Here is a 57,671-nt window from a genome sequence, read left to right as displayed (position 1 = left end):
GAGAATTTAAGTAATGTGATGAGATGGGGTGGATTATTAGACTTTCTTCTAAGCAGTGACTTCCCTGATTGGCACCGATACACTGCCCATACACCCGCAGAATATAGGTCTTAAAGAGAGGTCTTTAAATTCAATCTATTGCGGTGCTGTAAATACTTTTTTTCATACTGACTTGTGCCTGCACATTGCTGCAAACACCAGAGGTGGATGAATTAAATAAACACTATGGATAGCCTTTATACCTAGAAATTCGAGTTGTATGAAAGTGGCAAGTTTGCCCCTAGTCGCATAGAGAATCATGTCACTAGAGTGAGCAAACCATGCTGATACGCATACAGTTTAAGTATGACAGGTATATTTATTTTTTCAGGCGCCCCATTTACAGGTGCAATGTTACCGGAGGTTTTATGTCAATTGATGCAATTCTCGACCAACGCTGGCAGTTCTGCCACCAGCCACTGAGCTGGCGCCACGCGATCCATTTAGCCTGCCAACCGCTGATTAGCGAAAGCAAGGTGAATGCAAGCTACCCGCTGCATATCATCGATGCACTCAAGCAGGATAAACAGGACTTCGTGGTAAGCGAAGGTGTATTACTGGTCTTTGCCCAACCTGAACAGGGGGTTATCAGTAAACGTGGAGAAGCATCAGTGCTTAAGTGTGATAAACCGGTAGTGCTGCAAAATGGCAGTGAAGTTAGCCTGATTATCGTGCTGTCGGCTGGAACACAGGCCGAACTGAATAGCCTTCATCAACAAATCGAAGGCTGGCTTGAAATGAATAACTGCCGTGAGCACTTGATGCAGGCAACCAGCCAAAATATGCTGGGCTCGCGCATTCAGGCCGGAAGCCGCATGCACTAATTGCCGTCTTGGAATACAGATACAAAAAACGCCCATTCGGGCGTTTTTTTATGTCAGGAAAATGAGAATATTTATGCTGCAGGTAACGCATGGTGATGATCGGTTTTCTTCATCAGCATCAACAAATAAACCAGTGCAATACCGGCAATCATGACGAAAAGCACATCGTCGGAATATTGCTGCATCAACGCAGCGACAGTTGCCGGCCCCGCCAGACTGCCCACGGTATAACTCATTAGCAAAGCCTGATTCATGGCAACTAATTCATGGGACGCCGCTGTTTCGCATGCCCACGACATTGCCACTGGATAGAGCGTAAAACCGGCACATCCTAGCGTAAAGAGCGCAGGCACCACGCCATAGTTGCCCAACATCGCCATACAGCCGAGAATAACCACGCTCACCTGCACGCGAAGAACCGCGATGCGACCAAAACGATCGGCCAAACGTCCGATCGGCCACTGTCCCATAATCCCAGCACTCACCAGCAACGCCATCCACATACCAACGTTAGCATCACTCATACCTTTATGAGCCAGATAAAGAGGCAGCAATCCATAGAGTGAGCCTAACACCGCGCCTGAAATAACGCAGCCATGGATCCCCAGCCGCGCACTACGGCGGCGAAGCATGACCCACATCGGTACTGAAGTATGGGTTTCCGGACGCGCAAAGCGAGCAAAAGCGAGTGGCATCATCGCCAACACCATCAACGATGTTGCCCAAGGCAAAACTTGCATCACGGCGGTAGGCACAACCCCAAGCATTAACTGCCCAAACACCATACCTAAATAGTAAACGGTCATATAAGCAGCTAGCAGCTGCCCACGGTTAGCATTGGTTCCACTACGCAGTAACGCGCTTTCAACCACCACCCATACCATCGCACAGCCAACGCCAGCCAAGAAACGCAGCGCCAGCCAGCTCCAAATATCAGTAGAAAAACTCAGCGCCGCCGTTGAAAGTGCAAATATGGCACAGGCGTAATGGTAGCTGCGGTTAAAACCCGAATGCATGATGGCGGTACCTGCCACCAATGTCCCCACCAAATTCCCCATAAAATAGGAAGAACTCACCAACCCGACTTGCCAAGTAGGAAGTTGCTCATGGCTCAGCCACAATGGAACCAAAGTATTTAAAACCGCCATAGCAACGGTCAGCAGCAAAAGTCCACAGAGCAATAAAAGCACTGGGCGAGAATATGAAGACATGTGAATTTCGAACCGAACAGCATTGAGAAGTGGGCGCATCATGCCACTGGTGAATTAAAAGTCAATCGACTATAGATTAGGCATAGCACGATTTGTTAATACGCTGCTAAAAAAATTTATCTTTCTGACAAACTGGCTAATTTTGGACTTCCTGCCACCAGTGAAATATGTCCATGATAACAGGCCGTTTTGCATTGCCCACAGCCGTCGCAGCGGGTTTCAGTAAACGCTGGTTGGGCATTATCGTCAAAGTAAATTGCGTTGGATGAACAAGCTCGCTCACATAGCCGACAATCGTTATTGCCACGTCCAATACAACCTTTCGCAAATAGAGGCCTTAAGGCAGTATCTGAAAGAATAAGTGGAGAAAGCGCCCCCGTTTTGCAAGATGCCGTGCAGGCATTGCATTTAGCCGTATCACAAGCTGAAAAATCAATTTGGAGCGCTGCTGCTCCGTCTTTGATTTCGATGAGACCGTATGGACACGCTGTGATGCAGTCCCCACAAGCGGTGCACAAAGCAAGAAAAAGACGCTCCGCCACGGCCTGTGGCGGGCGTCCTATCGCTCGGCGCACGGATTCTAATTCAACCTGCTGCTGCGCTCGCTTTCCAGCGCCAAGCAGCCCGCGAAAAAGACCACGGCGACTCACGATGTGGTGCGACATCCAAGCACGATAGTAGTCTTGATCTTTTTGCTCGCTCATTAGCGGTAAAGCTCACGTTCAGCAGAAGCAATGGCTAACTGCTGCTGCCAGTTGGCTAGCGTCAACAGCGCTAATTCGGACAAACCTTGATAGAACGGGTGCCGTGCGTCTTGCATCATCAAGGTTAAATAACGAGTACTCCACGGTAAAAGATGCACGGACAGAAAATCGCTCAGCGCCTGAGGCTGCGATTCTGCTAGCCATGCGGCCATCATGAGCATCAAACCAAAGTGATCTTCGGGTTCTTTCTGCCCTATCTGCCCTTCAATGTGATGCTCACGCATCCATTGGCGCAGTGCCAGCGTCGAGTCACCAAAAAGCACGCTCTCTTTATCCAGATACACAGAACCCCACGGAGGAGCCGGTAGCGCATAGGGCCCAATAAACAAGCGCTGATGAGCATCAGTTAGCGATTCATCGGTCATAGCAGCAAATTTTGCCGCACATTGTTCAAGCTGTTGCGTCGAGCCATAAGGCCATTCGCTGATCCACTCCGACGAAGTCAGAATGTCTACCAATGGCGCACAGACTTCACTTTCAGGAGAATAATAAAACAGAGCACCTAATGAACGTGCTGAAATTGCAATATCTTGAAGCTGTTGAGGTTGTAACATGAAAATACCAAATCAGTTTTAGTGCAAAATGGATGAGACGATGAGCTTGAATTCGCTAAAGCGTGGAGCTCTGAAGTGAGCTCCACCGATATTATCATCAATACATCAAGGCGCTAACCGGCAACAGCCATGCCAACGGTCATGTGCAGACCGTAGAACATACCGCGCCCGATCAATTCACCCGCAACCACCAGCGCAAAACCAATCACCAGCCATGCAACCGACGGCGTTTTACCCTTAATCATTGGGCAGATCCAGCATCCAAGCCCTAAGACAAGCAGCGCTAAACGCCATGCCAGCAAAGTGCCAAACGCTGGGATTAACGCTGATGCCTGTTGTACTGAGCTGTGGATCTCAGCGAGGCCAAAGCCTTGCATCGCAACCGCGGCAACGCTCACCAATACGGCTAACACGCTGATAACGGGCAGTAGTCGCATGCTGCAACCCAAAACGCCCGCCGCACGTAGCAATAAAAAGCCCAGCAAAGGTCCACCGATCAGCATCGTCAACACAAAGCCCAGCGTGGTGTAACCATTATGCCAAGTGGGAACGGTATCGATCTGGTATACACGGCACATGGCATAGACAAACAACAATCCCAAAACCATGGCGATCGCTAGCCAAACTTTGCCTAATGCCGCAGGCATTTTGTTTAGCATCGCGAGAAGCCAATAAATCCCCCCCGCTGCAAAGAATACCGAACCGCTGGCAATCTCGTTACTCAGGGCCGACTCGCCGATACGGTTGAGCGAATTAAACGCTCGCATCGGAGAGCCTAAGTGCATTACCGAAGCAATAAAGGCAATACCCATGAGCACCCAAAGAAAGAACATGCTGACGTGCACTCGTCGCGTGAGCACCTCATCCAAACGACCGGCTATCAAGGCTAGAGCCATGACAATAAAGGCGCCAACCACGCACTGTCCTAAAACCGTGAAAATCATCAACGGCCATTCATGCCATCCCATACCCATCTCAGACCTCCTTCGGATTTGCCAGATAACCGGTTGTATCTCCGACCGGACGACTGTTGGCATTAGGTTTTAATACGATGTTTGGCTTAGTGAAGTGCGCCGCAGGCAGCGGTGCCACCTCTGCTAGGTCACCATATTTGGCACGTAGCTCTTCAATCGGAGCTAAATCAAGCGCGCGCAGTGGGCAAGACTCAACGCAGATGGGTTTCTTACCTTCTGCCACACGCTCGTAGCAGCCATCACACTTGGTCATGTGCCCTTTTTCCTCGTTGTACTGAGGAGCGCCATACGGGCAAGCCATGTGGCAATAGCGACAGCCAATGCAAACTTCTTCATTGACGACCACAAAGCCATCCTCTCGTTTGTGCATCGCGCCACTCGGACACACTTTGGTACAGGCCGGATCGCTACAGTGGTTACACGAAATGGACAGATAATAGGCAAACACATTTTGGTGATACACACCGTTGTCTTCCTGCCAGTCACCACCCGCATATTCATAAATGCGGCGGAAGCTAACGTCTGGCGTCAGATTTTTAAAATCTTTGCAGGCCAGCTCGCAGGTTTTGCAGCCGGTGCAACGACTAGAGTCGATATAAAAGCCGTATTGCGTTGTCATCAGCTACTCCTTATGCCTTGGTGACTTGAACAAGATTCGAATGAGACGGGTTGCCTTTCGCCAATGGCGACGGACGCTGCGTGGTGAGCACGTTTATCGACCCTGCGTGATCGACTCGATTTGCATCCGGGCTGTACCATGCGCCTTCACCCAGAGCGACAACACCCGGCATCATTCGAGGGGTCACTTTGGCATTAATACGAACTTCGCCGCGCTGGTTGAAAATACGCACGATATCGCCGTTGGCAATGCCGCGTTGCTTCGCATCTATCGGGTTAATCCACATCTCCTGACGGCAAGCTGCTTTCAATACGTCGACGTTGCCATAGGTAGAGTGGGTCCGCGCCTTATAGTGGAACCCCGTCAACTGCAGGGGGAATTTTTCAACGAGCGGATCGTCATAGCCTTCAAAACCAGCGCTGTAAATCGGCAGAGGGTCAATGACATCGCCTTTAGCCAATTCCCACGTGGCGGCTTTTTCAGCAAGCTGCGTTGAGTAGATTTCTATTTTGCCCGATGGGGTCGTCAGTGGATTAGCCACCGGATCCTCGCGAAACGCCTTGTAAGCGACGTGATGACCTTCGGGATCGCGCTGCTTGTAAATCCCTTGCTGACGGAAATCGTCAAACGACGGCAGCCCTGGCATCGCTTGCTGAGACTGTTGATACAGATGGCGTAGCCACTCTTCCTGAGTACGGCCTTCGGTAAATTGAGCTTCCACGCCCATGCGCTTCGCTAACTCACTGGTCATTTCGTAGATATTCTTGCATTCGAAACGAGGCTTGATGACCTGATCGGCAAAAATAACGTAAGACATGTTGCCCGCCGAAGCATCCAAGCAGAAGTCCATTTGTTCAGACGCAGTACAGTCAGGCAGCAAGATGTCGGCGTATTTAGCCGAAGCGGTCATATGGTTATCGATGACCACAATCATTTCGCACTTTTTATCATCTTGCAGAATGTCATGCGTACGGTTGATCTCAGAATGCTGGTTCACCAAGCAGTTACCTGCATAGTTCCAAATCATCTTGATTGGCACATCCAGCTTATCTTTACCGCGCACCCCATCTCGCGTTGCCGTCATTTCTGGGCCACGTACAATTGCGTCCGTCCACATGAACATGGAAATACTGGTTTTAACCGGATTTTCCAAGGTTGGCATGCGAACAAAGTCGAGAGAATACGATCCTTCACGTGCACCGCTATTGCCGCCGTGAATACCCACGTTGCCAGTTAAAATCGCCAACATAGAAATTGCGCGCGAAGCCAACTCACCGTTTGAATGGCGCTGTGGCCCCCAGCCTTGAGAAATATAAGCGGGTTTAGCCGCACCAATCTCACGGCCCAGCTTGATAATTTTATCCGCCGGAATACCAGTAATCGCCGCCGCCCACTCTGGCGTTTTGGCTACACCATCAGCTCCTTGGCCTAAAATGTAGGCTTTATAGTGGCCATTGGCTGGCGCCCCTGCTGGCATGGTTTTTTCATCATAACCAACACAGTATTTATCAAGGAATGCCTGATCGACCAAATCCTCGGTGATCATCACATGTGCTAAGGCAGAGGCTAATGCCGCGTCAGTACCTGGACGAATAGGAACCCATTCATCCTCACGTCCAGCGCCTGTATCGGTATAGCGCGGATCGATAATGATCATGCGGGCATTTGATTTCTGCCGAGCCTGCTCCAGATAGTAGGTCACCCCGCCACCGCTCATACGCGTTTCACCTGGGTTATTACCAAATAGAACCACTAATTTACTATTTTCGATATCTGACGGACTATTCCCATCGGCCCAACCGCCGTAGGTGTAATTCAACCCTTCAGCAATTTGCGCCGTACTGTAATCGCCATAATGATTCAGATAGCCGCCACAGCAATTCATTAGGCGAGCAATTAGAGTAGAACCCGGAGGCCAAGAGCGAGTCATCGTACCGCCCAGCGTGCCGGTGCCATAGTTCAGATAGATAGCTTCATTACCATAGTCTTTAATGATGTGCTGCATGCTGGCCGCAATGGTATCGAAGGCTTCTTCCCAGCTTATGGGTTTGAATTTGCCTTCACCACGCGCACCAACGCGCTTCATGGGATATTTCAGACGGTCGGCGTTATAAACGCGGCGACGCATAGAACGCCCACGCAAGCAGGCGCGAACCTGATGCAAACCCTCATAATTGTCGTCGCCGGTGTTATCGGTTTCGACATATTTAATTTCGCCATCAACAACGTGCATGCGTAACGGGCAGCGGCTGCCACAGTTTACGGTACATGCACTCCAGATAACTTTTTCATCTTTTCCCAAAGATGTTGTGCTTGACTGAGCTGCTGCCTTACGGGCAAACGGCAGAGATAATCCACCGCTCGCCGCAACTAAACCGCCGATAGCGCTGGATTTAACCAGCTTGCGGCGGCTCACCTGCGTAGACAATAAGCCTGTCTCTTTCGTATTTTTCATACAATACCCACTCAGTTTGCTTTCAAAACAAAAAATATGACTGAAAATTTTCTGACGAACGTCTATGCGTTTTTTTATTAGTCAGTAAAACGGAAAGTGGAGGTATCACGTAATTTGCTGTTTCAAGCGCGCTCACTGCGCCCGATAAAACATAAACTCGCAATTAATTGGAATGAAATTGAGCAAATATCCGTATCCACTTTCTCAATTGGATAATACTTCTTTGGGAGTAAGTCATATTGTTTGATGTCAATAAACATTCGTAGAACGCAGGCACGGGTGGTTTATGTGATGCAATTAACAGCTTTTCAAAATCATAAACTTACGTTTGAGAATGCAAATCAATTAGCAATTATCGTAGATTAGGTAAAGAGGCCAATAGATTGCCCAAACAATAATTCTCGCGATATTGAAATGGAATAAATATGACTAACAGAAGTGGTTTGAAAGAAGCGTGAATTGAATAAACAGAATAAAGCCGGAGTTATTTACTTTACAAAAAAAGCGCCCGTAGGCGCTTTTACAAACATATTCGAGATTAACCGATATATTCTAAGCCGTTCATGTATGGACGCAGAACTTCTGGCACCTGAATACGGCCATCAGCTTGCTGATAGTTTTCCAGTACAGCAACCAGCGTACGACCAACAGCCAGACCAGAACCATTCAGTGTATGCACCAAACGTGGTTTTTTGTCGGTTTTGTTACGGCAACGAGCCTGCATACGACGCGCTTGGAAATCCCACATGTTTGAGCATGAAGAGATTTCGCGGTAAGTGTTCTGAGCAGGAACCCAAACTTCCAGATCGTAGGTTTTGCTTGAGCCAAAGCCCATATCGCCCGTACACAGCAACACTTTACGGTATGGCAAGTTCAGCAGCTGCAGCACTTTTTCAGCATGACCGGTCAATTCTTCCAGCGCATCCATGGAATCTTCTGGACGAACGATCTGAACCAACTCAACTTTATCAAACTGGTGCATACGGATCAGACCGCGAGTATCACGACCATAAGAACCGGCTTCTGAACGGAAGCATGGCGTATGGGCGGTCATTTTCAGCGGCAGGGATTCTTCTTCCAGAATTTCGCCGCGCACCAAGTTAGTGACCGGAACTTCAGCCGTTGGGATCAGCGCATAGGTGCTGGAATCCGCTTCTTCTTCCAGTGGACGCGTGTGGAACAAGTCGCCCCCGAATTTTGGCAACTGACCAGTACCATACAGAGTATCGTGGTTTACCAGATACGGAACATAGGTTTCCAGATATCCGTGCTGCTCGGTGTGCAGATCGAGCATGAACTGTGCTAACGCGCGGTGCATACGTGCGATTTGGCCTTTCATGACAACAAAGCGCGCGCCGGTTAGTTTAACTGCGGCAGCAAAGTCTAGCCCGCCAGTCATTTCGCCCAGCGTTACATGGTCGCGGACTTCGAAATCATAAGTACGAGGCTCGCCCCAGCGGCTCACTTCCACATTGTCGTTTTCGTCTCTACCTACCGGCACAGAATCATCTGGCATATTAGGAATAGACAACGCCAGATCGCGAATATCGTTTAACAACTGATCCAGCTCAGACTTAGCCGCATCCAACTTTTCGCCCAATTCGTTGACTTCAAGACGCAGTGGTTCAATATCTTCGCCACGCGCTTTAGCCGCACCGATGGATTTGGATCGCGAGTTACGCTCTGCTTGCAGGCTTTCAGTTTCAACTTGCAGCACTTTGCGGCGTTCTTCCTGCTGACGCAGAGTGTCAACATCCAGTTTAAAGCCTCGACGAGCCAGCTTTTCGGCGACTGCGTCTAGCTCATTACGCAGTAGATTGGGATCTAGCATGCTAATCCTGTGATTATATTGAGGGAGTTTTAATGAGCAATACATTGAGCACAAGACGCTCAATGTAAAGCGTATTTTATCAGGGTTAACCTTACCGCAATGGGAAAATTAGCGGTAGCGTTTTGTCGGGCTATTTTGATCCTGCTCAGCCAACCATGCCAGTTTTTCACCAATTTTGCCCTCTAAACCACGGTTAGTGGGCACATAATATCGGGTTTGTGACATTTCAGGTGGGAAGTAGACTTCACCGGCGGCATAGGCATTAGTCTCATCATGAGCGTAACGATACTCTGCCCCCAGCCCCATTTCCTTCATCAGCTTGGTCGGTGCATTGCGCAAATGATCGGGGACGTCGTAATCAGGACGCTCTTTCGCATCATGCAAAGCGGCTTTGAACGCGGTATAAACTGCGTTACTTTTCGGTGCACAGGCTAAATAGACAATGGCCTGCGCAATCGCCCGTTCGCCTTCGGCTGGCCCTACGCGGGTAAAACAATCCCATGCGGAAATGGCCACCTGCATACCGCGCGGATCGGCATTGCCGACATCTTCGGAAGCAATTGCCAGCAGGCGTCGAGCCACATACAGCGGATCACCACCGGCAGTAATAATGCGGGCATACCAATAGAGCGCCGCATCCGGTGAGGAACCTCGTACCGATTTATGCAGCGCCGAAATCAAATCATAAAAACGGTCACCTTTATTATCAAAGCGAGCACTGCGCTCACCTGACACTTCTTTCAGAAGATTCGGCGTTAATACACGATTACCGCTGGCATCAACTTCTGCCATATCGGCCATCATTTCCAACGTGTTTAGCGCACGGCGGGCATCCCCGCCGACCAGCTCGGCAATCATATTGCGAGTGTCATCTGGCAGAACAATATTTTGTCCGCCGTAACCACGCTCTTTGTCGGCCATCGCCTGATTAAGCACTTCGATAATATCGTCGCTGGTCAGCGCCTTAAGCAAATAAACACGGGCACGTGAGAGCAGCGCCGAGTTCAACTCAAAAGAAGGATTTTCAGTCGTAGCGCCGATGAAGGTGATGGTGCCATCTTCGATATGAGGCAGGAACGCATCCTGCTGACTTTTGTTAAAACGGTGAACTTCATCGACAAACAGAATAGTGCGGCGGCCAGCATCACGATTATGCCGAGCACGCTCGATAGCCTCACGGATCTCTTTGATACCGGACGTTACCGCCGAAATACGCTCAACGTCAGCATTACCATAGCGACCGATCAATTCTGCCAGCGTTGTTTTACCTGTCCCTGGAGGCCCCCACAAAATCATTGAATGCAGGTGACCCGCTTCGATGGCTCGCGGCAACGGTTTGCCAACAGCCAGCAGATGGCGCTGTCCGATATACTGCTTCAATGTTTCTGGCCGCATACGCGCGGCCAGTGGTTGAAACTCGTTCTGCGAGAAGTCGAGGGACAGATTACTCACTGGATTTTCCCATTCAGTATTTTTAAAACTATTGACGCTGATCGTCCACCGTCACACCTTTAGGCGGAGTGAACTGGAATTTGCTGGCATCAACCACGCCGCTTTGCTGGCTTTTCAGCTTATAAGCACTGCTCTGGCCATCTTGTTCAACGGCGGTAAAGCTGTTGATAGTGCCCGTTGGCGATACGCTGATAGTGAATTTTTTGAGGTTATTTTTCTGGCTTTTTGGTGTCAGATCAAAAGTATCCCCAGTCTGTTTTACATTGTACTGATTCCACTCTTTCGCATCATTGCGGGTAATCAGCATAAACGGCGTATTGCTCGTCGCACTGTCTAGCCACGTCGCGGTAACTTGCTCAACAAACGGATTATAGAACCACAGCGTTTTACCATCAGAAACCAAAACGCTCTCATCCGGTGACGTCATGTGCCAGTTGAACAGGTTCGGGCGTTTTACCCAAAGCTCACCTTCGCCCTGCTGCACCGCCGCGCCATCAGCCGTCGTTACCGTCTGGGTAAAGCTCGAATGGAAACTATTCACTTTGTTCAAACGGCTTTGTAAATCACTCGTTGGAGACGCCAGCACCGCTGTAGATGCAAAACCGGTTACCAAACAGCACGCTAATAACAACTTTTTCATTATGTTCTATACCTTTTTTCGGTCACAGTTAACTGCTGAATACAGATAACCTCGGCTGATTTTTATCGTCTGGTCAACGGTGATTACGCCGCTGCACCACGCTTTATATTACCCAATATAATACGCTAACTTTAGCGAATAGACATGGGGTTATCATCGGTAACATTCTGAATGACGGTGATTTACACATCTTTGCTCTGCTAGACGCACCGCGATTTATTCAGCGACCGTCTGAAAATAAAACGGGCGGTGAAATCACCGCCCGTAAGCTACACGCCATCAATAATATGAATCACATATCATGCGATGGCGGCGCCAGCACTTCACGGTTACCGTTATTTCCCGGCGAGCTCACGATGCCCTGAGCTTCCATCTGTTCAACAATACGAGCCGCACGGTTATAACCAATACGGAATTGTCGCTGAACACCGGAAATCGAAGCACGACGTTTATCAACAACAAAGGCAACGGCCTGATCGAATAGCGGATCCAGCTCTTCATCGCTATCTAATCCTAAACCGCCTTCACCATCTTCAGACGAGCTCAAGATACTGTCGATGTATTGCGGACGACCGCGCGCTTTCCAATCCTGTACGACGGCATGAACCTCTTCATCGCGGACGAATGCACCATGCACACGCACCGGCATTGAAGAGTTAGGCGGCATATACAGCATATCCCCCATCCCCAGCAGCGATTCTGCGCCCCCCTGATCGAGGATCGTTCGGGAGTCGATCTTGCTGGAAACCGTAAAGGCGATACGTGTCGGAATGTTTGCTTTGATCAAACCGGTAATAACATCCACCGACGGACGCTGGGTCGCCAGCACCAAGTGGATACCTGCCGCACGTGCTTTCTGAGCCAAACGAGCGATCAGTTCTTCCACTTTCTTGCCAACGGCCATCATCAGGTCAGCGAACTCGTCCACCAGCACCACAATATAGGGCAGTTTCTCCAATACTGGCGGCGTCATATCCATGCTGTCGCCCGGTTTCCAGAACGGATCTGGAATTGGACGTCCCATCGCAATCGCCTGTTCAACGCGCTCGTTATAACCCGCAAGGTTACGTACGCCCAGCGCAGACATCAGCTTATAGCGACGCTCCATCTCACCCACACACCAACGCAGTGCGTTAGCGGCATCTTTCATATCCGTCACCACTTCGGTCAACAGATGTGGGATACCTTCGTAGACAGAAAGCTCCAGCATTTTCGGGTCGATCATGATGAAGCGCACTTCATCCGGTGTCGCCTTATACAACATGCTGAGGATCATGGCGTTCACACCCACCGACTTACCAGACCCCGTAGTACCGGCCACCAACAAATGCGGCATTTTAGCCAAGTCGGCGATGACCGGCTGCCCAGCAATATCTTTCCCCAGAACAATAGTCAGCGGAGAAGGGCTTTCGCAGAACTTAGAGCAATCTAAGACTTCACGCAGGTACACGGTTTGACGATGTTTATTTGGCAATTCCAAACCGACATAAGGTTTACCTGGAATGACCTCAACCACACGTACCGCAACCGCAGAGAGCGAACGCGCCAGATCTCGCGACAGGTTAGAGATACGCGCGGCTTTTACACCTGGCGCAAGATCCAACTCGAAGCGGGTGATGACTGGGCCTGGAGAGATCCCAACAACCTCGGCTTTAACGCGATAGTCCGCTAAGCGCGACTCCACCAGATTGCCCACCTGCTCCAGAGCGAACATATCTACAGGTTCAGAGTTGGCCGGTGGTTCAGTCAGCAGATCCAGCGTCGGTAAAGGCGTCGTCGGTTTTTCCAACGGCTGCTCATGACCGCGCATCAGGAATGGATGGATTAAACCATCCATGGCCGGATGCTGGCCTGTCGATGGCTGCGCCACTGGCTGTTGAGCGTTCGGTTGTTGAATGCTTGGCGGTGGCGTAACCGGCGCCGCAGGTGGCTGCTGATAAGCATTCGGTTGAACAGGTGCAGGCTGCTGCGAATACTGCGACGCAGCGGGCTGTTGATAGGACTGAGGCTGTGATGGCTGAACGGGCTCATCGTAACGACCAAATGGCACATCATAAGCATCGCTGTCACGTGCGGCCGTTTCTTCCTGCTCAGGGGTAATCGTGAACAAAGGCTCAGAAGGACCATCATCCACCAAATCAGCTACTGGCGTAAATCCAAACGCATTATTACTTGCTGCCGCTTCGCTTAACGCTTTCGCAGGCGAGAAGTCCATCAGGTCATTGCGGGAAGCAGTGACACCGCTTAATGCATAAGAATTATCATCCGTTGCATCACTCTGCTGCTGATAACGCTGTTGCTGCTGGGAAGAAAACTCGCTTTGCAGACGCGCCATTTCAGCCGCCTGCTCATCTTCAGCCTGATGCTCATATTGTTGTTCGCCATAGCGCTGTTGCTGTTGCTCCGCAAACGCCTGACGCAGCGCCGTTTGCTCTCTCAGTGCTTCATCATCAACCGGCTCAACATTATTTTGTTCTACATTTTGCTCTAGCGACTGCTGCGAATTTTGCTGGGCTCTCAGACGCTGAGCCTCAGCTTCTTTCTTCGCTTGCTCTTCCGCCATACGCTGCGAAGGAAGCTTAATCCCAAGAGAGGCTAATTCACGGCGAGTAGGGATCCGCACTGGATTTGGCCGCGGCAGTTCTGGGCCATTCCCTTGTTTCACCTGCAGGCTGCTGTCTTCCGTCGCGCTAAACGCAGGCATGAACAGAGCACCGGCAGCAGCGGCTGTAGACACCGTAGTCGGAACCACATCATCCCGTGACGCTGCGCCAAACGGCATGCTGTTTGGTGATAACCCCGGATTGATATATGGGGTTTTAGGCAGTTCATCACGATCGAAATGTGATGCACTGAAATTCATACCCGATGCGGCCGATGGCGTAGAAGGCGTCTCTGGTTCCAAGCTCCCCAAACGCGGCCCTTCATCATCCCATGCGGAACGTGCTGGACGAGTTGGCGCATGTGACACATTCGTTGGGCGATCTTCCGGCATCTCGAAAGAGTAAAGCGGAGGCATACTAGGCTTAATTTCTGCCACCGGTTCAGGCTCTGAAGCGCTAAAGGTCATAGGCTCAGTCGCAGCAGAAGCAACGGGCTGAGCCGAAGCCACCGCGGCGCCAACGGCAGAAACAGCCGCCGCTGGTTTTAATTCATGGCTGACAGCAGGCTGTGCGGATTCATCCAGAGACATTTCCGCCTCATGCAGCGGACGTAATTTCCCCAGAAGAGGATCGTTTTCGTCCTCATCGACACTTGGCAACTCTGGTGCGGTTCTTGTTGGCTTGGCCAGCAAGATATCGTCTTCATCCTCATCAGTCGCCCGAAGCAGAACATCATCTGTCTCCTGCCCTGCCGACGATGCGTGTTTATCCAGCACAACGTCACGCGCATCGTCTTCGTAATCGTAGTCATCATCATCGCGATCGCGACGCGTACGATTACTCATGAAGGTTAAACCACCGAGCAAGACCCCACCGATTTTCTCCGCGATGGTCAGCCATGACCAGCCGGTAAACAGAGTCAGCCCAACGGCCCATACCCCTAACAGCAGCAATGTTCCCCCCACGCTGCCCATGAGAGGATTCACGCCGTTCTCCAGCAGACTCCCAATAAGACCGCCGGAGGCAAAATGGTAGATGTCATCAACGTTTAACGCGGTTAAACCGCAGGACGCTAAAACCAGCGCCAGCATGCCGATGAGTTTCAGGGATATCGCAAAATAGTCGAGATAGCCGCTATCGTCGCGTTTGCGGTAGGCAAACCAACATAGAGCGAGCATGACAGGAGGAATGGCGTATCCCATCACTCCGAAAACAAAGAATAGAGTATCAGCTAGCCATGCACCTGCCCCGCCGCCAATATTATTGATAGGTTCATGCCATGCCGTTTGCGACCAGCTCGGATCCGAGGGGTCAAAGCTCAGCAACGAAACCATAAGATAAATAGAAAACAACGCCACTACTATGAGTAACGCTTCGTATAGCCGACGTCCACTGCTCATTCGTTTGAGAGTAACGTCCTTCTCTTCTGTGTATTCCTGGCTCAAGAAAGGCTCTCCAGGTTCCTGTTTTTCACCATAGCACTATTATTGCCTATTGCCGCTTTAGAACAACGCATTGCCACGTAATTTTGTATTTAACAAAGACTCGTACGAATAACAACGCCGAGAGACTATACCCTCGGCGCTGAAACTGTATAGATACACAGGAGTGTAACCAAATTACTCAGGTTTTGCACCTGCTACCGTTATCGCGTTTTGATAACCAAGCGATTGCTCTGTTTGACTTCTTCCATAACCACGTAGGTACGGGTGTCATTTACGCCCGGTAGGCGCAGCAGAGTTTCGCCAAGCAATTTACGATAAGCGGACATGTCAGGCACACGTGTTTTCAACAGATAGTCGAAATCACCTGAAACCAGATGACACTCCTGAATTTCTTCCAGTTTCTGAACAGCGGTATTGAACTGTTCAAACACATCTGGGGCTCCGCGGTTCAAGGTAATTTCAACAAATACCAGTAAGGACGCATCCAGATAGTGCGGGTTCAACAGTGCAGTGTAACCTTGAATAAAACCCTGTCTTTCAAGGCGACGTACACGTTCTAAACATGGAGTTGGGGATAAACCAACTCGCTTAGAAAGCTCAACGTTCGAAATTCGTCCATCCTTTTGCAGCTCATTCAGGATGTTACGGTCGATACGGTCGAGATCTTTACCAGGGCGCTTTTTATTGTCTGCCATCTTATTGTCTCTCTTATATCCTTCCCTGCTCGCCATCCCCTTAACAAGTTCATTTTGTTAAGGATTTGTCCCAAACGAAAACCCATGCCTGCTGTCAATCAACAATTCCCATTGTTAATATTCACGAAAACAGCCCGGATAAAGCTGGCATAAACGGACCATCCAACTTCTTTCTGTTTTCGCCGATTGCACTCAGTTCGCATGCGAGGGCTCGCATAATTGCTTTTCTCTGATTCCAAATCACTGCATATCGAGGCCACATCCTATTCAGATGTTCGCAGCAGGGTCTCCCTTCGCTACGTTCCCTAACGCCACTCATTGAAGCCAATTTCAGCACTACACTTATTTTTGCCTACTACTCAATATTTCTTGTTACATGAGAAGAAACGCTGTTTTAGCCAGTGTGAGCTATTTGCCACGCTTAAACAGACAAAAACTCTGTCAAACGTCCCCCAGACCACAAAAACCAAAGACAAGTTCTTCCCTACATCCATGTTTTCGCAAATGCACAGGCGATTGTCAAAGCAAAAGAAGTAAAATCAGACGAACATGCCAACTATTATTAAGAAACTCTACGAGCAGAGAAAAAAATAAAGAGACAAAACAGACGAATAAGCATCGCTGATGGGCGCTATTAAGCTGCTTTATCGACAAGAATGTTATCGGAATAGGTTTAAAAAAAATTATCTGCTGTCATGATTTTTGCTAATCGATAGCTTTCTACTATCAAACAAATTGATAACAATTTTTTTGCACGCTTTTTTTCAGACGCTAACTTCCCTACAATCGGGTTATTGTCCTGTAAAATTGGAAAAGAGGAATTCATGGGCACAGTCAAACATAGCAAACTCCTGATCTTGGGCTCCGGCCCTGCGGGATATACAGCAGCCGTCTACGCCGCGCGCGCCAACCTTAATCCGGTATTGATTACCGGCGTTGAAAAAGGCGGTCAATTGACGACAACGACTGAAGTCGAAAACTGGCCAGGCGATCCAGAAGGCCTGACTGGCCCTCTGTTAATGGAGCGCATGCATGAGCATGCCGCCAAATTTAACACCGAAATCATTCTGGACAACATCGAACGTGTCGACTTACAGACGCGTCCTTTCCGCCTGTTCGGGGGTTCTCAGGAATACACCTGCGATGCGTTAATCATTGCCACCGGCGCCTCGGCTCAGTATTTAGGACTACCTTCCGAAGAAGAATTCAAAGGACGCGGAGTTTCTGCATGCGCGACCTGCGACGGCTTCTTCTACCGCCAACAGGAAGTGGCCGTTATCGGTGGCGGTAACACCGCCGTTGAGGAAGCGCTCTATCTGTCTAACATCGCATCTAAGGTGCACCTGATCCATCGTCGCGATACGTTCCGCGCCGAAAAGATTCTGATTGCACGCATGATGGACAAAGTTGCCAGCGGCAATATCGTCCTGCACACCAACCGTACGCTTGATGAAGTGTTGGGCGACCCAATGGGCGTTAATGGTCTACGTCTGAAAGCCACTGATAGTGATAAAACCGAACAGCTCAGCGTCACCGGTTTGTTCGTGGCCATCGGGCACAAACCGAATACGGCTATTTTTGAAGGTCAATTGGCCCTTGAAAACGGCTATATCAAGGTACAATCGGGTCTTGGTGGAAATGCGACCCAAACCAGTATTCCGGGCGTATTTGCCGCAGGCGACGTCATGGATCACATCTACCGTCAGGCGATTACCTCTGCGGGTACCGGCTGTATGGCGGCTCTGGATGCGGAACGCTATCTCGATGGGTTAGCGGCTGCCAGCCATCAATAAGCGCTAGCCAACCCCGTTTCTCCCTGTCCATCATTCAGTTCTCAGATCGACAGGGGGAAATCGCCTTCCCGTTCTTACAGAGCGTTTTCGCTCATACTAGTCCTTGTCGTGTAAGAAACGCTCAATAGCCGAGAGCAAAGCAACCCCCTCTTCCAACTGGGGATGATGCCCCACATGCGCTAACACATGCAGAGTGGCATTCGGTATCAAATCTGCCATTTCTTGGCTTAACACCAGCGGCGTCGCCTGATCTTGTTCCCCGCAGACCACTAATGTCGGAATGGTAATTTTTTTCAGTAAGCCACGAACATCTGTTCGATTAATCGTTGCCGCAGCGATAGCGTGCGCAATGCCAACGCGATCGTGAGACAGCATGATATCGATCTCATGTTTAGCGAGTTCCGGATTGTCGCTCAGCCATTGGGCTGGGCAGAGTCGTTTCTGTACGGCTTCGAATGCCGCCATTCTTTCCGTTTCGGCTCCCTGAGAGACAATGTGCAGCAAATTATTCCACTGGGTAATGCGCTCTGCGAATTCCGCACGTGCACTTGTACCGACCAAAATCAGATGACTCACCACATCAGGATGTAACGCTGCCAGTCGGATACCTATCATTCCACCTTGGCTTTGCCCCACCAAAATGACTTTCCCCAGCGCTAAAACCTGCACCAGCAAAGCAATGTCGTTAGCCGCATCATCTAGCGTCCACTGCGCAGGAAACACACCGCTCTCCCCATGCCCTGGCATATCTAAGACAATACATCTGTAGTTTTGCGATAACACCGCCACCTGCTGATCAAAACTACTTCGATCCAAGAATAAGCCATGAGCAAAAATAATCGTCGGCCCAGTACCTACGTCGGTGTATGCATACACATTACCGTTAATGCGAATTCGCTGTTGTTCAAAGCAATCCGCCGGATCGAATGCCCGAGCTAATAACGCAGAGTCTTCAAAAATCTGATAATGCGCGATGAGCCCCTCCCGCATCTCAAATCGAATAACATAATCACTGCCGATGATATTTCCTGTTGTTAGCACCGTGTGGCGAAAACGACCTAACGCCAATACGGTATCTCCGGATTCAAACAGCTGAGAAACGGTAAATTCTTGCGGCTTAAAATCGCGGGGAAACGCCTCAAGCCAGCCACGGACCTGCTCACGTCCACGCAAAATACCCACGGTAGAAACACTCAACTCACCGTCGATGTGCCAAATGACGTCATCCGTCATCAACGCCAGCGCGGCATCAATGTTTCCGCTACCAAACGCGGCAAAATAGCGGTGTATAACGCTGAAATGGGATGACATCGTGGTTGATGCTGTACTAGAAGGCGTGGTCATATGTCGTACTCCTCGAATGAAATTAATCCTGATGTATCGTTTCTTCACTGGTTGCCAGAAACTGGATGGATTATCATTCATCGATAAATGCATAACTACAGACAGAATCGCCAAGGGGCTTTCCAAAAATGAAAAACATCAATTGGGATGACCTGCGTTATTTCCTGAGTGTCGCACGTACCGGAAGTTTGACGGGCTCTGCAGCAGAATTGCAGGTTAGCCAATCGACCGTTTCGCGCCGAATCAGCGCATTAGAGCAAGATTTGCATACCACGCTGTTTGCTCGACATGCCACCGGATACTTTCTCACCGATCAAGGCCGTGACGTTTTACGTAAGGTTTCTGCCGTTGAAGACAGTATTACCGCTCTGCACATAGGGCTCGCTAACCTTGATGCCAACACTGAAGGCACGATCCGGCTCGCGACGCCAGAAAGCTTGGCCGTAAACATGATTATTCCCGCGCTGCCAGAGTTTATCTCTCGGTATCCCAAACTGCGGCTAGAAATCATATCCGGCGTTGGCGTCGCTGATCTATCGCGCTATGAAGCCGACCTTGCCATACGTCTAGTTCGCCCACAGAGCGGCAACTTAATTATGCAGCGGCTTGGCGTAATGAATTCCGCAATCTACGCCAGCGCTGATTATCTGCAGCGACATCCAGCGCCTTCTAGCGATCCGACGTCTGGTCGCGCGTTTATCATCTGGGATCGTGCTTATTCTCACTTACCGACGGCAAGCTGGCTGGCAAAACAGGGCTATGATGCCAATCCTGCACTTATTACCAGCAGCGTTGCAGAGCAATATGCTGCGGCTAAGTCGGGGATTGGTCTGGCATTACTGCCATCATTTTTAGTCGCCCATGACGCAGATATGATCGAGGTCATACCTAGCAATCAGGTATTTTCCGAAGACCTGTGGCTAACGACCCACGCGGATTTGAGATCGTCCGTACGCATTCGAGCCATAAGTGAATTCCTTAAAGAATTAATTGCACGTTATCAGCCCGCGTTCTCCGATCTCGCCTAGGATAAAAACGGGATGAAGACGCTAGCCTCGCGTCTATTAACCTTAATTATCTAACCTGTTATCTGAACTACCCCACACTTGTTAACAGAATTTACCTTCCTTTGGTTTCAAGTCCTCGCAGGCCGTTGTAATATCAGCGCTTACGCCTGAACCGGTGAGTAAAGAAAAAATAGGCCGGGGATTAGCACTCTTTTCGACGCTTCATCTGCTTTAGAAATCATCGCAACACATGAATAAAAACCGACAACGCGAACTAACCCAGTGGCTAAAACAGCGTAGCTCGCTGGCCCGCCGCTGGCTGAGGATTTCCATGATCCTCGGTTTACTCTCAGGACTGCTCATCGTTGCCCAATCGTGGCTGCTGGCTAAACTGCTGCACGACCTGATTATTGAGCAGGTTCCACGCCAAACGCTTCTGGTTCCATTTAGCTTATTGATTGGCGCAATCGTGTTGCGAGCCGCATTAAGCTGGCTGCGTGAACGCGTCGGCTTTAAATGCGGGCAGATAGTGCGGGTACAAATCCGTAGTCTGGTACTCAATCGACTTGATGAACTCGGCCCTGCTTGGATTCAAGGCAAACCGGCTGGCCATTGGGCGACGTTAATCCTCGAACAAATTGAAGATATGCAGGAGTTTTACTCTCGCTACCTGCCGCAGATGTATCTGGCTACTATGATACCGCTGCTGATCCTGATTACCGTGTTTCCAATCAACTGGGCCGCAGGGATGATTCTGCTGGTCACCGCACCGCTGATCCCCCTGTTTATGGCGTTGGTCGGCATGGGAGCCGCCGATGCTAACCGCAGGAACTTCCTCGCACTTGGCCGTCTGAGTGGTAACTTCCTCGACCGCCTACGCGGGTTAGACACGCTGCGACTGTTTAATCGCGCCGCGGCTGAAACAGAAAATATCCGCCGTGCCTCCGAAGATTTCCGCAGCCGCACCATGGAAGTATTGCGTATGGCATTTTTGTCATCTGCGGTACTTGAGTTTTTCACCTCTATCTCTATTGCTGTCGTGGCGGTCTATTTCGGTTTCTCCTATCTTGGCGAACTGAATTTTGGTAGCTACGGCACCAGCGTTACGCTGTTTGCCGGTTTCTTAGTGCTAATTTTGGCACCAGAATTTTTCCAACCTCTGCGCGATCTGGGCACGTTCTATCATGCTAAAGCGCAGGCCGTGGGCGCTGCTGAATCGCTGGTCACTTTTTTGGCGGAAGATGCAGAAAGCCCGCAACAAGGTAAAGGGCAAGATGTCTTAGCGGGCACTCAGCCAGTGACGATTGTCGCTAACGAACTAGAGATTTTATCTCCGCAAGGTAAAATTTTGGCCGGCCCGCTCTCCTTTACGATTGATGCTGGGCAGCGAATTGCCTTAGTTGGATTTAGCGGTGCAGGAAAAAGCTCACTCATCAACGTTCTACTGGGCTTTCTCCCCTATCGCGGCTCGCTGACGGTAGACGGAAAAGAGCTACGCTCGTTATCGCAGTCTCAATGGCGGTTACAGCTTGGCTGGGGGGGTCAGAATCCAAACTTACCTGAATCCACATTACGAGCGAACGTATTGCTCGGCGCGCCTCAGGCAACGGAAGCACAATTACACACGGTTCTTGAGCGTGCTTATGTCACTGAATTCTTACCTTTGCTGGCGTATGGCATTGATACTGAAATTGGTGAAGGCGCGGCGCGACTCTCCGTGGGGCAAGCGCAACGCGTAGCCGTAGCGCGTGCGTTACTGCGTCCCTGCCGTTTACTGCTGCTGGACGAACCAACTGCAAGCCTAGACGCGCACAGTGAACAGCTCGTCATGCAAGCGTTAGAGCAAGCGTCGCATCAGCAAACCACGTTGATGGTTACCCACCAATTGGATGATGTCAGTCGCTACGATCAAATTTGGGTCATGGACAATGGGCAGTTGGTTCAGCGCGGCAGTTACGCGCAGTTGAGCCAGCACAGTGGTCCCTTTGCCGATCTGCTTGCCACACGCAGTAAGGAGCTCTAACCATGCGCGTACTTTTGCCGTTTTTAGCCCTCTATCGCCGCCATTGGTTCCTGATTTCCTTAGGTGTTGTTCTGGCGATCGTCACGCTTCTTGCCAGTATTGGTCTATTGATGCTGTCTGGATGGTTCCTTGCAGCTTCCGCGCTCGCGGGCCTTGCTGGATTGCTAACGTTTAACTACATGCTGCCAGCCGCAGGCGTACGCGGCGCAGCCATCATCCGCACCGCCGGACGTTATGCCGAACGAGTCGTTAGCCACGATGCGACTTTCCGCGTGCTATCGCACCTCCGTGTTTTTACCTTCAGCAAGATTTTGCCGCTGTCGCCGGGCGCAATTGCCCGTTTTCGTCAGGCTGAATTGCTCAACCGCTTAGTCGCCGATGTCGATACGCTCGATCATCTCTATCTGCGGGTGATTTCTCCGCTGATTAGCGCCATCGTCGTCATTATCGTGGTTACCGCAGGTTTGGCGTGGTTTGACCCCGCTTTAGCCTTCACGCTCGGCGGCATCATGCTGCTGTTGCTGTTTTGCTTACCGTTGGGCTTTTATCAGGCTGGGAAGCCGGTTGGCATGGCATTAACCGGATTACGCGCTGACTATCGCACGCTGCTGATTACCTGGGTCGCAGGCCAAGCAGAGCTAGCCATTTATGGCGCTGCTGACCGTTTCCGTCAGGCGCTCGATGCAAAAGAACAGGCGTGGCAGTTACAACAGAAAAAACAGGCCTCGCTGACCGGTGCCGCGCAAGCGTTGATGATCCTTGCCTCGGGTTTAACCTTCACGCTTTTGCTCTGGTTAGCGGCTGGGGGAGTAGGCCAATATGCTCAGCCGGGCGCGCTGATTGCGCTGTTTGTCTTCTCATCGTTGGCGGCCTTTGAAGCCTTGGCTCCGGTGGCGGGTGCTTTCCAGCATCTAGGACAGGTTACCGCATCGGCAACCCGCGTAGCGCAGATGATCAACCAAAAGCCGGAAGTGACCTTCCCACTTTCTGGGCCAACAATAAGCGATCAGATTGCCGTCACCGTTGATAACGTCACGTTCAGCTATCCAAATCAGTCCGTCTCGGTGCTGAACGACATTTCACTGACGGTGAAAGCCGGTGAAAAAATTGCCCTGCTCGGACGCACCGGCTGCGGCAAATCAACGCTTCTCCAGTTGATTACACGTGCGTGGGACTGTTCTCAGGGCGAAATTCGCCTGAATAACACCCCGCTGACGGCCTTTGATGAGGCAACCCTGCGGCAGGCGACTGGCGTCGTCAGCCAGCGTGTACACGTTTTTAGTTCGACGCTGCGTGATAATTTAAAAATCGCTAACGATGCGGCTACCGACCCTGAGTTGAAAAACGTGCTGGAACAGGTTGGCCTCGGAAAGTTATTGGATGATGCTGGGCTAAATGCATGGCTTGGCGACGGTGGACGCCCGCTGTCCGGTGGCGAGCAACGTCGTTTAGGCATTGCTCGCGCGCTGCTGCACCGCTCTCCCCTGCTGCTATTGGATGAGCCCACAGAAGGTTTAGATGCGGATACTGAAAAGCAGATCTTGGCGCTGATCATGAACCACTGCCAACATAAAACCCTGATCCTGATTACTCATCGACTACAGGGCTTGGATAACATGGATCGCGTGTGCGTGATGGAGAATGGCCGCATCGTCGAACAGGGGCATCACACTGCGTTGATGGCAGAAAAAGGCCGCTATTATCAGCTGTGTCAGCGACTATAGCCGACGAAACTGCAGCTATAGTTAACGGATTAGGCGATGTATTTCATTATGATGACGGGAATATTTTGATGCGCATAATGCAGCTGGATCGGCAATCCACGTTATTCCCGCCCACGGATCTTGCACTGCGTGAGCCCAACGGGCTGCTTGCTATCGGCGGAGACTTGCGCCCCGCGCGCTTGCTGGCGGCCTATGAGTCGGGTATTTTCCCTTGGTTTACGCCAGGAGACGTCATCTTATGGTGGTCGCCCGATCCGCGCGCGGTGCTGTTTCCGCATGAATTGCATATCAGCCGTAGCATGGCGAAATTTTTACGCCGCCAGTGTTTTACTGTGACGATCAATCAAGCCTTCAGCGAAGTCATACGCGAGTGTGCCGAACAACGCGATGAAGGCACGTGGATTGGCGAAGATGTGCAGCAAGCCTATGCCAAGCTACATGAGCTTGGCCATGCGCATTCCGTTGAGGTCTGGCAGGAAGATAGGCTAGTAGGCGGCCTGTATGGCGTTTTGCAGGGCTCTCTCTTTTGCGGAGAGTCGATGTTCAGCCGCGCAACAAATGCCTCCAAAACGGCACTGATTGCGTTTTGTGGGCATTTTGTGTCGTTTGGTGGAACATTAATTGACTGTCAGGTACTTAACGCGCACACTGAGTCGTTAGGTGCGCGCGATATCCCGCGCAGTGATTATTTACACCACTTACGGATTGACCAGAAAAAGGTAATTAACCCCGCCTGCTGGAAACCCCAAACTATTATTTCACGCGAGTTTGCGATAAAACCCCATCAAAATTGCCCGTAATGGATGAAGAACAACCGACACTCCTTTACATAATCGGGGTTTTTCGGCATTATCTTGCCGATTAAAAAATATGGTACTCATACCTAGAGGATTCGATGGCCAAAGAAGACAATATTGAAATGCAAGGTACCGTACTCGATACGTTACCAAACACGATGTTCCGCGTTGAATTAGAAAACGGACACGTCGTTACCGCTCACATCTCCGGTAAAATGCGCAAAAACTACATCCGCATTCTGACGGGCGACAAAGTCACTGTAGAGCTGACCCCGTACGACCTGAGCAAAGGCCGCATTGTCTTCCGTAGCCGCTGATAGGCTCATCCTGCGCACCTGCGTTGACGCATCTGCGGCATAAATTACACTCCTGGTGATGTTTAACGTCTGACGAGGCTGAAAAATATCACTGAGAGTTAGCTGAAAGCTTGAATTTCAGACATAAAAAAGAGCGCCTTTTGGCGCTCTTTTACTTTCATGCTCTGCGGCTGGATTAATGCAGGGCATCCTCAGCTTTACGTTTCTGTGCACTACAGAATTCGTAAGTCAGCTGTTGCTTGTCTTCGCTCAAATCAACGGTGACCGAGCCGCCATCAACCAGCGAGCCAAACAGCAATTCGTTTGCCAACGGCTTTTTCAGATTTTCCTGCACGACACGCACCATTGGGCGAGCCCCCATGGCATGATCGTAGCCCTTTTCTGCCAGCCACAAACGCGCGGCTTCGCTGACTTCCAGTGAAACACCTTTCGCATCCAACTGCGCCTGCAATTCAACGATGAATTTATCCACCACCTGCTGAATAATTTCAGTGGAGAGATGATTAAACCAAATGATGTTATCCAGACGGTTACGGAATTCTGGCGTAAACACCTTTTTGATCTCTTCCATCGCATCAGTGCTGTTATCTTGCTGCGCAAAACCGATGGATTTACGCTGCGTTTCACGCACGCCCGCGTTCGTGGTCATGACCAGTATGACGTTACGGAAATCGGCTTTGCGGCCATTGTTATCCGTTAGCGTTCCGTTATCCATAACCTGTAACAGCAGGTTGAAGACATCTGGGTGCGCCTTTTCGATTTCGTCGAGCAGCAGTACCGCATGCGGGTGCTTAATGACCGCATCCGTCAGCAAACCGCCCTGATCAAAACCCACATAGCCCGGAGGTGCACCGATCAAACGGCTAACGGTATGACGTTCCATATATTCGGACATATCAAAACGCAGCAGTTCGATATCCAGCGCTTTCGCTAACTGAACGGTAACCTCGGTTTTACCCACACCGGTAGGCCCTGCAAACAAGAACGAACCGACAGGCTTATGATCTTGCCCCAACCCTGCACGACTCATTTTGATCGCTTCGGTTAATGCACTGATCGCCTTATCCTGACCAAATACCAACATCTTCAGACGATCGCCCAAGCTCTTAAGCACATCGCGATCGCTAGCGGAGACAGTTTTCTCCGGAATACGCGCGATGCGGGCAACCACAGACTCAATATCAGCCACGTTAACGGTTTTCTTGCGTTTGCTCACCGGCATGAGGCGGCTACGCGCCCCCGCCTCATCAATCACGTCAATCGCCTTATCTGGCAGATGACGATCGTTGATGTATTTCACCGACAGCTCAACCGCCGCACGAATCGCTTTCGCGGTATAGCGCACGTCGTGATGAGCTTCATATTTCGGTTTCAGGCCATTAAGGATCTGTACCGTCTCATCCGGCGTTGGTTCAGTAATATCGATTTTCTGGAAACGACGCGCCAAGGCACGATCTTTTTCAAAGATATTGCTGAATTCCTGATAGGTGGTTGAGCCGATGACTCGGATCTTGCCGCTAGATAACAGCGGTTTAATCAAGTTAGCCGCATCCACCTGTCCACCGGAAGCCGCACCAGCACCGATGATGGTGTGGATTTCATCGATAAATAGAATGCTGTCAGTGTCTTGTTCCAGCTGTTTGAGCAGCGCCTTAAAGCGTTTTTCAAAATCGCCACGGTATTTGGTACCCGCCAACAAAGAGCCGATATCCAGCGAGTACAAGGTACAATCTGCCATCACTTCAGGCACATCGCCTTGCACAATTCGCCATGCAAGCCCTTCAGCAATAGCGGTTTTACCCACGCCAGACTCGCCAACCAACAGCGGATTGTTTTTACGACGGCGGCATAAAACCTGAATAGCACGTTCTAACTCTTTATCACGACCAATTAACGGGTCAATACCGCCGACTCGCGCAAGCTGATTTAAGTTAGTGGTGAAATTCTCCATGCGATCTTCACCGCTAGCCGGTTCTTCGCTCGCTGGATTTTCAGCGTTAGGAGCCTGCCCCGTTTCATCTTTACGGGTGCCGTGCGAGATAAAGTTCACAATGTCCAAACGACTCACGTCGTGCTTACGCAGCAGATATGCCGCCTGAGACTCTTGTTCGCTAAAAATAGCCACCAGTACGTTAGCACCGCTGACTTCATTACGGCCTGAGGACTGAACATGGAAAACAGCACGTTGCAAAACGCGTTGAAAACTCAGCGTTGGCTGAGTATCACGTTCCGCCTCGCCGTTAGGCAGCGTGGGTGTCGTTTGTTCAATAAAGGTTTCGAGTTCTTGACGTAAAGCGGCCAGATCGACAGAACAGGCCTCCAATGCTTCACGTGCCGCAGGGTTACTGAGCAGTGCCAGCAGCAGGTGCTCCACGGTCATAAACTCATGACGGTGCTCGCGCGCTCTGGCGAACGCCATGTTGAGACTGAGTTCCAGTTCTTGATTGAGCATAGGCACCTCCCCCATTTAAGTGGCCATTAACCGGCCTTTTCTAACGTACACAACAGTGGATGCTCGTTCTCCCGTGCATAACGATTGACGTGTGCGACTTTTGTTTCCGCCACCTCAGCGGTAAAAACACCGCAAATCGCTTTTCCTTTATAATGCACAGTAAGCATCAACTGCGTTGCACGTTCAATATCATATGAAAAAAACTTTTGCAGGACGTCAATCACAAATTCCATCGGAGTGTAGTCGTCATTGTTAAGTATAACTTTATACATTGACGGCGGTTTTACCTCATCGATTTGTTTGCTATCGGCTAATTGTTCGAAATTTAGCCAGTCGTTTTGGTTTGCCATGTCCTGCTCACTCTCTGTTGACTCTCACGCGATAGACCCAACACCTCGCATGATCCCATGTATTTCTTACCTGTTTCTTAACTGTGACACAAATCCTCACAGTTGTGTTATTTGCGTCGCATCAAGTGATTAATTTTCACCCAATTCGTATAAATAGCGTTAGCTGCTTCAAACTTTCATCACATGACACTGTGCTAAAAATAGCCATTGCTTGACGAACTAGCGGCTTACACTAAAGTGTAAATTCGTAATCTGGTGGCGATTTGTACAAATCGTTGCCATTTCGACCGACGAGTATCTGTTGCAAACTTACGGCTTACCCGATGAGTTTACAGATCTTTTCGGTGCCCGTAGGGTCTGTTCCTAAACTGTTCTCCACTGCCAGCGGCGAGTGAGACTCAAGAACATTTTAAGAACACATCTTGTATCTGCCCTCAAACGCAAACCGCTGTTTTCACACCCTTGTGTGCCTATAGCTGAGCGACAGAGGGCTTCAATCTTATCTCATAAATAGAGCGTCTTGCCGATGATAATCTGAGCCATCGCGCAAAACGCTTATAACCGCATGGCGAGGGTTGTATAAGCATGGAGACGGGTACTGTTAAATGGTTCAATAACGCCAAAGGTTTTGGCTTTATATGTCCTCTGAAGGGGGGCGAAGATATTTTTGCCCACTATTCCTCAATTCAGATGGAAGGTTACCGCACACTAAAAGCGGGTCAGCAGGTGCAATTTAATGTGCAAGAAGGGCCTAAAGGTAACCATGCCAACACCATTGTTCCAATCGAGTCAGAGATGACGGCCTAACCCTTTATCTCGAACTTAGCGTCGTATCCATACCTATGCCAGTGTCTATGCTGGCATTAATACTTAAGCTTATCTGTCGTTATCCCCGATTCCTTAGATAGGTAGTGGCTGTTTTGCCATTTTCAAGGGGAAGTGATGACAATCGTGGTGTATACGCGAAAGGTGAAACCTCATAACAAGCGACCTAAAAATTATCTCGCTAATAATTAAACCAAAATCCTATTTAATATCTTAATTCAAAATAAAATTAAATAAAGCATCAACAGAAATGAAATTGTTGTTTTTAATATCGTCAGTGGCTTACATGATTTAATTAACGTTGATACTCAATCTGCTTAACTACTCGATAGAAATTAAAACAGCCACGTTCTATCAGGTATATCACATGTCTCAAATCAGCGTCGAACGCACAGCAGATAAATCCGCGACGGGTTTTCAGCTCTTTAATTCTCTTGCAAAAGGAGAGTTAAGACCTGGTCGTCTTTGGCATGCGAGAAACTATAGGACTAAATTTGTTCTGAGAACGCTTTTAGCGCCGATAGCCACGATGAAACTGCTCGACAACATTGCGGCTATCCCTTCTTGCCAAGACGTGCTGTTAACGCAACCCCGTCTGCCTTGCAAGCTGCACCACCCTTATCTCAACGTCCACTTCAAGCGTCGAGATGCCGTTAAAGCAATTGGTGAACACTACCAAATGTTGGATGAGGCGTTGCCGAACAGCGTTTTGCGGAAAATATATCGAGCTCAACCTTATTATCTCTGTGAAATAGAGGGTAAAAATGAGCAACTGTACCGAATCGGTATCAGTCCTATTGATAGCCTTAATAAAGAAGGCGAACTTTCGCTATTATTTTATACGGCAGAGGGGGTAATGCTGTCAGAATGTACGTTTACCTTGTTGATGCATTCAGGGAAAAAGACGCTATTCATTGGGGGGCTGCAGGGACCAAAACAATCGGTTCCACATGAGCTAATTCAAACCGCCACCAAAGGGTGTCACGGTTTATTTCCTAAACGGCTGTTGATGCAGGCGCTATGCCTATTTGCCCATACCGTAGGCTGTGAGCAAATACTCGCCGTGGGCAACGAGACTCATATTTATAAAAACTGGCGTTATAACAAAAAGAAAAGCCGTAAAATGATGTCAGATTACGATGGTTTTTGGTTGTCTATCGGCGCAGAGCCTACAGCGGAAGGCTATTTCCGCTTGCCAATGACCATTGCACGTAAGTCTTTGGAAGAAATTGCCAGCAAAAAACGTGCAGAATATCGCCGTCGCTATCAACTGCTGGATACCCTTGAGTCTTCAGCGCGTGTTGCCCTAGGACGATAATACTGCCGATTAAAGCCTTCTTAGCCGCGATTCTTACTTGGGAATAGCGGCTAAGAAGCGATCGCCACTCGCTATTCCGCCTTGCCTCGCGCCAGCCATAACACGCGTGAAAACATCCCTTTAATCAATGCAGGCACGGAATCCGTCCCCCAGGCTTCCGCCTGTGCGGCAACAGAGATCGCCAAATCTGGCTTGGAGGAGCGGTGAATTGCTTTAGTAATAACCTTTCTCATCGACAGAGGTACATTCGGGGGCAATCCAGCGATATCGTGATAAACCGATGCAAAACCTTCGCGATACATATAGTGCTCCATGTCCGGCGCAGGTAATGCAGTAAGGCGATCGCGTTCGTTATCTCTGGCGTGTTCCACCAGCGCTCTCACCGTTGCGGCATATTTGCGGCCGGCATCATCGCCGTCGACCAGCACATGCCATTCCAGCCCCATATGGCGAGCAAACTTAACCAAGGGACGAATACCACACTGGGCAAACTCGATAACCTTGATACCTTCCGTTTCGAAATGATAGCCGCACTGCCTCGCCAATTCGTTCAAAAGCCAAACCTCAGTCTCTCCTTCGACCAGTAGCCAACAACGGGCAAAAAGTGATGAGGCGCGATTAAACCGAATATGAAACGCAATACGCCGGCTATCTTCTGGCGACATTCCTTGCGGCCCAATCCGGTAAGTCGCCACTTTATTAGACTGACGAACCAATCGACATACGCGCTCTACGGGCATCAGAGACAACAATTCACCAGAATTAGTCGTGGTAATTTTTTGCAGTGGCAGTTGATTCAGTAATCCCCATGCCACGGAGAGCATGATCGGATGCAGACGTGTTTCAGGGTCTTCTACCAGTAAAAGTGGTCGAGCATGAGGATCGAGCGTAATTGCACCTTTAGCCTGCAATAATGTCGAAAAAAGCCCAAGCAAGATCAGGCGCATATTGCGGCTGCCCGACTCCGCAATCATCTGATTCATATTTTCCAACGAACGCCATGCCTGACGTCCATGAACCTCATCGCTGTGGTGACGGCGACGACGTGAATTGGTGAGCTGCTGCCCCTGTTCAGCGAAATAGTGCTCCAGCAGTTGCTGCATGGCATTCAGCCCCTGCCGCAGTTCACTATTGCTCAGCTTTTGCGGATTACGCACCAACTCGCGCGTCAAATCATCTAGCTGCTGCGCAACCTCACTTTGATCGGGCACCCGATTTTGCGCAATGACGGTCGGACGCAAGCGGCGGATAAAGCGCGCATCACGTAGGCGTAAAACCGGATGCAAACGCACAATTTCCCGTGCCAGTTTATCAACATGATGCAGTTTTAGCGGCTCGCCCTTTTCATCTAAAAACGAACGCCAGGTACATACTGTGCCATCGTCGCAAAGCTCCCCTTCTTGGCGGAAATAGATGCGTTGAAAACGATCGTTTCCATCCTGCCAAAGAGAAGAAAGAGGCCGATACCGTGGCGCGTTATGGTGCCCAACGTCTGATTCACAGAAAACAAAGATGATTTGCAGGTAACGCTCTTTGGCCGCTTCATCGCCGGGAGGAAAGTAGAAATCTTGAGGTTCAAAATGATAGAGGTCGGTATTCGGTGACAGACAAAGGGTCAACGCATCCAACAAACTGGATTTACCCCATGCGTTTTCACCGATCAGAACGGTGTTTTCGTCCAGTGTTAAAGACAGACGGTTTATTCCTCTAAACCCGACAATCTCGATCCGTTCTAGATACATCAGTTCTCTCCCTTACGGATTCATTCATCTGAGAATGAGAAAAAAATGCTGTCTGGTCAAGCACTCACTGCCGATCCATCCCCGATTTTGTTCTGCTAATTCACCTCGTGAAGATTAAAACGCCAAACCATTCCGCTTGATTTATCAATTCCTCTGTTGCTCTTTACTCACCAAAACCTTTTGGGTAGCGTATTGCCACTCATCATTACAATCTAGGTTATTCATGTATTCGGGACTGCTCATTATCTTGGTGCCGCTTCTGCTCGGCTACCTGATCCCTCTACGCCAAAAGAGCTTAGTGGTATTAATTAATCGTCTACTCAGTTGGATGGTTTACGTCATTCTGTTTTTTATGGGCATCAGCCTCGCCTTTCTGGATAACCTCAGCGAAAACCTGTGGCTTATTTTTCAGTATGCTTCGGTATTCTTTATTTGCATCATCGTTGCCAACCTTATTGCATTATTGCTATTAGAAAAAAAACGCCCGTGGGTCGTACTACATAAACAGGAAGAGTTGCCTTCACGTCTTCATATGGCGCTTGAATCGCTCAAGCTGTGCGGCGTTGTGGTGGGCGGTTTTGCGCTCGGTCTGACCCAATGGACATGGCTCAGCTATGCTTCACACGGCAGCGAATATGCGCTGATATTCCTACTGCTGCTGGTAGGCTTACAGCTACGCAATAGCGGTATGTCACTCAAACAAATTCTCTTAAATCGACGCGGTATGATTATCGCCGTGTTGGTGTGCGTGAGCGCGCTAGTCGGCGGAGCTATCGCCGCTTTGCTGCTGGGATTACCAATAAAAACCGGCTTAGCCATCGCATCAGCATATGGCTGGTACTCACTCTCGGGGATCATGATGACCGATGCTTTCGGCCCGGTGATCGGCAGCGCCGCCTTCTTCAATGATTTGGCGCGTGAGCTGTTCGCCATTATGATGATTCCAACGTTAGTGCAGCGTAGCCGCTCCTCTGCGCTGGGGCTGTGTGGCGCAACGTCAATGGACTTCACGCTCCCCGTTCTGCAACGCAGCGGCGGTCTAGAATTGGTTCCGGCCGCGATCGTGCATGGCTTTGCCTTAAGCCTCATCGCCCCTGTATTGATGGCAATTTTCTCCTCCTGATAGCTGAAGATCCTACTGATGTCATGGGGTGATAACCCCATGACATACCTCAAACGTTTTAGTATTCATCACCTGAATAATTCTCAGTTACAGCTTAACTTGCGCTATATCAAACAAAGATAAAGTTGCATCAAAAATTCCTTTTTTACCGCGAGAGACAGGTCTACCCTTTAAACAAGCATAATAAATGCAACTTTAAAAGGAAGCTCAGAATGTACTGTGTCCAATGTGAACAAACCATCCGAACCCCTGCGGGTAATGGCTGTTCTTTCGCTCAAGGTATGTGCGGTAAAACTGCCGAAACGTCTGACCTACAAGATTTACTGGTTGCCGCTTTGCAAGGCCTGTCTGCATGGGCACTGAAAGCGCGTGAGCTGGGTATTATCGACCACAACATCGACAGCTTTGTGCCTCGCGCTTTTTTCTCCACGCTAACCAACGTTAACTTCGATTCCGAACGCATCGTGGGCTACGCACGTGAAGCATTAGAAATGCGTGATGCACTGATGGTGGCCTGTCGCGCCGTTGACGCAAATGCACAGGTCGATCATCCGCTTGCTGATTTGCAGTTAGCAGGTTCCGATCTAGCCACGCTGCGTAAACAAGCCGAAGAATTCGCCCTGAATAACGATAAAGCAGAAATCGGCGATGACGTTCACGGCCTACGTATGCTGAACCTCTATGGCCTGAAAGGCGCTGCCGCTTACATGGAGCATGCTCACGTTCTGGGTCAATACAGCGACGATATTTATGCTGAATTCCATCATTATATGGCGTGGTTAGGTACTCAGCCGCGCGATGTCGATACCTTGCTCAATAATGCAATGGGCATTGGTAAAATGAACTTCAACGTGATGGCCATTTTGGATAAGGGTGAAACCGACGCTTACGGCCATCCAACGCCAAGCTCCGTGAACGTTCGCCCTGTCGCCGGTAAAGCGATTCTGATTTCCGGTCATGATTTGAAAGATCTGCGTATGCTGCTGGAGCAAACCGAAGGTACCGGCGTGAACGTCTATACCCACGGTGAAATGCTGCCGGCACACGGCTATCCTGAGCTGAAAAAATTCAAGCATCTGGTCGGTAACTACGGCAGTGGTTGGCAGAATCAGCAAACCGAGTTTGCCAAATTCCCTGGCCCAATTCTGATGACGTCTAACTGTATCATCGACCCCAATGTTGGTAATTACACTGACCGCATCTGGACTCGTAGCATCGTTGGCTGGCCTGGCGCTCGCCATTTAGAAGGTGATGACTTCAGCCAGATCGTTGCTCAAGCTCAGGTTTGTGAAGGTTTCCCGTACAATGAAATTGAGCACATGATCACCGTTGGTTTTGGCCGCCAGACCTTGTTGAACGCAGCAGATACCGTCATCGATCTCGTCTCGCAGAAGAAATTGCGTCATGTATTTCTAGTGGGCGGCTGCGACGGTAGCCGTGCTGAACGTAGCTATTTCACCGACTTTGCACGCGCAGTTCCACAAGACTGTCTGATTCTGACGCTGGCCTGCGGCAAATATCGCTTCAACAAACTGGACTTCGGTACGCTGGAAGGATTGCCTCGTCTGCTGGATGTCGGTCAGTGCAACGATGCCTATGGTGCCATCATGCTGGCCGTAAAACTGGCTGAGACGCTGGGTTGCGGGGTGAACGATTTACCATTGAGTTTGGTGCTTTCTTGGTTCGAACAGAAAGCTATCGTGATCCTGCTGACTCTGCTGTCATTAGGCGTGAAAAATATCTACACCGGCCCAACCGCTCCGGGCTTCCTAACCGATAACCTGCTCGCCATTCTGAATGAAAAATTCGGTATGCGTTCTATCTCTACGGTTGAAGCCGATATGAGCGAAATTCTGGGCGCGTAATCGCACTCGATGTCACCCTATAAGCCGCAGCCCGCAAGGTCTGCGGCTTTCGAATTGAGAACATATGATGACAATGCCAACTCCCCTCTGCCCCAATCAGATGCAGGTGCATTCCATTCATCAGGAAACGCCGGACGTCTGGACAATCTCTCTCATCTGCCATGATTTTTACCGCTACCACCCAGGGCAATATGCACTGGTGAGTATTCGTAATAGCGAAGAGACGCTGCGAGCCTACACGCTCTCCTCCTCGCCAGGCCAGAGCCAGTTTATTACGCTGAGCGTACGCTGCCTGCCCGATGGTGAAGGATCACGTTGGCTTACGCAGGAAGTCCATCCAGGGCAACAGCTATGGTTGTCTGATGCACAAGGTGAATTCACCTGCGCCAATGCGCCTTCCGATCGCTATCTCATGCTGGCGGCTGGCTGTGGCGTAACACCGATTATGTCAATGACTCGCTGGCTGCTAGCAAATCGTCCAGAGACTAACGTGCAGGTCATTTTTAACGTACGTACCCCGCGTGATGTGATTTTTGCCGATGAATGGCGTGCCCTCTCGGCCCATTATTCCCAGCTCAATCTCACGCTGATGGCCGAAAGCGATGCCACGGAAGCATTCCTCAGTGGTCGCATTACGCGCGAAATTCTCGAGCAGCTTTGCCCTGATATCGCCACTCGCACTGTCATGACCTGTGGACCTGCACCGTACATGAAAGCGGTGAAACAGCTTTCGCAAGATCTTGGCGTCCCCGCCGAACGTTTCCATCAAGAGCAATTTCAGGTTATTGCTGATAATGATGAAAATGGCAATATGCTCAAACTCACCACAAACACTCCGCTGCACACTTACCACGCGCCAGTGGGAGCAACATTGCTGTTTGCCATGGAGCAAAATAAACTGCCCATTCAGGCCGCATGCCGAGCAGGCGTCTGTGGATGCTGTAAAACCCGCATTCTAAGCGGCGATTACACCACCACCAGCACCATGACGCTAACGCCAGATGAAATCGCTCAAGGTTATGTTTTAGCTTGTTCCTGCCAGCTCAACGGTGACATCGTGATTGCCTAATCCCGCCTCAGCCTCATGCCGTCACCTGTGGTAAATAGGTGGCGGCCACTGGTTGGCAGCGTTTGAGCCTACGTCGCACCTTCTTCAATATCTTTCAGAAATATGTCATTGGCATAACATTTCTATAATATTTATAATACAAAATAGAGTAGTCTTAGAAAGGATAGACAATGCTCAGGCATTGCCGACAGAGCCGTGACTTTCGCCTGCGTACCCAATGTGGTCGTGTGCAGGCTACCTGATTGATTCAAGGGAGGTGTTCATGAAGCAAACTGTTGCAACCCTAGTAGCAAAAACCCTCGACCAAGCTGGAGTAAAACGTATTTGGGGCGTCACGGGCGACTCCTTAAACGGCCTCAGCGACAGTCTATTAAGAATGGGAACCATCCGCTGGATAGGAACCCGCCACGAAGAAGTCGCCGCTTTCGCTGCGGGCGCTGAAGCACAACTCACGGGGCAGTTAGCCGTCTGCGCAGGTTCGTGTGGCCCAGGTAATCTTCATCTCATTAACGGGTTATTCGACTGTCATCGCAATCACGTTCCGGTACTCGCAATCGCAGCCCACATCCCCTCCAGTGAAATCGGCAGCGGTTATTTTCAGGAAACCCATCCGCAAGAATTGTTTCGGGAATGCAGCCATTATTGCGAATTGATTTCGAATCCCGAACAGCTGCCGCAGGCTCTCGAAGTAGCCATGCGTCAGGCCATTTTAAAGAAAGGCGTTTCAGTTATCGTATTACCCGGAGACGTCGCGCTGCGCCCTGCGCCAGAAGATGCCAATCCGGTTTGGCACACGCCGCTGCTTCCTCGCGTTTTGCCACAGGAAAGTGAGCTAGATGCTTTCAAAGCTATTCTGGACAGTGGAAAAAAAATCACGCTGCTGTGCGGTAGTGGTTGCGAGGGAGCCCACGACGAATTAATTCAGTTTGCTGAAAAGATAAAAGCGCCAATTGTTCACGCGCTTCGAGGAAAAGAGCACGTCGAATGGGACAATCCTTATGACGTCGGCATGACCGGTTTGATTGGTTTTTCCTCCGGCTATCACGCCATGATGAACGCCGATACGCTAGTGCTTCTTGGCACTCAGTTCCCCTACCGCGCATTTTATCCAACCGATGCCACCATCGTGCAGGTAGATATTAATGCAGCCAGCATTGGCTCCCACTGCGCAGTCAATTTACCGCTGGTGGGCGACGTCAAATCGACGTTACAGGCACTTTTGCCTAAGCTTGACACCCGTAGCGATCGCCAGTTCCTCGATCAGGCTCTCGAGCACTATCACAAAGCGCGTAAAGATCTTGATGCATTAGCCTCTGCCAATGACGATCAGCCTATCCACCCTCAATACCTTGCTCAGCAAATCAGCGAACTGGCGAGCGACGATGCAGTATTTACCTGTGACGTCGGAACGCCAACCGTTTGGGCTGCCCGTTATCTGAAAATGAACGGTAAGCGCCGTCTGTTAGGCTCGTTTAACCACGGCTCGATGGCAAACGCCATGCCGCAGGCGATTGGCGCGCAGGGAAGTTTCCCCGATCGTCAAGTGATTGCCCTGTGTGGCGACGGCGGTTTTACCATGCTAATGGGCGATTTCTTAACGCTGGCTCAGCAAAAGCTACCGGTTAAAATAGTTATTTTTAACAACAGCGTGCTCGGTTTTGTTGCCATGGAAATGAAAGCTGGGGGCTACCTCACCGACGGTACCGATCTGCATAACCCTGATTTTGCCGCCATTGCCAATGCGGCAGGCATCAAGGGGATACGCGTAGAAAAAGCGTCTGAATTAAACAGCGCGCTTGCCGAAGCCTTCGCTCACGACGGCCCTGTCGTGGTCGACGTCGTGACGGCAAAACAAGAGCTGGCGATGCCGCCACAGATCAAGTTTGAACAGGCCAAAGGCTTCAGTCTTTATATGCTGAGGGCGATAATCAATGGTCGAGGAGACGAAGTGGTCGAGCTGGCCAAAACTAACTGGTTACGCTAAACCTTACCGTATCCCTCTCTTCGAGCGATCTAACACGGCGCAGAAATTCTGCGCCGTAATTTCATCTGAATTGCGGTCATCGCCGCAAATCGTTCGATATCCGCAATTTTCAATTTTGACTCTGCTAACCCTCATGTTACAAAGAACTTAGTTTATACCCGTCATACTTCACGTTGCCTGTTAGTTGGCTGCGCCCACTGGCGGCCTCAATGCAACTCGAATGGTTTAGGGTATATAAACATTCTATTTAAAATCACCCCCACGTTGAAGCCAAGCATTAGCCAGTGCAAAACCGGGAATTAAGGAGTTGTGCGTGATTGATCTTCGTAGTGATACCGTAACCCGCCCTAGTGAAGAAATGCGTTTAGCCATGTCACGCGCCGATGTTGGCGACGATGTGTATGGCGACGATCCCAGCGTAAATTTGCTCGAGCAAGAGGCCGCTGAACTCAGTGGCAAAGAGGCGGCGCTGTTTTTGCCAACGGGAACGCAGGCAAACCTCGTGGCTCTGCTAACGCACTGCCAACGCGGTGAGGAGTACATCGTTGGCCAAAAAGCGCATAACTACCTGTTTGAAGCAGGTGGTGCAGCGGTTCTCGGCAGCATTCAACCCCAGCCCATTGATGCGGCCTCCGATGGCACGTTGCCGTTAGATGTGGTCGCCAGCGTCATCAAACCCGACGACGTGCATTTTGCCCGAACTAAACTGCTGTGCATTGAGAATACCCATAACGGCAAAGTATTGCCGCTGAGCTATCTGGAACAAGCGTGGGCGTTTACGCGAGAAAAAGGTTTGGCGCTGCATGTTGATGGCGCACGTATCATGAATGCCGCCGTTGCATTAGATGTACCTCTTTCGACTCTCACCCAGTATTGCGATACCTTGACGATTTGCTTATCCAAAGGACTCGGGGCACCGATTGGCTCGCTGCTGTGCGGCAGCGCCGCCTATATCAAACAGGCGCGTCGCTGGCGTAAGATGGTAGGCGGTGGCATGCGTCAGGCGGGTATTTTGGCTGAAGCCGCTCGCTACGCACTGCTTAACAACGTTGAACGCCTGCGCGAAGATCATGAAAACGCACAATGGTTAGCCAATGAGTTAAGCGCGATTGGTGTAGAAGTCATGGCTCCAGGAGCCCAAACCAATATGCTGTTCTTAAAGGTTCCTGCTCATGAAGCTGCGCAACTGGGAGGATGGATGAAAGAACGCGGCGTATTAATGAGCGCTGGCGCCGTCACTCGTATCGTGACGCATCTTGATGTCTCTCGAACCGATTTAGAGCAGTTGGTCGCATTGTGGAAAGAATTTAAGCAGTCGATCAATACTCAGACCTCAACCACGGCAACCCGCGCTATTTACGGCTAATATCCGTGGTATCAGGCATCTCGGCTCATGCGGAGATGCCTAAATGTTCTAAATACTTCAAGTACAAACACCTAAAATAATTAAAAACACATTCATCTGCTTAGGTTAATTATGACCCCACAAAGGATTCTGGTATTGGGTGCCAGCGGCTATATCGGACAACACCTAATTCCCAAACTTATCGAACAAGGCCACACCGTCAGAGCCGCCGCGCGTAGAATCGATTGGCTACGCGAACAAGCTTGGCCGCGTGTAGAGTGCCAATACGTTGATCTGCATAAACCAGAAACACTCCCCGCCGCCGTCGCTGATATTGACGTGGTTTACTACCTTGTCCATGGCATGGGTGACGGTCATGACTTCGTCACGGGTGAGATTAATGCCGCAAAGAACACCTGCGCAGCGTTACGTGATTCCGGTGTGAAACAGGTCATTTTTCTCGGCGCACTTCAGCCTGACGGTGACTCCTCACGCCATTTGATCGCCCGCAAAGAGACCGGCGACGCATTACGCGCCAGCGGAATTCCCGTCACAGAGCTACGCGCTAGCATTATCATCGGGCCTGGCTCTGCGGCTTTTGAAGTCATGCGCGATATGGTTTATAACCTTCCGATTTTGACGCCTCCGCGCTGGGTTCGCTCAAAATCATCACCTATCGCTTTGGATAATCTGCTGGTCTATCTCACCGAATTACTGAAGCATCCCGCCATTGGCAACCGTGTCTATGATGTCGCAGGGCCGGAATACATCAGCTACCAGACCATGTTTGAGCGTTTTATTGCCCTAAGCGGTAAAAAGCGCTGGATGATCCCCTTACCGATCCCAACACGGTTTATTTCCGTTTATTTTCTTAACATGATCACCTCGGTACCCACCACCATTTCACGAGCGCTGATTGAAGGACTTAAACACGATCTTCCAGCACACAGCACCGCAATAGAGCGGCTCATCCCACAGCACCTGATCAATTTCGATCAAGCGGTTCAAGACACATTGAACAAAGAAGCCGAAGTCGTAAACTCTGCAGACTGGGGCTACGATCCAGAAGCCCGTGAACGCTGGCGCCCCGGCTATGGTTTCTACCCTAAACACGCTGGATATGAGCAAGAAACCAGTGCTTCGCCTGAAGCGCTATGGCATGTTGTTCAGCAAATCGGCGGCAAAGAGGGATATTTCTACGCGAACATCTTGTGGGCTATTCGCGCCAGAATGGACGATGTGATTGGCAATAAAGTCGTCTATGGTCGCCCCGATCGTAATTCGCTAGAACTTGGCGATCTGGTAGACGGTTGGAAAGTGATCACCGTCAAGCCACTACGCCAATTAGCGATGATGTTTGGTATGAAAGCGCCTGGCTTGGGGAGACTCACATTCACCATCGAAGACAAGGGCGAAAAACGTGTTCTTGATGTCCGTGCATGGTGGCACCCAGCAGGTTTCAGCGGCCTACTTTATTGGTTTGCGATGATGCCAGCGCATCTCTTTATCTTCCGCGGCATGAGCAAAAAAATCGCTAAACTGGCTGAAGCCTACGATCGTGAAAATAAGCAAGGATAGCTAAGGCTCGCTTAAAGATGTCTTGCACAATTGAACAATCGCAGCGGTAACTTCTACAATGGAGCGTATACCGTGTGAGCAACTAAACATTTGTTACGCTCTCTGTCCGTAATCTGATTGCATGTGAGCTAATTTCACGGAAGAATGGCACCCTTGTTGCTAGTAGCAGTCAAACTAGTCACTTAGGATGTTTTTTTATCCCCGAGATAGGCGCTGTACTTTAGCGGGTAAGCGAGTGCATTTGAGGAACTGATGCCGATCAGTGATTCGGATCCGCGAGCATAGCCAACGACAATGCGGCTCTAGCTATCAAGGGGATAAGGCTCATGAATAAACTGGCTGAGGATATTCGGCCACAAATCGCCTATCAGGCTATGTTGTAAATACAGGCCTAGGCACACTGCGGATTCGGAAAAGTTATGAAAGTATTGGTGACCGGTGCAACAAGCGGTCTCGGACGTAATGCGGTTGAATATTTACGTCATAAAGGGATTAGCGTTCGCGCGACTGGGCAAAATCAGGCAATGGGTGACCTATTAAAGAAAATGGGCGCTGAATTCATTCATGCCGATCTAACCAATCTGGTGTCATCACAGGCAAAAGCAATGCTGAATGATGTTGATACACTTTGGCACTGCGAAGGCTTCACCTCCCCATGGGGTTCAGAAGAGCTGTTCGAAAAAGCCAACGTTCGTTCGACGCGTCGGTTGGGGGAATGGGCCGCCGCTTATGGTGTTCGTAACTTTATCCACATCTCCTCCCCTGCGGTTTACTTTGACTATCGCCACCATCGCGATATCAAAGAGGAGTTTGTGCCGAATCGCTACGCGAATTATTACGCTCGCAGCAAAGCCGCGGGTGAGGAAGTCATTCAAAATCTGGCGCTCTCGAACCCACAAACCCATTTCACGATTCTGCGTCCGCAGGGGCTCTTTGGCCCACACGATAAAGTGCTGCTGCCGCGTTTGTTAAACGCGATGCGCCGCCATGGAACGTTGTTGCTGCCACGCGGTGGTGATGCGTTAGTCGATATGACCTACGAAGAAAACGCGGTTCATGCCATGTGGCTAGCCACACAGATTGAAACCACGCCGTCAGGGCGCACGTTCAATATCTCCAACCACCAGCCACGCCATTTACGCACATTGCTACAACATCTGATCGATGAGCTGGGCGTCAAATGCAAAATCCGCTCGATCCCCTACCCAATGCTCGACATGATGGCTCGAGGAATGGAAAAAATCGGGGCCAACAGTCCCAAAGAACCCGCGCTTACCCATTATGGCGTAGCGAAACTCAATTTCGACATGACCCTCGACACCTCACGAGCGCAGCTTGAATTAGGCTATCATCCGGTGGTATCGATTGATGAAGGAATTATTCGTACCGCGCACTGGCTTAAGGATCACGGACGTTTACAAAACCGCGATCGTCATTGAGTACTGCCATATTTTTCAAGTAACGCATCGGCGATCGCTTCCGTTTCTGCATCAGGAATACCGCGGAAATCAGCCGGTCTGAAATGCATTTGGAACGCAGCAATGACGTTACGCGACGTCGTATCGTTTATTCCGTTTGGCACAATGTCATAGCCGTAGGCCGCAAGCTTCTTTTGCAGCGTCAACACATCAACCGGCGCCTCTTTTGCACGCCCCGCGAGATAGCGTGTCACCGTAGTGCGATCCGGCCATGCGCCAACCCCCTGTTCGGCAAGCGTCTGCCATGGGAATAATGGCCCTGGATCGAGTTTTCGCTGTGGCGCAATATCCATATGCCCCACAACGTTTTGCGGTGCAATACCATAGCGTTGCACAATGTCTTTGCTCAACGCGATAACCAGCTCCGTTTGTTGCTCGGTATAGGGTAACCAAATACGTTCCAGCATCCCCTGCTGGTAGCCTTTGTTTTCGATCTCAATTCCAATCGACGTATCATTCAGATTACTACGCCCACGCCATGCGCTGGCACCCGCATGCCACGCCCGTTGAGACTCCGGCACCAGCTGCCACACCACATACTTGCCGTTGTTTTGCGGCGGCCGAGCCGGTACTAGATAATGTGCGCTAACGTGCTCATCGGTTAACGTTTTTAGCGACGAATGAAAATCTTCAGCCGTGTAGTGTAAAACCAAGAAACGGATCCTCTCATCCACACCCTGCGCCTGATGGCGGTCTTCCACTAAATAGGTACCGCGGTCGATTAAATCATGCTGTGCCGGTGTACGTTGGCATCCCACCAAACCTGTCGCCAACAATATCGCGATTGCAGCGAACCCAATCCGTTTTCGCATGTCTTAAACTCCGAGCTTTAATATTAAAAAGGACTATCTCATGCGTAATAGCACAACGCCAACCCTCGAAGGCCTTACTATCGTTGACTACTGTGGAGTTGTCACGGGTGAAGCCATTCTGGGGGCGAATATTTTCAAAGATTTCTTCGCAGGTATTCGCGATATTGTGGGTGGCCGCTCAGGGGCTTACGAGAAAGAATTACGCAAAGCGCGTGAAATCGCCTTTTCCGAAATGAACGATCAGGCAAAATCACTCGGCGCTAATGCCGTAGTCGGCATAGATATCGACTACGAAACGGTAGGAAAAGATGGCAGTATGCTGATGGTTAGCGTAAGCGGAACCGCCGTTAAGGTGAAGTAACAAGCACCCTCTTATACTCTCAGCCTAAAATATCTCTAGCTTCGCTTTAGGCTGAGACCATATTCAGCCTTACTGCTTTGCAAACGGTATCCTCCCGGAGCGACACCAAATCTCTTACGGAACATCCGAGTAAATGTCTGCTGGTTGTCAAAACCGCAAGAGAGCGCGATATCCAAAACGCGGCGATTCGTTTTACGCAGCGCCAGAGCCGCGCGAGTCAGTTTGCGATTACGGATGTAGCTGGCAATGGTTTTTCCTGTCACCGCTTTAAATTTGCGCTGAATATGCCATTTGGAATAACCCGACTGGCGCGAAACATCATCGATCAGTAATTTGTCGTCAATATGCTTTTCAATCCAGTCAACCAGATCGGTCACAACGAGATGATCGTATTGTTGCGTTGTCAAAATAACGTCCTCATTTCCCGGAATTATTCGATAAAGACCTGAGTCTTAATCATCTGCAACGCTGCCTGCTCAGCCGCCGCGCGCCCCGGAGCCGTTTTATCCACGCCCTCGGCTCGAATGATTTTGACGTTTTTCAGTCCCATCAGTGACAGAGCTGAAACCAGATAGGGTTCCTGAAAGTCCATCGCGCGGTGCACATCATCGGCGTAAATACCACCGCGCGTTGAAGCAATAAATACCGGCTTATCGCTAATCAGCCCAAGCGCGCCAGCGGAGGAGAAAGCAAAGGTTTTTCCAGCCTGACACACTTGGTCAATCCAGCTTTTGAGGTTAGTGACGATTGAGTGATTAAACATTGGCGCACCGATCACCAGCACGTCACACATTTTCAGCTCTTCAATCGCCTGATTCGCCTCCTCAACCGCTTGGCGAACGTCAGGCGCACATGTTTCAACGCCATCGCGCATTGCGTTAAATACAGCCTCGGTCAAGTGGGGTGGCGGAGTTAAACCGACATCACGATAGATGACCGATTGAATATCGTAAGTCGCCTGTAGCTGAGTAACTATCGCCGCGCTCAGCACGCGCGAAGTGGAGTTGTTGGTCAATGGGCTTGAATCGATATGCAGCAGTTTCATGGGGTTTCCTGAGAAGTATTTTCATTGCTGCTAGATTAATGGTTGCAATTAAACCGCGAAATCTCTAATTTTCGGAAACATTGTTGCAAAAACGAGACAATAAAAATGAAGTGCGATCTGAACGACATGCTCTATTTCGTCTACGCCGTTGACCATCAGAGCTACACCTCCGCGGCTAAGGCGCTGGGTGTGTCTAAATCCCTGCTTAGCCGTCGTATCGCTGCGCTAGAGGAAGCTCTCGGCGTTCGTCTTTTGCAGCGTTCAACGCGCAGATTTAACGTCACGGATATTGGGGTAAAATTTGCCGAGCAGTGCCGCTTAACGGTACAGCAGGCGCAAATTGCCGAAGATCTGGTCAGTAACGCCCTCGCCTACCCCAGTGGCAGACTCAGAATTGCAGCGCCGGTTATGATGACGGAAGAGTTCATGGCCCCCATCGTGTGCCGATTTATTCAAAAATACCCTGAGGTTGAAATTGAGCTACTGGCAATTAATCATGAGGTCGATCTAACCGCCGAGGGCATCGATATTGCGATTCGTCCCGAGCCGCTTCCTTTGCGCAACTCAAGCCTTCACCTTAAACCACTGAGTATCGATCATCAGATACTGGTGTGTAGTCCAAGCTATATCGACCATTACGGATTACCGAATCAGATAGCTGATTTGCAGAGACATGCAACAATAATCAAAAAGAGCGACGATAATAACCGTCAGTGGCGGTTAATCAATTTGCATAAAGAGAAAGTGACTCTCAATGTCACGCCCTGCCTCATCACTAACAATATGCGCGCCGTTATTCATGCCGCCATCGCGGGAATTGGCATCACCTGCCTGCCCAGGATCGCCTGTGCGGATGCGATTACCGCTGGAAAGCTTGTGCACATCTTACCGGAGTGGACTAGCGAGCCCCATTCAATCCATGCGGTATATGAGTCAAAGCGCGGCCAGACCCTGCTCTTCAAAACATTCATGGATTATCTCAGTCAGTCGCTCAATGAGCTGCGCTTTATGCAAAAAGCATAAAATAATCACGCAGGAAACCACTTACCAACACAAATTCATTCACTCGGTATGCATTTTTCTTTTGCCAGTTAGTCGAGACTCACCAAATCTTCCAGTTTTCCAATAAAAAGGTGATATTGTGCTAATCTTAAGCGATTAAGAGGTGCGGTAATAAATTTTAACGCACAATGATTGCATAAGTATTCTGTGGAAGTTAACATTTGCATCATCAATGGCTATTCAGTAAACGCGCATGAGTATTCAAATAAACGGCATTAACTGCTTTTACGGCGCACATCAAGCGCTGTTCGACATCACTCTGGAATGCCCTTCGGGCGAAACCTTGGTTTTACTGGGGCCGAGCGGCGCGGGGAAGAGTTCTCTGCTGCGGGTTTTAAACCTGCTAGAAATGCCACGTTCCGGCCAACTTTCTATTGCCGGTAACAAATTCGATTTTAGCCAGACGCCAGGCGAAAAAGAGATCCGCGAACTACGTCGTAACGTTGGAATGGTATTCCAGCAATACAATCTGTGGCCGCATCTCACCGTGATGCAAAACCTGATTGAAGCCCCCTGCAAAGTGTTAGGGCTGAGTAAGGCGCAGGCCGTAGAACGTGCGCAGAAATTACTTCAACGTCTACGTTTGACTGATTACGTTGATCGTTTTCCGCTACACCTTTCTGGCGGACAGCAGCAGCGTGTGGCGATTGCTCGTGCGTTGATGATGGAACCACAGGTATTACTGTTCGATGAGCCAACGGCGGCGCTCGATCCTGAAATCACCGCTCAGATTGTCAGCATTATCCGCGAACTGTCAGAAACGGGGATTACACAGGTTATCGTTACCCACGAAGTGGAAGTGGCGCGCAAAACCGCCAGCCGCGTCGTGTATATGGAGCAAGGCCGCGTTATCGAGCACGGTGACGCAAGTCATTTTGCCCACCCGCAAACCGAAGCGTTTGCCGGTTATCTGTCTCATTAATTGTTAGATTGGCGTTTAGACACGGTCGTTTTTAACCGTTTTAACAAAACTATTAGCTAACAGAAGTTGGAGTCTGCGATGAAAAAAATCATAATTGCCACAGTATTAGCCGGTATCAGCGTCTCTGCATCAGCGGCGGAAATCATTCGTTTTGCTGCGGAAGCTTCTTATCCTCCATTTGAATTTATGGATGCCAATAACCAGATGCAGGGATTTGATATCGATCTGGCCAACGCTATCTGTAAGCAGATGAAAGCGACCTGTACTTTCACCAACCAGTCTTTCGATAGCCTGATCCCAAGTTTGAAGTTTAAACGTATCGACGCCGTGATTTCAGGTATGGACATCACTCCTGAACGTCAGAAACAAGTGGCGTTTACCGCGCCTTACTACGATAACTCAGCGTTGTTCATTGCTGAAAAAGGCAAAGTGGCTGATATCGCTGCGCTGAAAGGTAAGCGTGTGGGGATGCAAAATGGTTCGACCCACCAGAAGTACCTACAAGAAAAACACCCTGAAATCACGCCAGTGCCATACGACAGCTATCAGAACGCCATTCTGGATCTGAAAAACGGGCGTCTAGATGCGGTATTCGGTGATACTGCGGTCGTTAACGAATGGCTGAAGCAGAATGCCGCGCTTGCCGCCGTAGGCGATAAAGTGACTGATCCGAACTACTTCGGTACAGGCTTGGGTATTGCAGTACGTCAGAACAATGCCGAGCTGCTGAATCAATTTAACGCGGCGCTGAATCAGTTGAAGCAGGATGGCACCTATAAAACCATCTATAGCAAGTGGTTCCAGCAGTAATCGCTTTGATGTCTTATAGATTTCAAGATGCAGGAAAGCGGCAAATAAGAGACAAAGGCTGGACTTCGGTGAGAAGTATCCAGCCTCTCATTAATCTCGGTGAGCTTACATAAGTCAGTGATTCGGGTGACAACTCTGCAGCTTGAAAGATAACGGGAATAAAGAAGTGCCTATCTTTGTAGGCGTAATAAGTGATCATTTTGGCGAACAGCTCGCCTGATGGGATAGGCTCCAAGCAATGATTGAATTTCAACCTTTATTAAGCGCGGCGGGCATGACCGTTGGCCTGTCGCTGTGTGCTTTAGTTCTCGGGCTTATTTTGGCGATGATTTTTGCCGTCTGGGAATCTTCAAATATCAAACCTGTGGCATGGCTCGGCACCGCATGGGTCACGCTGGTTCGTGGCTTACCTGAAATCTTGGTTGTGCTGTTTATCTATTTCGGTTCGGCTCAACTACTCATGGTGCTTTCCGACGGCTTCAGTTTGAATTTGGGCTTTGTGCAAATCCCTATCCAACTCAATATTGAAAACTTTGAGGTCAGTCCCTTCGTATGTGGCGTTATCGCATTGGCCTTGCTTTATGCGGCTTATGCGTCTCAAACGCTGCGTGGCGCGTTAAAAGCCGTACCTGAAGGCCAGCGTGAAGCCGGTCAAGCTCTTGGCCTAAGCAAAAGCGCTATTTTCTTCCGTTTGGTGATGCCGCAGATGTGGCGTCATGCTCTGCCTGGGTTGGGAAATCAGTGGTTGGTGCTGCTGAAAGATACCGCTCTGGTTTCACTGATCAGCGTGAACGATTTAATGCTACAAACCAAAAGCATCGCCACCCGAACTCAAGAACCTTTCACGTGGTACATGGTTGCAGCCGCTATCTATTTGGTTATTACCCTGTTCAGCCAATATATTCTCAAGCGAATCGAACTGCGCACCACACGCTTTGAGCGGGGGAACGCCTAATGTTTGAATACATTCCTGATATCATTCAAGGGTTACCGACCAGTTTATCCCTGACCATTATTTCCTTGCTGGTTGCGCTGGTGTTGGCATTGCTGTTCACCATTGTGCTAACGCTACGCCCTGTGGTGCTCACACAGCTAGTACAAGGATATATCACGCTGTTCACCGGAACACCGCTGCTGGTGCAGATCTTCCTGATCTATTACGGACCGGGGCAGTTTGACTGGATCAAGCAGACACCGTGGCTGTGGAATATGCTGTCTCAGCCATGGCTATGTGCGATGGTCGCTTTGGCGCTTAACAGCGCGGCGTACACGACCCAACTGTTTTACGGCGCGGTAAAAGCAATCCCTTCCGGCCAATGGCAGTCTTGTGAAGCGCTTGGTATGTCTCGCAGCCAGACATTACGTATTTTGCTGCCGTTTGCCTTCAAACGTGCGCTGTCGTCTTATTCCAACGAAGTCGTCCTGATTTTCAAAAGCACCTCATTGGCCTACACCATTACGCTGATGGAAGTTATGGGCTATAGCCAGCAAATGTATGGCCGCACCTATGACGTCATGGTGTTTGGTGCTGCGGGTGTGATTTATCTGTGCGTGAACGGATTGCTTACGCTAATTATGCGTATGGTTGAACGTCGCGCTCTCGCCTTCGAACGTAGAAATTAAATCAACTCGTTAAAATACTTACTAAAAGCCAGCCTCAGCGCTGGCTTTTTTGTATCCTCAAAAAACAACAATAAATATTTAACCAAATATATTGCATATAAATTCACTTAATGGCAAAGTCATTCCTGTTCACCAAGCCGCCGTTGAGCATGAACATCGTTCCGTTCATACCCATAAATCAAAACTAAAACGGCTGGCTAAAAATCAAAATTAGATCCTATTTCAGACAGGAGTTAGACATGAAAAAACTGATGGTTTGTGCATTACTGGCAGGAATGAGCTTCACCGCAACCGCAGCGGAAACCATCCGTTTTGCCTCTTCCGCCACCTATCCACCGTTTGAATCCATGGATTCCAATAACCAGATTGTTGGCTTTGACATGGATTTAGCCAAAGCGCTGTGCAAGCAGATGCAGGCCACCTGCACCTTCACAAATCAGGCGTTCGACAGCCTGATCCCTGCGCTGAAATTTAAACGTTATGACGCGGTGATTTCCGGCATGGATATTACGCCAGAGCGTCAGAAACAGGTGGCATTCACCCAGCCGTACTACGCTAATTCCGCGATCATCATCGCTGAAAAAGGCAAATACAAAACCTTCGCAGACATGAAAGGCCTACGCGTGGGGATGGAAAATGGCACCACTCATCAAAAATATTTGCAGGATAAACACCCAGAAATCAAAACCGTTGCCTACGATAGCTATCAAAACGCCATTCTGGATCTGAAAAGTGGTCGTTTAGATGGTGTATTCGGCGATACCGCAGTGGTTAATGAATGGCTGAAGAGTAATCCGAATCTGGCTGCCGTCGGCGATCACGTCACTGATGCACAATACTTTGGCACAGGTTTAGGTATCGCTGTTCGCCCAGAAAATACCGCGCTTTTGGCCCAGTTGAATAAAGCGCTGGATGAGATCAAAGCCAACGGCACTTATCAGAAAATCAATCAGCAGTGGTTCCCGCAGTGATTTGCAGCTGAAATACTCTCGACTGTTGACTTGCCGCATCGCCTAAATCATCGGCGTTGCGGCAAGCGCTGACCCGTAGGGTGAGTCCCAAGGATGGGACGAATAACGAGCGTAGCCAACGCAGTACCGTTTCAAATTCTGAATTTTTCCCCTTATCCTTCATGGTAATATCCCCCCTCACTCAGTTTTGCTACCTTTAGCAGCTCAACGCATATCAGGATAGTCGGTAGGGGAAATTTCATGTACCACGCACTTTATTCATCGCCCGTTGGATTGCTAAGATTAGTTTCGGATGATCAAGGGCTGCGTCAGCTATGGTTACCAAATGAGATAGAAGAAAAGGTATGTCCTGCCGAGTGGATTGAGGACGGAGATTTCAGCATCAACCGCCAAATTCGCGACTGCTTAGATGCCTATTTCGCCGGTGAGAAACTGCGCTTTGATAATTTACCCTTAGCGCCGGTGGGCACAGCGTTTCAGCAATCGGTTTGGAAAGAACTGCTCACCATTCCATACGGCACTATCAGTCACTATTCGGTTATCGCTAACGCGCTAAATAACCCTAAAGCCGTTCGTGCCGTCGGCGGTGCCGTGGGGAGAAACCCCATTTCGATCCTCATCCCTTGCCATCGCGTATTAGGTAAAGATCTTTCTTTGACCGGCTACTCCGGTGGGTTACCGATCAAGAAAGCGCTGTTGGATCTAGAGAAAATCGTTTATCGCGTTTGATGAACCAGCAGCGTTAGCACTTCATAATGGGCGGTATGCGGGAACATATCGAACAGTTGTACCTGCTCGATACGATAATTTTTCAGTCTTGCAATATCTTGAGCCATCGTCTGAGCATTGCAGCTGGAATAGAGAATATAACCCGGCGCCATTTTGCCAAGATATTCGCACAGTTCAGCCCCGATACCTCTGCGTGGCGGATTGACGAGCACCAACTCAGGAACCTCCCCTTCCGCCGAGGCAAAACGGGTAGAGTCGAGCGCGGAAAACTGTACGTTCTGTAATCCAATTTGCTGCGCAGACCGCGTGGCGCAAGCGATAGCTTCCGCGCTGATCTCAATACCGGTGAGCTTCATCTCCGGCGTTGCACAATGCAAACCAAAACCACCGACACCACAAAACAGATCCCACATACTCCTGATATTCAGTTTGTGCACCCATTTACGCGCCGTGGCATATAACGATGCGGCAACCTGTGGATTGGTCTGGAAAAAGCTTTGCGGGCGAATATAGAGCGGGACTTGATTAAAAGACTCTTCTAGCGCCTGTTGCTCGGTAAGAAATATTTCGGTATCCCCTTCGAGGATTGCCATATGCACCGGCTGGATATTTGCGGTAATCACGACTAACTGTGGAAGCTGTTGTTGGAGCCAAGGCAACGCAGCGCGTAACTGGGCTAACTTAGCGTCAGAACGCAACACAAAACGCAGCATTAACTGGCTGTTTTTCTGGCTTTCAGTTAGCAACAGATATTTCAGCTCACCACGTTTGCGCGCCACGTTGTAGGGGGTCAGCCCTGCACGTGCAATAAACACCTTCAGCACATCAAACACTGCGCTAAAAGAGTGGGGATAGAGAGGACACTCACATAAATCGACCGCCGTTCCATCACGATGCAACATGCCTAGCAGTGGACGCTCCACGCTGCCGCTGACGACCATTTTTGCTTTGTTACGAAATGCCTGCTCTGCGCTACTCACTGACGGTAACCAGCGTTCGACCGGTAAGTCAGACATCAGTAATTCCAGCTGTTGCTGCTTTTCGGCGATTTGCTGTGGATACGGCATTTCCAGCCACTGACAAGAGCGACAAGTTCCCGATTGATACAGGGCACAGTGCATAACAAAGACTCTATTTGAATGAGATAAATGTGAGGTTAAAGCGGCGCGGATTGTAGCATAAACCACATAAAGCGGGTGAAACTCGCGGGGAAAGTTTCCGCGCTTTAGTCTAGGAAGCTTTTCACGAAGAGAAATAGCGGCGACTTGCGCGCGGGATAAACAACAATCCTAATATCATCAGCTCAGGGATTTTTAAGCCCACTAGCTCGGTGAAAATCTCACTGCCTGTTTCGCCGTTCACGCTGAACATTTCTGGATGAAACCAGCCAAGGGATGCCAATAGCATGTAGCTAATCACCAGCACCTGACAGCCAAGATACCCCCAGCGACCAAGGTTTTTCCCCTGCATCACGGCAAAACCACAGCTAATCTCGACCAACAGCACCACGATACTGGCAAAACATAATAGCGCGGAGTCCCAGTCTTGAACGCTGTCAGAAACAAATGTACTGACGCCCTCAAAACCAAGTTCGTGCATGAGGAGCAAAAAGCCAAGCGTATGGATACCCATAATCGCCGTCCCAGCAATTAATACAGATACAGGGGCTATTGCCAATTTTCTCAGCATTTCATGCCGGTTACGCAGTATTTCTGACATCTTATTCCATAAGCTAGCCTGAATAACTCATAATAGGACAATTTATGTTGATCAGGCTAGTGGTTATTAATAAGAAATATCAACTACCTGCTGCTTTTCTGATCTCTTTAAGACGCCGCTTTTCACTGCGCGCCATAAACCACCACGCAATAAGACCAATAACGCCGACCACCAGCAGGATAATACTCGCCAATGCGTTAATTTCAGGATTAACGCCCATACGGACGCTAGCAAACACCAACATCGGCAGCGTGGTTGACCCCGGTCCGGCGACAAAACTGGCAATAACCAGATCGTCGAGCGATAACGTAAAGGCAAGTAACCAGCCAGACACTAGCGCGGGGGCTATCATGGGGATCGTGATCACAAAGAATACTTTTAGCGGAGCCGCCCCAAGATCCATAGCAGCCTCTTCCAATGATTTGTCTAGCTCACGCAGGCGCGAGCTCACCACCACCGTGACATAAGCCGTACAAAATGTGACATGTGCCATCCAGATGGTAAGCATACCGCGCTCTGCTGGCCATCCGATAAGATGCCCCATGGCAACAAACAGGAGCAGCAGCGAGAGTCCAGTGATGACATCAGGCATAACTAAGGGAGCGGTGAGCATAAAGGCAAACCCGTTTGAGCCACGAAAACGACCAAAACGAACCATCACGACCGCGGCCATGGTGCCCAGAATCGTCGCCATGGTCGCCGCCGCTGCGGCTATCGTCAGGCTCAGACCCACGGCACTTATCATCACCGAATCGTGAAACAGCACGCTATACCACCGCGTAGACCACCCCGCCCACACCGTAACCAGCTTCGAGCTATTAAAGGAGTAGATAACCAGTAGAAGCATTGGCGCATACAGAAAGAAGAAGCAAACCACCAAAATCACAATTCGCCACGGAGAACGTACAACAGGTAACGTATTCATTAGTGCGCCCCCAGTTCTTTATTCTGATATTTATGGAACAGCATAATCGGTACGATCAGCAGCAACAGCATCAAGATCGCCACCGCGGAGGCCACCGGCCAGTCACGGTTATTGAAGAATTCCTGCCATAGTACCCGCCCAATCATAATGCTGTCCGGCCCACCCAGCAGTTCAGGGATCACAAACTCGCCCACCGCCGGAATAAACACCAGCATCGAACCCGCAATGATTCCGCCTTTCGTCAGCGGCACGATAATCTTGAAGAAGGTTTTCATTGGACGCGCCCCGAGATCCAGCGCGGCCTCGACCAATGAATAATCAATACGCGTCAACGCGGTATAAATCGGCAGCACCATGAAAGGCAGATAGGAGTAAACCACGCCGATATATACCGCCGTGTTTGTGTGCAAAATAATCAACGGATGATCGATAACGCCTAACCACAGCAGCACGTTATTCAGCACGCCGTTCTCTTTCAAAATTCCCATCCATGCGTACACACGGATCAGGAATGACGTCCAAGAAGGCAAAATAACCAGCAACAGCAAGATATTACGCGTCGAGGAACTGCTATGTGCCACAGCCCAAGCCAGCGGGTAGCCAATCAGTAGACAGCAAAGCGTCGAAACGGCGGCGATCTGCAACGACTGAAGATAGGCATCCACATACAACGGATCGTCGAACAACTGAAAATAGTTAGCGAAGTTAAGCGCAATATCCAGTTTATCGTCGGCCCAGGTGACTAAGTCCGTAAACGGGGGAATAGCACGCGCCATCTCGGCGAAACTGATTTTAAATACGGTAAGAAACGGCAGTAAAAATAAACAGATCAGCCACAGATAAGGTAAAGCAATAACCAACTTGCGACCATGTACGCCACGCAGGCGGTATAACCATGCAGTCAATTTCCCGACACGTTGTACCGGGGGGCGATCGCTGCGACTTGTAAATAGTGTCGACATCGCTATCTCCTCAGACCGTCAGAACAACGCAGCTATCAGCATCCCAACAGAGTTTGATTTCATCGCCCCACGTTGGCATTCCTTTACGGAATCGATGACCGTTTTGCAGTTGGGCACTGATCATCTGTCCGCTCAGTAATTTCACGTGATAAATCGACAAATCACCAAGATAAGCAATGTGCACAACCTCACCGGTCGCATAGTTACAGCCATCTTTTGGTGGTGTATCACAGAGTAAAATCTTCTCTGGGCGCAGCGCGATCTGCACAGGAACGCCCTCCACCACCGCAGCATCAAGATCCACTTTAAGCGGATGAGTCAAACCAGGGCTTTGAATAAGCAATGAATCTTCCAACGATTCTTTGAGAATGCCGTCAAAGACGTTGACTGAACCAATAAACTCCGCGCTATAGCGGCTATTCGGATGTTCATAAATTTCTTCAGGCTCACCGATTTGCACGAATTTACCACGATTCATAATGGCGATACGCCCCGCCATCGTCATGGCCTCTTCCTGATCGTGCGTCACCATCACGCAGGTAACGCCGACCCGTTCTAAAATATCGGCGACCTCAAGCTGCATGCGTTCGCGTAGCTTTTTATCTAATGCCCCCATCGGCTCATCTAGCAACAGCAGCTTCGGGCGCTTTGCCAGACTCCGCGCCAAAGCCACGCGCTGGCGCTGACCACCGGAAAGCTGATGCGGCTTGCGCTTGGCATATTCCTGCATATGCACCAGCGCTAACATCTCTTCAACGCGCTGACGGATTTCGTTACGACCCAAGCGATCCTGCTTTAAGCCAAACGCGATGTTTTGCTCCACGCTCATGTGTGGAAAAAGCGCATAAGACTGGAACATCATATTGATAGGTCGTTGATAAGGTGGGACATGGGCCAGATCTTGCCCATCCAGCACAATTTGCCCGCTAGTGGGCATTTCAAACCCCGCAAGCATACGCAGCAGAGTAGACTTGCCACATCCGGAAGCGCCTAACAGGGCAAAAATTTCGCCTTTATAGATAGTGAGGTTAACGTCATCAACGGCGAGCTGTCCGTCAAATGTTTTGCTGAGATTGCGAATTTCTAGCAGAGGCGCAAATGCTTTATGCACCTTCGGCGCCTGACGGGGGATGGTTTCATTCATTCGGGACGTCCTCACTCTCGCACCTGACACAGACCCGGCTGTATCGACACATACCGCTCAAAGAGCAGTTTAAAAGTACACAGGCAAAGAGGTTTTCTCTGCCTGTGTATTCAGCGTAGTCACACTTTTTATCTATGTAACTGTTTCGCTGTTTTATTTTCCGGTTTTCACTTTGGTCCAAGCACGGGTGATCACACGGTCAATTTTCGGCGACTGCACTTTCAGCGTGAACATCTTCGCTCTCACGTCTGGCGGAGGATAAATTCCCGGATTATCCCGCACTTCAGGATTCACCAACGGCGTTGCCGCTTTGTTGGCGTTGGCGTAATAGACATGATTACTGATATTAGCAATCACCTCAGGACGCATCAGGTAGTTGAGGAACTGATAGGCTTCAGTGGTATTTTTGGCATCAGCCGGCATCGCGAACACATCAAAGAACACTAACGCCCCTTCTTTCGGAATGCTGTAGGCAATATTCACGCCGTTTTTCGCTTCTTTAGCACGGTTGGCGGCCTGCATAACGTCACCGGACCAGCCCACCGCAACGCAAATATCACCGTTGGCTAAGTCGTTGATATATTGTGATGAATGGAAATAGCGAATATTCGGACGGAGTTTTAGCAGCAGATCGTTCGCCGCGCCGTTGTAGTCATTGGCATCAGAGCTGTTGGGATCTTTGCCAATGTAGTTAAGCACAGTGGCATAAATTTCAGCCGGAGCATCAAGGAAAGAGACACCACAGCTTTTCAATTTTTCCAAATTCTCAGGTTTCAGCACCAAGTCCCAGCTGTTAACCGGCGCATCTTTGCCTAATGCCGCTTTTACTTTTTCTACGTTATAACCAATACCGGTGGTCGCGAAGGTATAAGGGATTGCGTATTTATTATCGGGATCGTGTTTAGCAACCAGCTTAAGCAGTTCAGGATCGAGGTTTTTATAATTGCTCAGTTGGCTCTTATCCAAAGGCTTAAACACCCCAGCACCAATCTGGCGCTCGAGGAAACTCGCCGATGGCACAACCAGATCAAATCCGGTACTGCCGGCCATCAGTTTACCTTCGAGCACTTCGTTAGAATCGAAAACGTCGTAGACCACTTTAATGCCCGTCTCTTTGGTAAAGTTCGCCAAGGTGTCCGGTGCAATATAGTCAGACCAGTTATAAACATGCAGCGTCTTTTGATCGGCCGCCGTCGCCCCCGCCGCGATGAAAGCGCCAGCTATTGCCCCCGCTAACCACTTTTTATGCCCGTTAAACATTCGTCAATCCCTCCAAATAATGTAGAAACGGCGCGCACTAGCCCGCTTGCCAACAGTAATCACCAGATACTTCGTGCATATAAAATCAAATAAAGAGAATATTTTTTCACTGATAGTTTCAGGAATAACCTGAGGGAAATCTGAGCAATACACTGCAAATCAAGCATAACTGGTGATAGGCCATCCAGCCACCCAGTGAAGGAAAAAACGTCAATTATCGATTTTTTATGCAATTGTATCTATGTTGTGCGGCATTCTCGCGGTGAATGCCGTTGGATATAGGGGGGATTGATTGATTAGTAGAATATTTATGAGGTTTTTATATAAATATTAACGGCACCATTACGGTGCCGTTGAACCCAGTCAGCGCAGCAATTATCAAGCGCGTGACGATTAATGCAGGAGTGGCCCACTAGCAGCTTCGGGATCATAGTCGGCATCGCTTTCTTCACCTTCGCCGAGGAACAACATGCCATTCGCGCGTGTTTCCATCATGATCATCGACAGCTGCTCTTCGCCCTGTTGCATAAAGGCGGCAAACTGCTCTAGCGTAATACCTACGCTGCCGTTCAGAGATAGACAGGCAATCAGCTTAGGCAAATTGTCGTCCTGAATATCAATAAATACTTTAACCGCCAGAGTGCTGGCGTTCATCTGACTGAGATCGGCGACTAGCGGAATCAACGATGTTGGACGTATCTCAGCCAGAGCGCTAAACAAAATCGTCTTATCGATCATGTCAACTTTAGCGTCAAACACGCCATCAAAATTCTGCATATGCGGCAGATGTAGCGCTTGGCAGGAGTCACACTCAAAAAAGGTGATGCCCAGTTGATCCAGCCAGCGTCGTAAAAGATCCAGATCCGGGACGATTAGCGAATCCATAGTGGCCTACCTTACAAAAATGATAAAACAGGAGATAATGAACACAGAAATAGAAAAGGCGCATAGCTTACGGAAAAATACCTGTTTTATCTATGCTCAAAGACAATTAATTAGCCAATCGCTGTGGAAAGAGGAATACACCATGCCGCTCGCGCGTTATGCCACAATGGATCCACTGATGTTGATGAGTATCATCAATAT

The 57,671-nt window shown here is 49.8% G+C and carries 51 protein-coding genes (1 of these 51 running past the window's edge); 25 read left to right on the top strand and 26 right to left on the bottom strand.

What is annotated here, in order from left to right; all coding sequences use genetic code 11:
• Positions 1–407 precede the first annotated feature (407 nt).
• Positions 408–863, top strand: coding sequence for a PTS sugar transporter subunit IIA (locus tag HMPREF3091_RS16045; protein WP_035504043.1), 456 nt, complete (start codon positions 408–410; stop codon positions 861–863).
• Positions 864–934: 71 nt separating this feature from the next.
• Here HMPREF3091_RS16045 and HMPREF3091_RS16040 read toward each other — a convergent pair whose 3' ends face one another.
• From HMPREF3091_RS16040 to lrp, 11 genes are all read right to left on the bottom strand, one after another.
• Positions 935–2,074, bottom strand: a complete 1,140-nt coding sequence (locus HMPREF3091_RS16040; protein WP_035504045.1) for an MFS transporter — start codon at positions 2,072–2,074, stop codon at positions 935–937.
• 116 nt (positions 2,075–2,190) lie between these two features.
• Positions 2,191–2,778 (bottom strand): 4Fe-4S dicluster domain-containing protein, encoded by a 588-nt coding sequence (locus HMPREF3091_RS16035; protein ID WP_070717029.1) that lies wholly within the window; start codon positions 2,776–2,778, stop codon positions 2,191–2,193.
• The gene (gene dmsD / locus HMPREF3091_RS16030; RefSeq protein WP_070717028.1) at positions 2,778–3,392 is read right to left on the bottom strand and encodes a Tat proofreading chaperone DmsD; all 615 of its coding nucleotides are present in this window, start codon (positions 3,390–3,392) and stop codon (positions 2,778–2,780) included. The genes HMPREF3091_RS16035 and dmsD overlap by 1 nt, the downstream gene beginning before the upstream one ends.
• A 113-nt stretch (positions 3,393–3,505) precedes the next feature.
• The gene (locus HMPREF3091_RS16025; RefSeq protein ID WP_070717025.1) at positions 3,506–4,366 is read right to left on the bottom strand and encodes a dimethyl sulfoxide reductase anchor subunit family protein; all 861 of its coding nucleotides are present in this window, start codon (positions 4,364–4,366) and stop codon (positions 3,506–3,508) included.
• A 1-nt stretch (position 4,367) separates the two neighbouring features.
• Complete coding sequence (locus HMPREF3091_RS16020; protein ID WP_008812995.1) at positions 4,368–4,985, bottom strand: DMSO/selenate family reductase complex B subunit; 618 nt, start codon at positions 4,983–4,985, stop codon at positions 4,368–4,370.
• A 10-nt stretch (positions 4,986–4,995) separates the two neighbouring features.
• Positions 4,996–7,440 (bottom strand): dimethylsulfoxide reductase subunit A, encoded by a 2,445-nt coding sequence (gene dmsA / locus HMPREF3091_RS16015; RefSeq protein ID WP_070717021.1) that lies wholly within the window; start codon positions 7,438–7,440, stop codon positions 4,996–4,998.
• Positions 7,441–7,978: 538 nt separating this feature from the next.
• Positions 7,979–9,271 carry a serine--tRNA ligase gene (gene serS / locus HMPREF3091_RS16010; RefSeq protein ID WP_004095796.1) on the bottom strand — a complete coding sequence of 431 codons (1,293 nt, stop codon included), beginning with the start codon at positions 9,269–9,271 and terminating at the stop codon, positions 7,979–7,981.
• A 108-nt stretch (positions 9,272–9,379) separates the two neighbouring features.
• Positions 9,380–10,723, bottom strand: coding sequence for a replication-associated recombination protein A (locus tag HMPREF3091_RS16005; protein ID WP_004095798.1), 1,344 nt, complete (start codon positions 10,721–10,723; stop codon positions 9,380–9,382).
• A gap of 28 nt (positions 10,724–10,751) precedes the next feature.
• Positions 10,752–11,363 carry an outer membrane lipoprotein periplasmic chaperone LolA gene (gene lolA / locus HMPREF3091_RS16000; protein ID WP_070717018.1) on the bottom strand — a complete coding sequence of 204 codons (612 nt, stop codon included), beginning with the start codon at positions 11,361–11,363 and terminating at the stop codon, positions 10,752–10,754.
• Positions 11,364–11,655: 292 nt separating this feature from the next.
• Positions 11,656–15,411, bottom strand: a complete 3,756-nt coding sequence (locus tag HMPREF3091_RS15995) for a DNA translocase FtsK 4TM domain-containing protein (protein WP_070717016.1) — start codon at positions 15,409–15,411, stop codon at positions 11,656–11,658.
• A 200-nt stretch (positions 15,412–15,611) separates the two neighbouring features.
• Entirely contained in the window at positions 15,612–16,106 is a 495-nt protein-coding gene (gene lrp / locus HMPREF3091_RS15990; protein ID WP_008812989.1) for a leucine-responsive transcriptional regulator Lrp, read from the bottom strand.
• Between the two features lie 824 nt (positions 16,107–16,930).
• Here lrp and trxB point away from each other — a divergent pair.
• Positions 16,931–17,899, top strand: a complete 969-nt coding sequence (gene trxB / locus HMPREF3091_RS15985; protein WP_004095805.1) for a thioredoxin-disulfide reductase — start codon at positions 16,931–16,933, stop codon at positions 17,897–17,899.
• Between the two features lie 96 nt (positions 17,900–17,995).
• Here trxB and HMPREF3091_RS15980 read toward each other — a convergent pair whose 3' ends face one another.
• Entirely contained in the window at positions 17,996–19,243 is a 1,248-nt protein-coding gene (locus HMPREF3091_RS15980) for an alpha/beta fold hydrolase (protein WP_070717012.1), read from the bottom strand.
• 128 nt (positions 19,244–19,371) lie between these two features.
• On the opposite strand from HMPREF3091_RS15980, the gene HMPREF3091_RS15975 reads away from it, so the two are divergent.
• From HMPREF3091_RS15975 to infA, 5 genes are all read left to right on the top strand, one after another.
• A complete protein-coding gene (locus tag HMPREF3091_RS15975; protein ID WP_070717010.1) occupies positions 19,372–20,271 on the top strand; it encodes a LysR family transcriptional regulator in 900 nt (299 codons plus the stop codon).
• Between the two features lie 229 nt (positions 20,272–20,500).
• Positions 20,501–22,273, top strand: a complete 1,773-nt coding sequence (gene cydD / locus HMPREF3091_RS15970) for a heme ABC transporter permease/ATP-binding protein CydD (RefSeq protein ID WP_070717009.1) — start codon at positions 20,501–20,503, stop codon at positions 22,271–22,273.
• Positions 22,274–22,275: 2 nt separating this feature from the next.
• The gene (gene cydC / locus HMPREF3091_RS15965; protein WP_070717005.1) at positions 22,276–23,997 is read left to right on the top strand and encodes a heme ABC transporter ATP-binding protein/permease CydC; all 1,722 of its coding nucleotides are present in this window, start codon (positions 22,276–22,278) and stop codon (positions 23,995–23,997) included.
• A gap of 68 nt (positions 23,998–24,065) precedes the next feature.
• Positions 24,066–24,797 (top strand): leucyl/phenylalanyl-tRNA--protein transferase, encoded by a 732-nt coding sequence (aat, locus tag HMPREF3091_RS15960; RefSeq protein ID WP_070717002.1) that lies wholly within the window; start codon positions 24,066–24,068, stop codon positions 24,795–24,797.
• Between the two features lie 95 nt (positions 24,798–24,892).
• Complete coding sequence (gene infA, locus HMPREF3091_RS15955) at positions 24,893–25,111, top strand: translation initiation factor IF-1 (protein WP_002211347.1); 219 nt, start codon at positions 24,893–24,895, stop codon at positions 25,109–25,111.
• Positions 25,112–25,286: 175 nt separating this feature from the next.
• Here infA and clpA read toward each other — a convergent pair whose 3' ends face one another.
• Both clpA and clpS read right to left on the bottom strand, forming a co-directional pair.
• Positions 25,287–27,563 carry an ATP-dependent Clp protease ATP-binding subunit ClpA gene (gene clpA, locus HMPREF3091_RS15950; RefSeq protein WP_008812983.1) on the bottom strand — a complete coding sequence of 759 codons (2,277 nt, stop codon included), beginning with the start codon at positions 27,561–27,563 and terminating at the stop codon, positions 25,287–25,289.
• Positions 27,564–27,589: 26 nt separating this feature from the next.
• Positions 27,590–27,913 carry an ATP-dependent Clp protease adapter ClpS gene (clpS, locus tag HMPREF3091_RS15945; RefSeq protein ID WP_004095820.1) on the bottom strand — a complete coding sequence of 108 codons (324 nt, stop codon included), beginning with the start codon at positions 27,911–27,913 and terminating at the stop codon, positions 27,590–27,592.
• A 585-nt stretch (positions 27,914–28,498) separates the two neighbouring features.
• Between clpS and cspD the strand changes: the two genes are divergently transcribed.
• Both cspD and HMPREF3091_RS15935 read left to right on the top strand, forming a co-directional pair.
• A complete protein-coding gene (cspD, locus tag HMPREF3091_RS15940) occupies positions 28,499–28,720 on the top strand; it encodes a cold shock-like protein CspD (RefSeq protein ID WP_004095823.1) in 222 nt (73 codons plus the stop codon).
• A gap of 385 nt (positions 28,721–29,105) precedes the next feature.
• Entirely contained in the window at positions 29,106–30,056 is a 951-nt protein-coding gene (locus tag HMPREF3091_RS15935; protein ID WP_070716999.1) for a VirK/YbjX family protein, read from the top strand.
• Positions 30,057–30,127: 71 nt separating this feature from the next.
• Here HMPREF3091_RS15935 and HMPREF3091_RS15930 read toward each other — a convergent pair whose 3' ends face one another.
• Positions 30,128–31,798, bottom strand: coding sequence for an ATP-dependent endonuclease (locus tag HMPREF3091_RS15930; RefSeq protein ID WP_004095826.1), 1,671 nt, complete (start codon positions 31,796–31,798; stop codon positions 30,128–30,130).
• A gap of 223 nt (positions 31,799–32,021) precedes the next feature.
• Between HMPREF3091_RS15930 and HMPREF3091_RS15925 the strand changes: the two genes are divergently transcribed.
• The 7 genes from HMPREF3091_RS15925 (at position 32,022) to HMPREF3091_RS15895 (ending at position 42,201) form a co-directional block, all read left to right on the top strand.
• Positions 32,022–32,921, top strand: a complete 900-nt coding sequence (locus tag HMPREF3091_RS15925) for a LysO family transporter (RefSeq protein WP_070716998.1) — start codon at positions 32,022–32,024, stop codon at positions 32,919–32,921.
• Positions 32,922–33,133: 212 nt separating this feature from the next.
• Entirely contained in the window at positions 33,134–34,786 is a 1,653-nt protein-coding gene (gene hcp, locus HMPREF3091_RS15920; protein WP_070716995.1) for a hydroxylamine reductase, read from the top strand.
• A gap of 67 nt (positions 34,787–34,853) precedes the next feature.
• Complete coding sequence (hcr, locus tag HMPREF3091_RS15915) at positions 34,854–35,855, top strand: NADH oxidoreductase (protein WP_210403568.1); 1,002 nt, start codon at positions 34,854–34,856, stop codon at positions 35,853–35,855.
• A gap of 262 nt (positions 35,856–36,117) precedes the next feature.
• On the top strand, positions 36,118–37,839 hold the full coding sequence (poxB, locus tag HMPREF3091_RS15910; protein ID WP_070716989.1) for a ubiquinone-dependent pyruvate dehydrogenase: 1,722 nt from the start codon (positions 36,118–36,120) through the stop codon (positions 37,837–37,839).
• A gap of 313 nt (positions 37,840–38,152) precedes the next feature.
• Positions 38,153–39,205, top strand: coding sequence for a low-specificity L-threonine aldolase (gene ltaE, locus HMPREF3091_RS15905; RefSeq protein WP_035504053.1), 1,053 nt, complete (start codon positions 38,153–38,155; stop codon positions 39,203–39,205).
• A gap of 111 nt (positions 39,206–39,316) precedes the next feature.
• Positions 39,317–40,762, top strand: coding sequence for a DUF2867 domain-containing protein (locus tag HMPREF3091_RS15900; protein ID WP_070716987.1), 1,446 nt, complete (start codon positions 39,317–39,319; stop codon positions 40,760–40,762).
• A 419-nt stretch (positions 40,763–41,181) separates the two neighbouring features.
• Positions 41,182–42,201, top strand: a complete 1,020-nt coding sequence (locus tag HMPREF3091_RS15895) for an NAD-dependent epimerase/dehydratase family protein (protein WP_004095843.1) — start codon at positions 41,182–41,184, stop codon at positions 42,199–42,201.
• Here HMPREF3091_RS15895 and HMPREF3091_RS15890 read toward each other — a convergent pair.
• Positions 42,195–43,052 carry an N-acetylmuramoyl-L-alanine amidase gene (locus HMPREF3091_RS15890; protein ID WP_070716984.1) on the bottom strand — a complete coding sequence of 286 codons (858 nt, stop codon included), beginning with the start codon at positions 43,050–43,052 and terminating at the stop codon, positions 42,195–42,197. The genes HMPREF3091_RS15895 and HMPREF3091_RS15890 overlap by 7 nt on opposite strands.
• Positions 43,053–43,092: 40 nt before the next feature.
• On the opposite strand from HMPREF3091_RS15890, the gene HMPREF3091_RS15885 reads away from it, so the two are divergent.
• Positions 43,093–43,413 (top strand): heavy metal-binding domain-containing protein, encoded by a 321-nt coding sequence (locus tag HMPREF3091_RS15885; RefSeq protein WP_004095847.1) that lies wholly within the window; start codon positions 43,093–43,095, stop codon positions 43,411–43,413.
• Between the two features lie 35 nt (positions 43,414–43,448).
• Here the strand turns inward: HMPREF3091_RS15885 and HMPREF3091_RS15880 are convergent, their stop codons facing one another.
• Positions 43,449–43,820 (bottom strand): helix-turn-helix domain-containing protein, encoded by a 372-nt coding sequence (locus HMPREF3091_RS15880; protein ID WP_070716981.1) that lies wholly within the window; start codon positions 43,818–43,820, stop codon positions 43,449–43,451.
• Between the two features lie 23 nt (positions 43,821–43,843).
• Positions 43,844–44,458 (bottom strand): FMN-dependent NADH-azoreductase, encoded by a 615-nt coding sequence (locus HMPREF3091_RS15875; protein ID WP_070716978.1) that lies wholly within the window; start codon positions 44,456–44,458, stop codon positions 43,844–43,846.
• 105 nt (positions 44,459–44,563) lie between these two features.
• On the opposite strand from HMPREF3091_RS15875, the gene HMPREF3091_RS15870 reads away from it, so the two are divergent.
• The 6 genes from HMPREF3091_RS15870 (at position 44,564) to artJ (HMPREF3091_RS15845) (ending at position 49,846) form a co-directional block, all read left to right on the top strand.
• Positions 44,564–45,481 carry a LysR substrate-binding domain-containing protein gene (locus HMPREF3091_RS15870; RefSeq protein ID WP_070716976.1) on the top strand — a complete coding sequence of 306 codons (918 nt, stop codon included), beginning with the start codon at positions 44,564–44,566 and terminating at the stop codon, positions 45,479–45,481.
• A 232-nt stretch (positions 45,482–45,713) separates the two neighbouring features.
• The gene (artP, locus tag HMPREF3091_RS15865; RefSeq protein ID WP_070716974.1) at positions 45,714–46,442 is read left to right on the top strand and encodes an arginine ABC transporter ATP-binding protein ArtP; all 729 of its coding nucleotides are present in this window, start codon (positions 45,714–45,716) and stop codon (positions 46,440–46,442) included.
• 78 nt (positions 46,443–46,520) lie between these two features.
• On the top strand, positions 46,521–47,252 hold the full coding sequence (gene artJ, locus HMPREF3091_RS15860) for an arginine ABC transporter substrate-binding protein (RefSeq protein WP_070716971.1): 732 nt from the start codon (positions 46,521–46,523) through the stop codon (positions 47,250–47,252).
• Positions 47,253–47,490: 238 nt separating this feature from the next.
• A complete protein-coding gene (artQ, locus tag HMPREF3091_RS15855; protein ID WP_004095863.1) occupies positions 47,491–48,207 on the top strand; it encodes an arginine ABC transporter permease ArtQ in 717 nt (238 codons plus the stop codon).
• Positions 48,207–48,875, top strand: coding sequence for an arginine ABC transporter permease ArtM (gene artM, locus HMPREF3091_RS15850; protein ID WP_004095864.1), 669 nt, complete (start codon positions 48,207–48,209; stop codon positions 48,873–48,875). Before artQ ends, artM begins: the two co-directional genes overlap by 1 nt.
• A gap of 239 nt (positions 48,876–49,114) precedes the next feature.
• Positions 49,115–49,846 carry an arginine ABC transporter substrate-binding protein gene (gene artJ, locus HMPREF3091_RS15845; protein WP_008812969.1) on the top strand — a complete coding sequence of 244 codons (732 nt, stop codon included), beginning with the start codon at positions 49,115–49,117 and terminating at the stop codon, positions 49,844–49,846.
• Here artJ (HMPREF3091_RS15845) and HMPREF3091_RS22265 read toward each other — a convergent pair.
• Positions 49,821–50,009 (bottom strand): hypothetical protein, encoded by a 189-nt coding sequence (locus tag HMPREF3091_RS22265; RefSeq protein WP_083321445.1) that lies wholly within the window; start codon positions 50,007–50,009, stop codon positions 49,821–49,823. The genes artJ (HMPREF3091_RS15845) and HMPREF3091_RS22265 overlap by 26 nt on opposite strands.
• Before the next feature lie 77 nt (positions 50,010–50,086).
• Here HMPREF3091_RS22265 and HMPREF3091_RS15840 point away from each other — a divergent pair, with 77 nt between their 5' ends.
• On the top strand, positions 50,087–50,575 hold the full coding sequence (locus tag HMPREF3091_RS15840) for a methylated-DNA--[protein]-cysteine S-methyltransferase (RefSeq protein WP_004095884.1): 489 nt from the start codon (positions 50,087–50,089) through the stop codon (positions 50,573–50,575).
• Here HMPREF3091_RS15840 and rlmC read toward each other — a convergent pair.
• From rlmC to HMPREF3091_RS15805, 7 genes are all read right to left on the bottom strand, one after another.
• The gene (gene rlmC / locus HMPREF3091_RS15835; RefSeq protein ID WP_256385890.1) at positions 50,563–51,747 is read right to left on the bottom strand and encodes a 23S rRNA (uracil(747)-C(5))-methyltransferase RlmC; all 1,185 of its coding nucleotides are present in this window, start codon (positions 51,745–51,747) and stop codon (positions 50,563–50,565) included. The genes HMPREF3091_RS15840 and rlmC overlap by 13 nt on opposite strands.
• A gap of 70 nt (positions 51,748–51,817) precedes the next feature.
• Positions 51,818–52,294 carry a YbjO family protein gene (locus HMPREF3091_RS15830; RefSeq protein WP_004095886.1) on the bottom strand — a complete coding sequence of 159 codons (477 nt, stop codon included), beginning with the start codon at positions 52,292–52,294 and terminating at the stop codon, positions 51,818–51,820.
• A gap of 79 nt (positions 52,295–52,373) precedes the next feature.
• Positions 52,374–53,219, bottom strand: a complete 846-nt coding sequence (potI, locus tag HMPREF3091_RS15825; protein ID WP_004095887.1) for a putrescine ABC transporter permease PotI — start codon at positions 53,217–53,219, stop codon at positions 52,374–52,376.
• Positions 53,219–54,181, bottom strand: coding sequence for a putrescine ABC transporter permease PotH (gene potH, locus HMPREF3091_RS15820; RefSeq protein ID WP_004095889.1), 963 nt, complete (start codon positions 54,179–54,181; stop codon positions 53,219–53,221). Before potH ends, potI begins: the two co-directional genes overlap by 1 nt.
• Before the next feature lie 10 nt (positions 54,182–54,191).
• Positions 54,192–55,325, bottom strand: coding sequence for a putrescine ABC transporter ATP-binding subunit PotG (potG, locus tag HMPREF3091_RS15815; RefSeq protein ID WP_070716963.1), 1,134 nt, complete (start codon positions 55,323–55,325; stop codon positions 54,192–54,194).
• 153 nt (positions 55,326–55,478) lie between these two features.
• Entirely contained in the window at positions 55,479–56,585 is a 1,107-nt protein-coding gene (potF, locus tag HMPREF3091_RS15810; RefSeq protein ID WP_004095893.1) for a spermidine/putrescine ABC transporter substrate-binding protein PotF, read from the bottom strand.
• Between the two features lie 393 nt (positions 56,586–56,978).
• Positions 56,979–57,470 (bottom strand): type III secretion system chaperone family protein, encoded by a 492-nt coding sequence (locus tag HMPREF3091_RS15805; RefSeq protein ID WP_004095896.1) that lies wholly within the window; start codon positions 57,468–57,470, stop codon positions 56,979–56,981.
• 37 nt (positions 57,471–57,507) lie between these two features.
• Between HMPREF3091_RS15805 and HMPREF3091_RS15800 the strand changes: the two genes are divergently transcribed.
• Positions 57,508–57,671, top strand: partial view of a DUF4250 domain-containing protein gene (locus HMPREF3091_RS15800; protein WP_210403565.1) — the 5' portion only. Its footprint extends 136 nt past the window's final position; 164 of the gene's 300 nt are visible here — the first part of the coding sequence; it begins with the start codon at positions 57,508–57,510; the stop codon falls past the right edge of the window.

The sequence above is a fragment of the Hafnia sp. HMSC23F03 genome, from assembly GCF_001816025.1.
Classification (GTDB): Bacteria; Pseudomonadota; Gammaproteobacteria; order Enterobacterales; family Enterobacteriaceae; genus Hafnia; species Hafnia paralvei.
Note: the sequence above shows the minus strand (reverse complement) of the source record. Positions and strands in the feature narration are given on the sequence as shown.

Bases quoted from the DNA above. Each gene is read 5' to 3' on its own strand.
- HMPREF3091_RS16045 (WP_035504043.1), top strand. From the start codon at position 408: ATGTCAATTGATGCAATTCTCGACCAACGCTGGCAGTTCTGCCACCAG.
- HMPREF3091_RS16040 (WP_035504045.1), bottom strand. From the start codon at position 2,074: ATGTCTTCATATTCTCGCCCAGTGCTTTTATTGCTCTGTGGACTTTTG.
- HMPREF3091_RS16035 (WP_070717029.1), bottom strand. From the start codon at position 2,778: ATGAGCGAGCAAAAAGATCAAGACTACTATCGTGCTTGGATGTCGCAC.
- dmsD (WP_070717028.1), bottom strand. From the start codon at position 3,392: ATGTTACAACCTCAACAGCTTCAAGATATTGCAATTTCAGCACGTTCA.
- HMPREF3091_RS16025 (WP_070717025.1), bottom strand. From the start codon at position 4,366: ATGGGTATGGGATGGCATGAATGGCCGTTGATGATTTTCACGGTTTTA.
- HMPREF3091_RS16020 (WP_008812995.1), bottom strand. From the start codon at position 4,985: ATGACAACGCAATACGGCTTTTATATCGACTCTAGTCGTTGCACCGGC.
- dmsA (WP_070717021.1), bottom strand. From the start codon at position 7,440: ATGAAAAATACGAAAGAGACAGGCTTATTGTCTACGCAGGTGAGCCGC.
- serS (WP_004095796.1), bottom strand. From the start codon at position 9,271: ATGCTAGATCCCAATCTACTGCGTAATGAGCTAGACGCAGTCGCCGAA.
- lolA (WP_070717018.1), bottom strand. From the start codon at position 11,363: ATGAAAAAGTTGTTATTAGCGTGCTGTTTGGTAACCGGTTTTGCATCT.
- lrp (WP_008812989.1), bottom strand. From the start codon at position 16,106: ATGGCAGACAATAAAAAGCGCCCTGGTAAAGATCTCGACCGTATCGAC.
- trxB (WP_004095805.1), top strand. From the start codon at position 16,931: ATGGGCACAGTCAAACATAGCAAACTCCTGATCTTGGGCTCCGGCCCT.
- HMPREF3091_RS15980 (WP_070717012.1), bottom strand. From the start codon at position 19,243: ATGACCACGCCTTCTAGTACAGCATCAACCACGATGTCATCCCATTTC.
- HMPREF3091_RS15975 (WP_070717010.1), top strand. From the start codon at position 19,372: ATGAAAAACATCAATTGGGATGACCTGCGTTATTTCCTGAGTGTCGCA.
- cydD (WP_070717009.1), top strand. From the start codon at position 20,501: ATGAATAAAAACCGACAACGCGAACTAACCCAGTGGCTAAAACAGCGT.
- cydC (WP_070717005.1), top strand. From the start codon at position 22,276: ATGCGCGTACTTTTGCCGTTTTTAGCCCTCTATCGCCGCCATTGGTTC.
- aat (WP_070717002.1), top strand. From the start codon at position 24,066: ATGCGCATAATGCAGCTGGATCGGCAATCCACGTTATTCCCGCCCACG.
- infA (WP_002211347.1), top strand. From the start codon at position 24,893: ATGGCCAAAGAAGACAATATTGAAATGCAAGGTACCGTACTCGATACG.
- clpA (WP_008812983.1), bottom strand. From the start codon at position 27,563: ATGCTCAATCAAGAACTGGAACTCAGTCTCAACATGGCGTTCGCCAGA.
- clpS (WP_004095820.1), bottom strand. From the start codon at position 27,913: ATGGCAAACCAAAACGACTGGCTAAATTTCGAACAATTAGCCGATAGC.
- cspD (WP_004095823.1), top strand. From the start codon at position 28,499: ATGGAGACGGGTACTGTTAAATGGTTCAATAACGCCAAAGGTTTTGGC.
- HMPREF3091_RS15935 (WP_070716999.1), top strand. From the start codon at position 29,106: ATGTCTCAAATCAGCGTCGAACGCACAGCAGATAAATCCGCGACGGGT.
- HMPREF3091_RS15930 (WP_004095826.1), bottom strand. From the start codon at position 31,798: ATGTATCTAGAACGGATCGAGATTGTCGGGTTTAGAGGAATAAACCGT.
- HMPREF3091_RS15925 (WP_070716998.1), top strand. From the start codon at position 32,022: ATGTATTCGGGACTGCTCATTATCTTGGTGCCGCTTCTGCTCGGCTAC.
- hcp (WP_070716995.1), top strand. From the start codon at position 33,134: ATGTACTGTGTCCAATGTGAACAAACCATCCGAACCCCTGCGGGTAAT.
- hcr (WP_210403568.1), top strand. From the start codon at position 34,854: ATGACAATGCCAACTCCCCTCTGCCCCAATCAGATGCAGGTGCATTCC.
- poxB (WP_070716989.1), top strand. From the start codon at position 36,118: ATGAAGCAAACTGTTGCAACCCTAGTAGCAAAAACCCTCGACCAAGCT.
- HMPREF3091_RS15900 (WP_070716987.1), top strand. From the start codon at position 39,317: ATGACCCCACAAAGGATTCTGGTATTGGGTGCCAGCGGCTATATCGGA.
- HMPREF3091_RS15895 (WP_004095843.1), top strand. From the start codon at position 41,182: ATGAAAGTATTGGTGACCGGTGCAACAAGCGGTCTCGGACGTAATGCG.
- HMPREF3091_RS15890 (WP_070716984.1), bottom strand. From the start codon at position 43,052: ATGCGAAAACGGATTGGGTTCGCTGCAATCGCGATATTGTTGGCGACA.
- HMPREF3091_RS15885 (WP_004095847.1), top strand. From the start codon at position 43,093: ATGCGTAATAGCACAACGCCAACCCTCGAAGGCCTTACTATCGTTGAC.
- HMPREF3091_RS15875 (WP_070716978.1), bottom strand. From the start codon at position 44,458: ATGAAACTGCTGCATATCGATTCAAGCCCATTGACCAACAACTCCACT.
- HMPREF3091_RS15870 (WP_070716976.1), top strand. From the start codon at position 44,564: ATGAAGTGCGATCTGAACGACATGCTCTATTTCGTCTACGCCGTTGAC.
- artP (WP_070716974.1), top strand. From the start codon at position 45,714: ATGAGTATTCAAATAAACGGCATTAACTGCTTTTACGGCGCACATCAA.
- artJ (WP_070716971.1), top strand. From the start codon at position 46,521: ATGAAAAAAATCATAATTGCCACAGTATTAGCCGGTATCAGCGTCTCT.
- artQ (WP_004095863.1), top strand. From the start codon at position 47,491: ATGATTGAATTTCAACCTTTATTAAGCGCGGCGGGCATGACCGTTGGC.
- artM (WP_004095864.1), top strand. From the start codon at position 48,207: ATGTTTGAATACATTCCTGATATCATTCAAGGGTTACCGACCAGTTTA.
- artJ (WP_008812969.1), top strand. From the start codon at position 49,115: ATGAAAAAACTGATGGTTTGTGCATTACTGGCAGGAATGAGCTTCACC.
- HMPREF3091_RS22265 (WP_083321445.1), bottom strand. From the start codon at position 50,009: ATGAAGGATAAGGGGAAAAATTCAGAATTTGAAACGGTACTGCGTTGG.
- HMPREF3091_RS15840 (WP_004095884.1), top strand. From the start codon at position 50,087: ATGTACCACGCACTTTATTCATCGCCCGTTGGATTGCTAAGATTAGTT.
- HMPREF3091_RS15830 (WP_004095886.1), bottom strand. From the start codon at position 52,294: ATGTCAGAAATACTGCGTAACCGGCATGAAATGCTGAGAAAATTGGCA.
- potI (WP_004095887.1), bottom strand. From the start codon at position 53,219: ATGAATACGTTACCTGTTGTACGTTCTCCGTGGCGAATTGTGATTTTG.
- potH (WP_004095889.1), bottom strand. From the start codon at position 54,181: ATGTCGACACTATTTACAAGTCGCAGCGATCGCCCCCCGGTACAACGT.
- potG (WP_070716963.1), bottom strand. From the start codon at position 55,325: ATGAATGAAACCATCCCCCGTCAGGCGCCGAAGGTGCATAAAGCATTT.
- potF (WP_004095893.1), bottom strand. From the start codon at position 56,585: ATGTTTAACGGGCATAAAAAGTGGTTAGCGGGGGCAATAGCTGGCGCT.
- HMPREF3091_RS15805 (WP_004095896.1), bottom strand. From the start codon at position 57,470: ATGGATTCGCTAATCGTCCCGGATCTGGATCTTTTACGACGCTGGCTG.